Annotated in this window: 63 protein-coding genes and 1 pseudogene; 21 read left to right on the forward strand and 43 right to left on the reverse strand. The window is 70.8% G+C overall.

Annotated features, from left to right (window positions below):
• The 17 genes from VGX25_RS06725 to VGX25_RS06805 all read right to left on the reverse strand — a co-directional run.
• Nucleotides 1-210, reverse strand: a 210-nt coding sequence (locus VGX25_RS06725) for a hypothetical protein (protein ID WP_326915498.1), incomplete at its 3' end; no start/stop codon positions are given.
• 81 nt (nucleotides 211-291) lie between these two features.
• Complete coding sequence (locus VGX25_RS06730) at nucleotides 292-1,002, reverse strand: DUF7341 domain-containing protein (protein WP_326916736.1); 711 nt, start codon at nucleotides 1,000-1,002, stop codon at nucleotides 292-294.
• On the reverse strand, nucleotides 999-1,262 hold the full coding sequence (locus VGX25_RS06735) for a hypothetical protein (RefSeq protein WP_326916737.1): 264 nt from the start codon (nucleotides 1,260-1,262) through the stop codon (nucleotides 999-1,001). Before VGX25_RS06735 ends, VGX25_RS06730 begins: the two co-directional genes overlap by 4 nt.
• 205 nt (nucleotides 1,263-1,467) lie before the next feature.
• On the reverse strand, nucleotides 1,468-1,668 hold the full coding sequence (locus VGX25_RS06740; protein WP_326916738.1) for a hypothetical protein: 201 nt from the start codon (nucleotides 1,666-1,668) through the stop codon (nucleotides 1,468-1,470).
• Nucleotides 1,665-1,811, reverse strand: a complete 147-nt coding sequence (locus VGX25_RS06745; protein ID WP_326916739.1) for a hypothetical protein — start codon at nucleotides 1,809-1,811, stop codon at nucleotides 1,665-1,667. The genes VGX25_RS06740 and VGX25_RS06745 overlap by 4 nt, the downstream gene beginning before the upstream one ends.
• Entirely contained in the window at nucleotides 1,798-2,151 is a 354-nt protein-coding gene (locus VGX25_RS06750) for a zinc finger domain-containing protein (RefSeq protein WP_326916740.1), read from the reverse strand. Before VGX25_RS06750 ends, VGX25_RS06745 begins: the two co-directional genes overlap by 14 nt.
• On the reverse strand, nucleotides 2,148-3,137 hold the full coding sequence (locus VGX25_RS06755) for a hypothetical protein (RefSeq protein WP_326916741.1): 990 nt from the start codon (nucleotides 3,135-3,137) through the stop codon (nucleotides 2,148-2,150). Before VGX25_RS06755 ends, VGX25_RS06750 begins: the two co-directional genes overlap by 4 nt.
• 152 nt (nucleotides 3,138-3,289) lie before the next feature.
• The gene (locus tag VGX25_RS06760; RefSeq protein WP_326916742.1) at nucleotides 3,290-3,739 is read right to left on the reverse strand and encodes a hypothetical protein; all 450 of its coding nucleotides are present in this window, start codon (nucleotides 3,737-3,739) and stop codon (nucleotides 3,290-3,292) included.
• On the reverse strand, nucleotides 3,736-4,101 hold the full coding sequence (locus VGX25_RS06765) for a hypothetical protein (protein WP_326916743.1): 366 nt from the start codon (nucleotides 4,099-4,101) through the stop codon (nucleotides 3,736-3,738). Before VGX25_RS06765 ends, VGX25_RS06760 begins: the two co-directional genes overlap by 4 nt.
• Nucleotides 4,098-4,355, reverse strand: coding sequence for a hypothetical protein (locus VGX25_RS06770; protein ID WP_326916744.1), 258 nt, complete (start codon nucleotides 4,353-4,355; stop codon nucleotides 4,098-4,100). The genes VGX25_RS06765 and VGX25_RS06770 overlap by 4 nt, the downstream gene beginning before the upstream one ends.
• Complete coding sequence (locus VGX25_RS06775) at nucleotides 4,352-4,744, reverse strand: hypothetical protein (protein WP_326916745.1); 393 nt, start codon at nucleotides 4,742-4,744, stop codon at nucleotides 4,352-4,354. The genes VGX25_RS06770 and VGX25_RS06775 overlap by 4 nt, the downstream gene beginning before the upstream one ends.
• Nucleotides 4,744-5,583, reverse strand: coding sequence for a DNA adenine methylase (locus VGX25_RS06780; RefSeq protein WP_326916746.1), 840 nt, complete (start codon nucleotides 5,581-5,583; stop codon nucleotides 4,744-4,746). The genes VGX25_RS06775 and VGX25_RS06780 overlap by 1 nt, the downstream gene beginning before the upstream one ends.
• A gap of 51 nt (nucleotides 5,584-5,634) precedes the next feature.
• A complete protein-coding gene (locus tag VGX25_RS06785; RefSeq protein WP_326916747.1) occupies nucleotides 5,635-5,835 on the reverse strand; it encodes a hypothetical protein in 201 nt (66 codons plus the stop codon).
• Nucleotides 5,832-6,275 carry a hypothetical protein gene (locus VGX25_RS06790; RefSeq protein ID WP_326916748.1) on the reverse strand — a complete coding sequence of 148 codons (444 nt, stop codon included), beginning with the start codon at nucleotides 6,273-6,275 and terminating at the stop codon, nucleotides 5,832-5,834. Before VGX25_RS06790 ends, VGX25_RS06785 begins: the two co-directional genes overlap by 4 nt.
• A gap of 252 nt (nucleotides 6,276-6,527) precedes the next feature.
• Nucleotides 6,528-7,403 (reverse strand): hypothetical protein, encoded by an 876-nt coding sequence (locus VGX25_RS06795; protein WP_326916749.1) that lies wholly within the window; start codon nucleotides 7,401-7,403, stop codon nucleotides 6,528-6,530.
• On the reverse strand, nucleotides 7,400-7,831 hold the full coding sequence (locus VGX25_RS06800) for an ASCH domain-containing protein (RefSeq protein ID WP_326916750.1): 432 nt from the start codon (nucleotides 7,829-7,831) through the stop codon (nucleotides 7,400-7,402). Before VGX25_RS06800 ends, VGX25_RS06795 begins: the two co-directional genes overlap by 4 nt.
• Nucleotides 7,828-7,995 carry a hypothetical protein gene (locus tag VGX25_RS06805; RefSeq protein WP_326916751.1) on the reverse strand — a complete coding sequence of 56 codons (168 nt, stop codon included), beginning with the start codon at nucleotides 7,993-7,995 and terminating at the stop codon, nucleotides 7,828-7,830. Before VGX25_RS06805 ends, VGX25_RS06800 begins: the two co-directional genes overlap by 4 nt.
• Before the next feature lie 61 nt (nucleotides 7,996-8,056).
• Between VGX25_RS06805 and VGX25_RS06810 the strand changes: the two genes are divergently transcribed.
• A complete protein-coding gene (locus VGX25_RS06810; RefSeq protein ID WP_326916752.1) occupies nucleotides 8,057-8,371 on the forward strand; it encodes a hypothetical protein in 315 nt (104 codons plus the stop codon).
• On the opposite strand, the gene VGX25_RS06815 is transcribed toward VGX25_RS06810, so the two are convergent.
• From VGX25_RS06815 to VGX25_RS06855, 9 genes are all read right to left on the reverse strand, one after another.
• Nucleotides 8,355-8,699 (reverse strand): hypothetical protein, encoded by a 345-nt coding sequence (locus VGX25_RS06815; RefSeq protein ID WP_326916753.1) that lies wholly within the window; start codon nucleotides 8,697-8,699, stop codon nucleotides 8,355-8,357. The genes VGX25_RS06810 and VGX25_RS06815 overlap by 17 nt on opposite strands.
• A gap of 112 nt (nucleotides 8,700-8,811) precedes the next feature.
• Nucleotides 8,812-9,342: a putative metallopeptidase gene (locus tag VGX25_RS06820; RefSeq protein WP_326916754.1), complete on the reverse strand. Its 531-nt coding sequence runs from the start codon at nucleotides 9,340-9,342 to the stop codon at nucleotides 8,812-8,814.
• Nucleotides 9,339-9,524 carry a hypothetical protein gene (locus VGX25_RS06825; protein ID WP_326916755.1) on the reverse strand — a complete coding sequence of 62 codons (186 nt, stop codon included), beginning with the start codon at nucleotides 9,522-9,524 and terminating at the stop codon, nucleotides 9,339-9,341. The genes VGX25_RS06820 and VGX25_RS06825 overlap by 4 nt, the downstream gene beginning before the upstream one ends.
• Nucleotides 9,525-9,654: 130 nt before the next feature.
• Nucleotides 9,655-10,218: a hypothetical protein gene (locus VGX25_RS06830; protein ID WP_326916756.1), complete on the reverse strand. Its 564-nt coding sequence runs from the start codon at nucleotides 10,216-10,218 to the stop codon at nucleotides 9,655-9,657.
• Nucleotides 10,219-10,321: 103 nt separating this feature from the next.
• Nucleotides 10,322-10,687: a hypothetical protein gene (locus VGX25_RS06835; protein ID WP_326916757.1), complete on the reverse strand. Its 366-nt coding sequence runs from the start codon at nucleotides 10,685-10,687 to the stop codon at nucleotides 10,322-10,324.
• On the reverse strand, nucleotides 10,684-11,091 hold the full coding sequence (locus VGX25_RS06840) for a hypothetical protein (RefSeq protein ID WP_326916758.1): 408 nt from the start codon (nucleotides 11,089-11,091) through the stop codon (nucleotides 10,684-10,686). Before VGX25_RS06840 ends, VGX25_RS06835 begins: the two co-directional genes overlap by 4 nt.
• Complete coding sequence (locus VGX25_RS06845; RefSeq protein WP_326916759.1) at nucleotides 11,091-11,522, reverse strand: hypothetical protein; 432 nt, start codon at nucleotides 11,520-11,522, stop codon at nucleotides 11,091-11,093. Before VGX25_RS06845 ends, VGX25_RS06840 begins: the two co-directional genes overlap by 1 nt.
• A 61-nt stretch (nucleotides 11,523-11,583) precedes the next feature.
• Nucleotides 11,584-11,838 (reverse strand): hypothetical protein, encoded by a 255-nt coding sequence (locus VGX25_RS06850; RefSeq protein WP_326916760.1) that lies wholly within the window; start codon nucleotides 11,836-11,838, stop codon nucleotides 11,584-11,586.
• Complete coding sequence (locus VGX25_RS06855; RefSeq protein ID WP_326916761.1) at nucleotides 11,835-12,086, reverse strand: helix-turn-helix transcriptional regulator; 252 nt, start codon at nucleotides 12,084-12,086, stop codon at nucleotides 11,835-11,837. Before VGX25_RS06855 ends, VGX25_RS06850 begins: the two co-directional genes overlap by 4 nt.
• 127 nt (nucleotides 12,087-12,213) lie before the next feature.
• On the opposite strand from VGX25_RS06855, the gene VGX25_RS06860 reads away from it, so the two are divergent.
• Both VGX25_RS06860 and VGX25_RS06865 read left to right on the forward strand, forming a co-directional pair.
• Nucleotides 12,214-12,666 (forward strand): hypothetical protein, encoded by a 453-nt coding sequence (locus VGX25_RS06860; RefSeq protein ID WP_326916762.1) that lies wholly within the window; start codon nucleotides 12,214-12,216, stop codon nucleotides 12,664-12,666.
• 109 nt (nucleotides 12,667-12,775) lie between these two features.
• Nucleotides 12,776-13,129: a hypothetical protein gene (locus VGX25_RS06865; protein ID WP_326916763.1), complete on the forward strand. Its 354-nt coding sequence runs from the start codon at nucleotides 12,776-12,778 to the stop codon at nucleotides 13,127-13,129.
• A gap of 5 nt (nucleotides 13,130-13,134) precedes the next feature.
• On the opposite strand, the gene VGX25_RS06870 is transcribed toward VGX25_RS06865, so the two are convergent.
• From VGX25_RS06870 to ppgK, 3 genes are all read right to left on the reverse strand, one after another.
• Complete coding sequence (locus VGX25_RS06870; protein ID WP_326916764.1) at nucleotides 13,135-14,028, reverse strand: tyrosine-type recombinase/integrase; 894 nt, start codon at nucleotides 14,026-14,028, stop codon at nucleotides 13,135-13,137.
• A 93-nt stretch (nucleotides 14,029-14,121) separates the two neighbouring features.
• The gene (locus VGX25_RS06875) at nucleotides 14,122-15,525 is read right to left on the reverse strand and encodes an RNA polymerase sigma factor (protein ID WP_326916765.1); all 1,404 of its coding nucleotides are present in this window, start codon (nucleotides 15,523-15,525) and stop codon (nucleotides 14,122-14,124) included.
• 155 nt (nucleotides 15,526-15,680) lie between these two features.
• The gene (gene ppgK, locus VGX25_RS06880) at nucleotides 15,681-16,442 is read right to left on the reverse strand and encodes a polyphosphate--glucose phosphotransferase (RefSeq protein WP_326916766.1); all 762 of its coding nucleotides are present in this window, start codon (nucleotides 16,440-16,442) and stop codon (nucleotides 15,681-15,683) included.
• 83 nt (nucleotides 16,443-16,525) lie between these two features.
• Between ppgK and VGX25_RS06885 the strand changes: the two genes are divergently transcribed.
• A complete protein-coding gene (locus VGX25_RS06885) occupies nucleotides 16,526-17,335 on the forward strand; it encodes an inositol monophosphatase family protein (RefSeq protein ID WP_326916767.1) in 810 nt (269 codons plus the stop codon).
• Nucleotides 17,336-17,346: 11 nt separating this feature from the next.
• On the opposite strand, the gene cei is transcribed toward VGX25_RS06885, so the two are convergent.
• Nucleotides 17,347-18,042, reverse strand: a complete 696-nt coding sequence (gene cei, locus VGX25_RS06890) for an envelope integrity protein Cei (protein WP_326916768.1) — start codon at nucleotides 18,040-18,042, stop codon at nucleotides 17,347-17,349.
• Between the two features lie 475 nt (nucleotides 18,043-18,517).
• On the opposite strand from cei, the gene VGX25_RS06895 reads away from it, so the two are divergent.
• The gene (locus VGX25_RS06895; RefSeq protein ID WP_326916769.1) at nucleotides 18,518-18,826 is read left to right on the forward strand and encodes a DUF4193 domain-containing protein; all 309 of its coding nucleotides are present in this window, start codon (nucleotides 18,518-18,520) and stop codon (nucleotides 18,824-18,826) included.
• Between the two features lie 15 nt (nucleotides 18,827-18,841).
• Here the strand turns inward: VGX25_RS06895 and VGX25_RS06900 are convergent, their stop codons facing one another.
• Nucleotides 18,842-19,345, reverse strand: a complete 504-nt coding sequence (locus tag VGX25_RS06900) for a DUF3093 domain-containing protein (protein ID WP_326916770.1) — start codon at nucleotides 19,343-19,345, stop codon at nucleotides 18,842-18,844.
• Nucleotides 19,346-19,369: 24 nt separating this feature from the next.
• Between VGX25_RS06900 and dut the strand changes: the two genes are divergently transcribed.
• The 3 genes from dut to VGX25_RS06915 are packed head-to-tail and all read left to right on the forward strand — an operon-like array spanning nucleotide 19,370 to nucleotide 21,198.
• The gene (gene dut, locus VGX25_RS06905) at nucleotides 19,370-19,867 is read left to right on the forward strand and encodes a dUTP diphosphatase (protein ID WP_326916771.1); all 498 of its coding nucleotides are present in this window, start codon (nucleotides 19,370-19,372) and stop codon (nucleotides 19,865-19,867) included.
• Entirely contained in the window at nucleotides 19,868-20,515 is a 648-nt protein-coding gene (locus tag VGX25_RS06910) for a DUF3710 domain-containing protein (protein WP_326916772.1), read from the forward strand.
• A 47-nt stretch (nucleotides 20,516-20,562) separates the two neighbouring features.
• Nucleotides 20,563-21,198, forward strand: coding sequence for a LysE family translocator (locus VGX25_RS06915; RefSeq protein ID WP_326916773.1), 636 nt, complete (start codon nucleotides 20,563-20,565; stop codon nucleotides 21,196-21,198).
• A gap of 3 nt (nucleotides 21,199-21,201) precedes the next feature.
• Here VGX25_RS06915 and VGX25_RS06920 read toward each other — a convergent pair whose 3' ends face one another.
• Nucleotides 21,202-21,936, reverse strand: a complete 735-nt coding sequence (locus VGX25_RS06920; protein WP_326916774.1) for an alpha/beta hydrolase — start codon at nucleotides 21,934-21,936, stop codon at nucleotides 21,202-21,204.
• Nucleotides 21,937-22,035: 99 nt separating this feature from the next.
• Here VGX25_RS06920 and VGX25_RS06925 point away from each other — a divergent pair, with 99 nt between their 5' ends.
• Together VGX25_RS06925 and VGX25_RS06930 are read left to right on the forward strand one after the other, a co-directional pair.
• Nucleotides 22,036-22,413, forward strand: a complete 378-nt coding sequence (locus VGX25_RS06925; protein ID WP_326916775.1) for an OB-fold nucleic acid binding domain-containing protein — start codon at nucleotides 22,036-22,038, stop codon at nucleotides 22,411-22,413.
• On the forward strand, nucleotides 22,410-23,138 hold the full coding sequence (locus VGX25_RS06930; RefSeq protein WP_326916776.1) for a DUF3159 domain-containing protein: 729 nt from the start codon (nucleotides 22,410-22,412) through the stop codon (nucleotides 23,136-23,138). The genes VGX25_RS06925 and VGX25_RS06930 overlap by 4 nt, the downstream gene beginning before the upstream one ends.
• Here the strand turns inward: VGX25_RS06930 and VGX25_RS06935 are convergent.
• Nucleotides 23,135-23,323, reverse strand: a complete 189-nt coding sequence (locus VGX25_RS06935) for a DUF397 domain-containing protein (RefSeq protein WP_326916777.1) — start codon at nucleotides 23,321-23,323, stop codon at nucleotides 23,135-23,137. The two genes, VGX25_RS06930 and VGX25_RS06935, sit on opposite strands and share 4 nt — an antisense overlap.
• Nucleotides 23,320-24,171: a helix-turn-helix transcriptional regulator gene (locus VGX25_RS06940; RefSeq protein ID WP_326916778.1), complete on the reverse strand. Its 852-nt coding sequence runs from the start codon at nucleotides 24,169-24,171 to the stop codon at nucleotides 23,320-23,322. The genes VGX25_RS06935 and VGX25_RS06940 overlap by 4 nt, the downstream gene beginning before the upstream one ends.
• 147 nt (nucleotides 24,172-24,318) lie before the next feature.
• Between VGX25_RS06940 and VGX25_RS06945 the strand changes: the two genes are divergently transcribed.
• A complete protein-coding gene (locus VGX25_RS06945; protein WP_326916779.1) occupies nucleotides 24,319-24,471 on the forward strand; it encodes a hypothetical protein in 153 nt (50 codons plus the stop codon).
• Here the strand turns inward: VGX25_RS06945 and VGX25_RS06950 are convergent.
• On the reverse strand, nucleotides 24,465-25,121 hold the full coding sequence (locus tag VGX25_RS06950) for a TrkA family potassium uptake protein (protein WP_326916780.1): 657 nt from the start codon (nucleotides 25,119-25,121) through the stop codon (nucleotides 24,465-24,467). The genes VGX25_RS06945 and VGX25_RS06950 overlap by 7 nt on opposite strands.
• Entirely contained in the window at nucleotides 25,121-25,786 is a 666-nt protein-coding gene (locus VGX25_RS06955; RefSeq protein ID WP_326916781.1) for a TrkA family potassium uptake protein, read from the reverse strand. Before VGX25_RS06955 ends, VGX25_RS06950 begins: the two co-directional genes overlap by 1 nt.
• 107 nt (nucleotides 25,787-25,893) lie before the next feature.
• On the opposite strand from VGX25_RS06955, the gene VGX25_RS06960 reads away from it, so the two are divergent.
• The 4 genes from VGX25_RS06960 to VGX25_RS06975 all read left to right on the forward strand — a co-directional run bounded on the left by VGX25_RS06960 (nucleotide 25,894) and on the right by VGX25_RS06975 (nucleotide 30,724).
• Nucleotides 25,894-27,903, forward strand: coding sequence for an APC family permease (locus VGX25_RS06960; RefSeq protein ID WP_326916782.1), 2,010 nt, complete (start codon nucleotides 25,894-25,896; stop codon nucleotides 27,901-27,903).
• A complete protein-coding gene (locus tag VGX25_RS06965; protein WP_326916783.1) occupies nucleotides 27,900-28,814 on the forward strand; it encodes an NAD(P)-dependent oxidoreductase in 915 nt (304 codons plus the stop codon). Before VGX25_RS06960 ends, VGX25_RS06965 begins: the two co-directional genes overlap by 4 nt.
• A complete protein-coding gene (locus VGX25_RS06970) occupies nucleotides 28,811-29,998 on the forward strand; it encodes a class I SAM-dependent RNA methyltransferase (protein ID WP_326916784.1) in 1,188 nt (395 codons plus the stop codon). Before VGX25_RS06965 ends, VGX25_RS06970 begins: the two co-directional genes overlap by 4 nt.
• A 132-nt stretch (nucleotides 29,999-30,130) precedes the next feature.
• Nucleotides 30,131-30,724: a Uma2 family endonuclease gene (locus VGX25_RS06975; RefSeq protein WP_326916785.1), complete on the forward strand. Its 594-nt coding sequence runs from the start codon at nucleotides 30,131-30,133 to the stop codon at nucleotides 30,722-30,724.
• Here VGX25_RS06975 and VGX25_RS06980 read toward each other — a convergent pair.
• Nucleotides 30,721-31,257 carry a hypothetical protein gene (locus VGX25_RS06980; RefSeq protein ID WP_326916786.1) on the reverse strand — a complete coding sequence of 179 codons (537 nt, stop codon included), beginning with the start codon at nucleotides 31,255-31,257 and terminating at the stop codon, nucleotides 30,721-30,723. The two genes, VGX25_RS06975 and VGX25_RS06980, sit on opposite strands and share 4 nt — an antisense overlap.
• A 166-nt stretch (nucleotides 31,258-31,423) precedes the next feature.
• Here VGX25_RS06980 and dxs point away from each other — a divergent pair, with 166 nt between their 5' ends.
• Genes dxs through VGX25_RS07000 form a run of 4 tightly spaced genes read left to right on the forward strand, consistent with a single transcriptional unit; the run spans nucleotide 31,424 to nucleotide 36,814 of the window.
• Nucleotides 31,424-33,349 carry a 1-deoxy-D-xylulose-5-phosphate synthase gene (dxs, locus tag VGX25_RS06985; protein ID WP_326916787.1) on the forward strand — a complete coding sequence of 642 codons (1,926 nt, stop codon included), beginning with the start codon at nucleotides 31,424-31,426 and terminating at the stop codon, nucleotides 33,347-33,349.
• Between the two features lie 8 nt (nucleotides 33,350-33,357).
• Nucleotides 33,358-34,974 carry a DUF885 domain-containing protein gene (locus VGX25_RS06990; protein ID WP_326916788.1) on the forward strand — a complete coding sequence of 539 codons (1,617 nt, stop codon included), beginning with the start codon at nucleotides 33,358-33,360 and terminating at the stop codon, nucleotides 34,972-34,974.
• A 36-nt stretch (nucleotides 34,975-35,010) separates the two neighbouring features.
• A complete protein-coding gene (locus VGX25_RS06995; RefSeq protein WP_326916789.1) occupies nucleotides 35,011-35,691 on the forward strand; it encodes a response regulator transcription factor in 681 nt (226 codons plus the stop codon).
• Nucleotides 35,681-36,814: a HAMP domain-containing sensor histidine kinase gene (locus VGX25_RS07000; protein ID WP_326916790.1), complete on the forward strand. Its 1,134-nt coding sequence runs from the start codon at nucleotides 35,681-35,683 to the stop codon at nucleotides 36,812-36,814. Before VGX25_RS06995 ends, VGX25_RS07000 begins: the two co-directional genes overlap by 11 nt.
• On the opposite strand, the gene VGX25_RS07005 is transcribed toward VGX25_RS07000, so the two are convergent.
• The 3 genes from VGX25_RS07005 to VGX25_RS07015 form a co-directional block, all read right to left on the reverse strand.
• On the reverse strand, nucleotides 36,780-37,622 hold the full coding sequence (locus tag VGX25_RS07005; RefSeq protein WP_326916791.1) for a DUF72 domain-containing protein: 843 nt from the start codon (nucleotides 37,620-37,622) through the stop codon (nucleotides 36,780-36,782). The genes VGX25_RS07000 and VGX25_RS07005 overlap by 35 nt on opposite strands.
• A gap of 249 nt (nucleotides 37,623-37,871) precedes the next feature.
• The gene (gene pruA, locus VGX25_RS07010) at nucleotides 37,872-39,500 is read right to left on the reverse strand and encodes an L-glutamate gamma-semialdehyde dehydrogenase (protein WP_326916792.1); all 1,629 of its coding nucleotides are present in this window, start codon (nucleotides 39,498-39,500) and stop codon (nucleotides 37,872-37,874) included.
• Nucleotides 39,501-39,548: 48 nt separating this feature from the next.
• The gene (locus tag VGX25_RS07015; protein ID WP_326916793.1) at nucleotides 39,549-40,052 is read right to left on the reverse strand and encodes a DUF6912 family protein; all 504 of its coding nucleotides are present in this window, start codon (nucleotides 40,050-40,052) and stop codon (nucleotides 39,549-39,551) included.
• A 64-nt stretch (nucleotides 40,053-40,116) separates the two neighbouring features.
• On the opposite strand from VGX25_RS07015, the gene VGX25_RS07020 reads away from it, so the two are divergent.
• Entirely contained in the window at nucleotides 40,117-40,905 is a 789-nt protein-coding gene (locus VGX25_RS07020; RefSeq protein WP_326916794.1) for an RNA methyltransferase, read from the forward strand.
• Nucleotides 40,906-40,965: 60 nt separating this feature from the next.
• On the forward strand, nucleotides 40,966-41,436 hold the full coding sequence (locus tag VGX25_RS07025; protein ID WP_326916795.1) for an Rv3235 family protein: 471 nt from the start codon (nucleotides 40,966-40,968) through the stop codon (nucleotides 41,434-41,436).
• 98 nt (nucleotides 41,437-41,534) lie between these two features.
• On the opposite strand, the gene secA is transcribed toward VGX25_RS07025, so the two are convergent.
• The 3 genes and pseudogenes from secA to VGX25_RS07040 all read right to left on the reverse strand — a co-directional run.
• The gene (gene secA, locus VGX25_RS07030; protein WP_326916796.1) at nucleotides 41,535-44,375 is read right to left on the reverse strand and encodes a preprotein translocase subunit SecA; all 2,841 of its coding nucleotides are present in this window, start codon (nucleotides 44,373-44,375) and stop codon (nucleotides 41,535-41,537) included.
• Nucleotides 44,376-44,545: 170 nt separating this feature from the next.
• Nucleotides 44,546-45,211, reverse strand: a complete 666-nt coding sequence (gene hpf / locus VGX25_RS07035; RefSeq protein WP_326916797.1) for a ribosome hibernation-promoting factor, HPF/YfiA family — start codon at nucleotides 45,209-45,211, stop codon at nucleotides 44,546-44,548.
• 788 nt (nucleotides 45,212-45,999) lie between these two features.
• Nucleotides 46,000-46,362, reverse strand: a pseudogene (locus VGX25_RS07040) (ComF family protein); the annotation flags it as partial.

Raw genomic sequence — 46,362 nt, forward strand, 5'->3', positions numbered from 1 at the left:
CGTGAACAGGTGCACCCACAACCACAGCAGCAGCAGCGCGCCGAGCGACGCCGCGATCCACCAGGTGGGGCGCATCGACCCAACCCCGACCAGGACCTGCGTCCACTGGGTGAGGGTCTGCTTGCCCGTGGCCAGGGCGTAGACCTCGAGAATCAGGAAGTCCAGGAAGGCACCGACGAGGTAGATCGGCCAGGCGATGCGCATATCCACCGTGCACCTCCCCCGGAACGCACAACAGGTGACGTTCGCCCTTCTGGGCACACGTCACCTGCGTGCGGTCAGTATGCGACATCACCCGGTCTGCTGTCCAAACTGGTCTCCCGACACGCCGAGGCCGGCCCTGATGTCGGCCGCCATGGACTCCATGCCGCTGGCGCCGCGCCACTCATGCCCGCACGCCAGGTTCCGGCACCGAGCCCCGTTCGGCCCGGCCACCACCGCAGCAACCCGCTTCTGCTCGCCCGCGTCCTCCACGTACACCCAGCGCCGGCCGCACGCCGGACACGGCGCCAGCACCTCCATCGCCATCTCCGGGTTGATCAGCTCGTTGATCTTCTCAACCCAGCCACCGATCAGGTTCGTCAACCACGCGATGTCCCGCACCTCACGCCCAGCGCTCGACACGTACCGCGCCCCGCGGCGGATCCGCTCCGGCACGGGCATGTCGTCGAGCACGCGCGGTGCCTGAACCACCGTGCGGCCGCACATCACCGCCGCCTCGGTGCGCCACAAGTCACGAGCCGTGGCCCGGATCTCCTCCAACAGGTCGTGCGCGGCCGGAGCGATCGGCGCCGGCGAACCCCGGCCACGACCCGACGCCCGACCACCACTCGACGCCACCTCCTCGGCCAACTGCTCCAACAGACTCGGCCGCTCCCGCAGCGGCCCGCGCCGGTTTTGCCGCAGCATCACCGGGTCCACCAGCGCCGCCACGACCTTGGTCAACGCGGCCCGCTCATCAGCCAGATCCTTCGCCTTCTGCACGGCACGCTGATCGGTCATGACGATGCCTCGATCCACCGGGGCCGAATAGCCGGCGCCCCACGCCAGGAGCGCAGCCCGGGAACGTACCCGGCCACCTGAAGCGAAGTGATCTGGGAGCCCGACGCCGGGGCATCATCGAGCAGCGCCCGGAGGGCTTCCCTGAAGGACGGGTAGGTGCTGACCGAGGTCGAGCCGAACCCGTAGGCCGGGCGGGTCAGCAGCCACCCCTCGGCAAGCTCGCCGCTCAGGGCGCGGCGCCGGCGGATCGAGGGCTTCACGACACGGCCTCCAACTCGCAGGTGTACCGGCAGTGCCTGTTCTGCCGCCTGCACGGCAGCAGCTGCTCGGCCAACCAAGCAGCCGACGACCCTCGTCCGGTGGCAAGATCCGGGTGTTCGACGGCGAACCGGCACTCCCACGAGCAGTAGTGCGGATCCAGCCACGGCAGCACGACAGGGACCGGGCAGCCCGGCCGCCGGCACCTCACCGGCCCTCCGCGGCGGATAGGCCGAGCATCTCCAGCAGCTCGGCGAACTCGGCGGCGTCGACCGCGTGGTGGGCGCATGTCCGGACCGCGCGGCGGCGCTCCCACTGCGAGGCCTTCCGGGCGGCGCCGTTGAGCAGCCCGCGATCATGGTTCGGGCCTTCATCGCCCAGGCCGTAGCCCTCCCGGGTGAACCTCACGCGACCTCCTCGGGTCGAGGCCCGAACTGCTCGAGGCATTCATGGTCGGCGAGCACCGCGGCGTTCGCCTCGGTCTCGCCGGCGCCACGAGCGTCGTGGTAGATGCGGTACCAGTGCACGTCCCACTGCTCAGCGCTGGACATGGCCTCCTCCATCCCTGGCCTCCTTGATCTCTCCGGCCACCCGCCGGTGGCCGGTGCACCACGCCAGCACGTCCGGCCACGGGGTGGACTCCCGCTGCTCGACGGTCAACTGCAGGCGCTGGCAGAACGAGCACTCCACCTCCCCGCGGTCGCGCAGCCGCTCGGCCCGCCGCAGCCGCCGCGGGTGCTCGGCCCGCAACTGCGACCCATGGCGCGACCGGCACGGCATGTCGATACGGGCGCCGCAGTCGTCACACGACACCGACCGGGCCAACGCCCGCTGCGACTCGGTCTCCGCAAGCGCAATGAGGTCGCGGGTCCGGGCCGGGGTGCGGGTCATGGCGGGTCACCCGGTGGATCGGGTGGCGGCAGGCCGGCGTGGTAGGTGCCGAACCTGAAGTACGGCGACGGGTTGAGCGCATCCCGCGGGGTGGTGGCCGGGCCCACGGTCGGCCGATGTCCGGCCGGGCCGGCGTCCCCGGCATCTATCACCGATCCGGTACCCGCCCCGGCCCTACCCGTCCCGACCGTGGTGCCCGTGTTGATCCCGCCGTTGATCGGGGTGGTTTCGGGCATGGATGAGCCGCGGGCGGTGGCTTGTGAGCTGAGTGGGTCCGGTTCCTCGTCCGGCAGCGGATCTGGGTCGGGATCTGCGCTGGATTCAGGTCGGATCTGGGTCGGATCCGTTGATCCGGCGTAGATCGGCGGTTGATCCGGCGTAGATCTGGACGTTGATCCGGGCGGCGGCAGCAGCACCATGCCGGCCGCCTCCGGGGTGCAGTCCAGCTTGCGGGAGTTGCAGCCTCGGCACGCCACGACGAGGTTCCTGGCACCCTCGGCCTTGCGCGGGTCGACGTGGTCCAGCACGCCGCCCTGGGAAGTCTTGCGGTCCGCCCAGCGCACCGTGATGGCGCAGTAGCGGCACCGGTCGCCGTCGCGGCGCTTGACCGCCGCGCGCAGTTCCTTGTCCTTCAGCTCCCGCCGCTTGGCCCGGTGCACGTCGTTCTCGGCTCGCGACGGGTTGTCCCGGAGGAACTCATGCACCCAGAACCCGCCGCGGTCGGCGCTCCAGTCGTGCTGCCCTAGGCATGGGCACTGGTCACCGTGGCGGTGCAACATCGCCCCCAGGTCCGGAAAGACGGTCAGCAACGCCTTCAACTCGGCCGGCTTCGCGATCTCCCGGGCCTTCCTGTCTGGCACCCAGCCGTTCGTGCGCTGCGCCGAAGCGAACTGCTCCATGCGCACCAGCGCGCCGTACGCAGCGTTGCCCACGGCGAGCACCAGCGGGTCGTCGTAGCCGATGTCGTTCTTGCGCAGCCATACCATCAGCAGCCACCGCCCGCGCGATGATCCACATCCGGTATATCTGCTGGCATATTTTCGCCACGGTCCACCATGGACAGTGCACAGACGCCAGCGGCACGAGAGCAAGATCGCTCCCGTGCCGGCGTCATCCACTGCCGTGGCCATGGCATCTGTCACCCGGCCCGCGACCGAGCATCCTGCCGGCGACGCTGCTCCCTGGCCGCGTAGTTCAGCCGGTCCCGGATGCGCCTACCCACCCGCACCCAGTTCGGCGCCAGGTGCTGCATGTGCCGCTTGGTGTACTTGTTCCACAGGCTGCGGGCCAAGCGGGCGATCTCCGACACGTCCACCGGGTGCCGGGCCACCAGCTCGAGCACCCGGCCCGGCTCGACCGCGTCATCCGGCGCGATCGCCGCCAGCACAACCGCCACAGTGGCCACATGGTCCGGGTCCGCCCGGATCCACGACGCCACGTGCTCGAACTGCGCGTCCGGGCCCTCGCGGCGAACCACGTCGATCAGCGCGCACACCTGACGCAACACCACCATGTCAACCACATGGGGTGCTGCGGTCCGCTTGCCGGCCAAGAACTCGGCGTAGGTGACAGGCAGGGAGGGCGTCATGCTGACACCGCCTTCTCGGCCTGCCGGGCAATAGACGCGAGACACAGCCAGCACAGCTGCATCTCCCGCTCGACCACCAGGCGCGGCGAACGACAGATACCACCGCAGCGCCACCGCGCCACCCAGCCCTCACATCGACCACGGCGCCACACCGACCACACGCCGTCGACCAGATGCAGACGCTTCCGGTGCCGGCCCCGCGGATCCCCCGAGTGCCCGTACGGCCGCCGGGCGACCGCCGCCACGACCGTGTAGCCGTACAGGACCCCCAACTTGCCCCGGCCGCGCCAGGGGCCTCTACGGCCGCGATGCCGGCCGGCTGAGCCGTAGAGGGCGTGGTAGAACTCCCAGGGCCGGCTCATGCCGCCCTACCCTCATCGGAGAGCACCTCGTCGTCCTCGCGCTGACGGCGAGACGCCACCAGGAACGGCTTCAGAGTCGGCCGAGGATGCGACTCGACGAAGAGCCTCATCTCCCGCTCGTAGCCGCCCGTCGCCCGTTCAGCGGCCCGCCGCCAGTCCTCCGCCAGCGACCGGAACGTCCGGACCAGGTCGGCATGCTCCACCGAGCATGGGTGCCGGCGGCACGGCGAGCAACGGGGGTCGATCTTGGTCACGATGGCGACTCCTCAGGGTCATCGGAGCCGTCGAACATCACCCCGGCCCGGCCGTGGACGTCGTCGTGGATCCAGCGCAACTCGCCGGCCTGGTATCCCAGGCGCCACCATCCAGTGCGTGGCTTGACGGCGTACTGAACGCCGTGGAAGAAGTCCACGGCCCGCAGAGCCAAAGGCCGTGCGCGCTCGATGTCATGGGTTCCGAGGACCACCACTCCGGGCTGGTCCCACTCCGACCACCCGTCGCCGTCCACCGGGTACACGTCCACCTTGCGGGGGCGGTACACCTTGCCGTTGGGGCGGGTGATCGGCTCGAGCACACCCCCAGCCTCGGTGTTGCCGTCCTGGGTGGGCAGTCCCCCGGATGGTGGGGTCACGATGGGGTCCATCAGGCCGGCACCTCCCCGAGTTCGAACAGGGTCGGCTCTGGCTGCCGGTTGGACCACAGAACCTCGGTGCGTTCCTCGCGGGTGCCGCCCTGCCCAGTGGTGGTGGGGATGCGCACGACGGGCCATCCGGAGTAGAGCTGGTCGTAGAGCGGGGAGTCGTACCCGGACAGGACCACCGCGGCTCGACAGTCGGCGAGCGCTGCGGCCAGCTCGCGGTGTTCCGCCTCGGTCTTCATCTCGTGGCGGTAGCCGCCCGACACCCGCGTGCTACCCAGATACGGCGGGTCGACGTACAGCAGCACGTTGGGACTACGGCCGTAGCGCTCGATGATGTCCAGGGCCGGCTGACACTCCAGCGATACCCCGGCCAGCCGGGCCGCGGCCGGCGCGATCCGCGCGACGTAGGCCTCGAGGTAGCCGGGCATCCCGGTAACCGACCCGGCCGGGTCGACGAAGTGGCGCCACCCTGTCGGGAGCAGTTGCCCACCGCGGCCCTGTGACAGCAGCACCCACACCCGACGCGCCCGCTCCAACTCGTCGGCACCGTCGAGGGTGTAGGCCTCGAGGTGCTCAGCCCGCGCGTGCGGCGTCAACGCGCACACTCGGATCAGGTCGTCCGGTCGGTCGCGCAGAACCCGCCAGAACAACATCAGGTCGCCGTCGAGGTCGTTGACCGTCTCCATGCGGCTGCGCGGCTTGGCCAGCAGCACCGCCAGCGACCCGCCATACGGCTCGACGTAGTGCTCGTGCGGCGGGAACGTCGCGACGATCCGGGCGGCCAGCCGGGTCTTCCCGCCGAAGTAGGCAAACGGGGGCAGTCCCACAGACGGGGGGATCACGACGGCACCCCCCGATTCTCAGCCTCAGCCGAGCCGGCCATGCGAACGCGCCTAGGAGCCATCGCTGGCCTCCCGCTCCGCCCGGTCGACCCGCTCCTGGTCCTTCAGGCTCGGCGGGGCCAACTCCTGCTCAAGGATGCGATCCACCAACCGGTTCGCCGCGCGGATCTGCCTAGCCGTGTCCACGAGGCGCACGGCCGCGGCAACGGCCAAGAAGCAGAGGAACAGAAGCCACCACGGCATAGTGATCACCGGGACACCTCCGCACGGTGTGGCTCCGGCCCGGGTATGGCGTGGCAATCACACGGGCACGCCTCGTCCTGGACCTCGCCGGTGTACTCGACCTCGGCGCGCCGGTCGCAGCGTTCGTGCTGGCCGGTCTTGCACATCTCGGTCAGGTTGTGCACGCCGAGGTAGTCCGGGCACGTGTAGTACGGCAGGTGGCCACACATGCACTGCTCGTTGATCGCCGCCGGATTCAGGCTCTCGCCGTGGTACTCGAACTCCTCCCCAGGCTCATCGCCGATCGGGAGCAGGTGATCGCGACCGTCGCACTGGGTCAGGTGCGACAGCGTCAACGGGGGACGCGTCAGGGCGGCCACCACCGGACGAGGAAGATCGAACACCGCGCACGGGCACACGTTGCCGTCGCCAGCCCAGTGCGGGCACAGCTCCATCGGACAGTCAGTCATCGGTATCACCACCCAGCGCGGCCCGGCCAACCGGCGGACGCGGGTCATCACACTTCGGGCACCAGTCGAACGTTCGCTGCCCCTGTTTGCCCATCACGCCGATGGCGCCGGGCCGTTCGCCGTAGCTCCAGCCGGCCTGCCGTGCGCGCTCCCGCACACTGGCCGTGCTCTCGAAGGGCGCACCGTCAATGGACTGAGCGCAATGCGGCTTCCCGTCGCATCGCAACACGACCGTCGAAACTCGAGTCGCGCTCATGGCGTATCGCCACCCAGCGCGGCCCGGCCGGCGTCAACCGAAGCTTCAGACGGGACGCCGCCAGCCCCCAGGGATGCCCACACGAGGTCCGTCTCGTAGCGCACCGCCGCCCAGAGTTCCAAGCGGGCCTCGTCATCGGCGGTCAGCCAGCTGTCCCGGACCTGATCGACGGCTCGGAGGAGGCGCTGAACCTCGACCGGGAGTTCGGGCGGGGCGGGGGCTTCCTGTACGGCTGGACGCCCGGCCCACGCCCCGTAGTTGATCGAGCAGCCGTCGCATAACCGAGGGGGGCCAGCGCGCAAGCGGTCCCGCTCCTGCTCGGCGCGTAGCCGCCAGTCGATCTCCTCCCGATACCTACCGGCAATGATCCGCAAGCTCTCCTTGTGTCGCTCGACCTTCGCGAGCGCCTCGTCCCGTTCCCGGGTCAGTTCATCCACCCGAGCCTCAGCGGCAGCGCCCTGGCCGACCTCGTCAGCCTCGGGATCCCAACTGCCCGTAGTCGCCAGAACCAACCGCGATAGCGCGGCGCGGCTCTTGGCCCATTCGTAGTCCGCCCGCTGCCATACCGACTTCCAGCGCTCGACCTCGGCGCGTAGCCGGTCGGCGAGTGCCGCCATCTCGGCCACCTGCGCTTCGGCGAACTCGACCTGATCTCGGATCTGCTCGCGTAGGTCACCTGTGGACGGCTCGATCCGGATGCCTCGTGGCCCGTGCTGCAGCAGCGCCTCGGCGAGATACCGCATGGACGACAGATCGTTGTAGACGATGTCCTCGTCCATCTCGCAGATGCCGATATTCCGGTCGTGTAGCCACTGAGCCAGCTCATCCACGCGCTCGCGCGGCAGCTCGTCGGCATCGAGGAAGTCGGTCATCGGGCACCACCGATCGGGAAGTCGTCGGGCAACTCGATCTCCCACAGACCTTGCTTTCCCGAGACGGGGAAGGGATCAGGAAGGGCGGCCATGTTGGACAACCGCCAATGGAACTGGCCGCCAACCGCCCACGGGCCGCACTCACACCGGACGTACCGGCTACCCGTGGAGCCGGTACAGATGTTCACACTGGACGCCACCGCAACGAGCGCGCCGTACGGCAAGGTCTTCACGTCCGGCAACGGGATACGCAGCGACTCGCAGATCCGCTTGAACGCCGGCGCGCCCGCCTCATCCCAACCCTTGCCCGCGTGGATCGCCAACGGCCCGCGGTACGGCGATCGCCACGTCCGGTTCTCCACCAGCTTGTGACCACACGCGATCGCCCACGCCCACGGCTGCTTGATCGTCAGGACCCTAACCTTCACGAGGGCACCTCCGGGATCTCGCCGACGTACACCGGCTCAGTGCCGTCCACCGATGTCACAACCTCGTGCTCCTGCAACGTGATCAGCAAACCGTTGTCCAGCAACAGCACCCACCGGCCGCGCCGCAACACCGGTGTCCGACGCGGATCGACGTGCGAACGCACCGACCACCCCTTCGGCCGGGCCCCCGCCGGGTGCTCCGTAATCCACCCGTGGCAACCCGTCGTGCCCGAGCCGCACGCCATCAACCCGTTCGGCGCCGTCCACAACCCACCCACTGACGTGTCCATGCGGTGGTGGAAGTTCAGCCTGCCGCCCAGGCACCAGCCCTCGAGCAGCACCTCACACCGGGCGCCCGAGCGCTTCCTGGTCAGCGTCCGCGCCTGGCGTTCCTCCGGCGTCACCCGCGGCCGAGACGACGTGAGCGATCCGGCCCGGGCGACCGAGCGGCGGCGCAACGCCATCCGACGCGAGGACATCCCCGTACGGCGCAAGGGAGTCCGGCGGTGCAAGGAGGATCGCTTCATCGCCACCCCCTGACCGCCACCTTGCCGGTCACCTCCGGGTGGGCGTGCCACCGAAGCTCATCACGGGCGTTGGCGTGACTTGCGGCCAGTACGCACTGGAACACCAAGGCACGCATGGCATCCGTCACCCAACGGTTGTCCGCCCACGGCTGCACCGTCGCCGAGCACCGATCGGCGTCCGGGTCGTCCCACTGCCCGTTCTCCAGCCAGTAATGCTCGGGCCACGTAATCCCGCAGCCGCGACACTCCACCGCGCCGTCATCGCCGCCGCTGGTCTCCTCCCCGCACACCGAGCACAACGGCAACCGCGGCTCCAACGGTGGAATCTCCGGAAGGCTCATGCGACCACCGCCGTCCCGAGCCCCTGCAACTGCGCCTCGGACGTCAAGGCGGTGCCTATGTCCTCCAGTTGGGCGCTCACTCGGCACCTCCCGGCAGCAGCGTTGGGGTCGTTCATGACTCGTCCACCGGCGCGATCCGGTTGAAGACCTCGCCCGGCTCGAGGTCATCGATCGACAGCTGCTGACTCGCGGCCTTGGCAAACGACTTCACATCGGGCTTCCACAGGCCGTGCCGCTCGACGATCGCCTTGAACTCCTCCAGGTCGTGGCCGAGGATCACCAACCTCCGAGGCTCATCCGGGTCGTCGGGCAGGGCCACCCAGAAGTGACACAGCTCGTGGTCCACCAAGGCGATCCGCTGCTCTTGGGTGAGGTTGACCCAGGGCTCGTGCGGCACCTCGATCACGAAGAAGTCGGCCGGATCGTCGCCGAGATCGTCCTTGCGCACCAAGCCGACCAGATGCGCCGCCAGCCCGGACACCTTGCGCGCCTTGCCAAGCACGATCCAGCCCCGCGACTTCGCAGCCGTATCCCGGAACACGCATCGGATCGTCACGTCCGTGCGGGCAAGGTGCTCGTGGTGCTCCGGCACCAACTTCTCCACGATCTTCTCCACCTCGTGGGCACGCCAGTACGTCGTCACCACAAACCTCCCCGATCGCCCTGCACGTTCAGCGGGCCGTCCAACACCAGCCGACCGTCCGATGTGGACACCATCTCGTGGACAGCCATCCCCGCCCGCACCTGATCCCCCAGCTCGACCCCCTCGACCTCGAGCAGCACCGACGGATCAGCGCAGTACGGGCACCCCGCCGCCGGCAGCATGTGAACGCACCACCAGTCCGAGACCCCAGCCGCCCCGATGGGCCCGGCCGCCGCGGCAACACCCCGCGAAGGAGCCGCGGCGGCCGGCCGGAGGCCGAGGCGAGGGGAAGCAGCCTCGGACGCCGGGGTCTCAGCAGAACTCGTAGAAGGCAACGTCATCTCCTTCCGCGTGGACGCAGTCGCGCTCGCCGGGAAGGTCGGAGTGGCGGGAAGGTCGGGAGCCGTCACCCCTGGGCTCACGCTTGACCATCACGCGGTTTCGGAACTCGGCCAGGGTGTGCTCATGGCCGTATTCGTCCCGGATCTGGTCCCGCGTCGAGGTGTAGATCGACGGCACCGGGTCATGCGGGGCGTCGTACGGCATCGCCGGCGGATCACCCCACAGGGTCACCTGGTTGCCGTTACGCTCCCACGTCTCGTCCGGACCCTCAGGGAGGTCGACGACCGTGCGACCGGCCGAGAGGTACACCCACGTGCCTGGGCTGACCTCCTCACCGTTCCGCATCACCAGCGGGACATACACGCCGGAGCCGCGCGTCTCCTCGTCGTCTACCAGGTGCCGCGCATGGTGACCGTCCGGGTAGCATTCGCAGTCGATCACCCTGACGACCGTGCGGCCGGCCAGCCACGAGCGGACGATCGCCTCCGCCGCACCCCGGACCGCGGTCTCGATCAGCTCGACCTCAGATGGCACCCGACCTTCAGCCGACTTCCGACGCCACACCGCATCACGCGCGGCGTCGTATGCCGGTTGCGTGACAACGACATCGGGGATGGCCGGCTCCTGGCCGGTGCTGTCAGCCACGGGACACCTCCTCCCCGGCCTCCCACAGGGACAGCACCCGGCCGCCCTCCGGAGTCAACTGCCCGCGCTCATCGACCAGACCGCGCTCTTCCAGCTCCCACAGAGCGAGCGCTCCCTGACCGTCCGCCGTGAGCACCACCTCACAGCCGATCTCCTTGCGCACCACAGCCGGGATGCAGTCGATCAACCGGACCGTGGCCAGAGTGGACAGAGCCATCTGCCCATCGGGCGGGATCTCACCGCCGGCGTGCCAGCCGAACCCGCGAGGGTGGCCACCCAACAGGCCCGGGAAGAAGTCCACCTCACGGCGGGCCACATCCCGCAGCGCGGCGTGCAGAGCTGGGGTACGGGTGATCACGGGTACGGATCCCCCTCCCGATACCGGCGCCATTTCCGCTCGGTCACGCAGAGGATGTCCACCTTGCGCTTGTCGCCGCCCCGTGCGATCCGCATCTCCCAGCAGTCCTTACTCGACCGCTGCGGAACCCGCTTGACGATCACCTTGTCGCCCGGCGTCGGCGCCGACTCCCCCTCGCACGCGACCGACACCGGCAGCAGCACCACCAGCAACGCCAGCAGCCCGACTCGGCGGCCACCTGCCCGGCCCGCCCCGCCGGCCGTCCCGTGCGCCCGCTCGAACTCCGCGTCATGCCGCGGGATGTCCGCCAACGCCACCCGCAACCGCGCCTGCACGATCACCCGGCGCGCCTTCCGCCGACCCTCCACCGCATCGGTGATCAGCCGTCGGTGCCTGCCCGCCATCACGCGTCCCGAACCGAGTCGTGGCCAAGGTGGCACGCCAGCCCGGCGGCCCGCTCCACCTCACGCCGGGGCACGCCGGCGAACGCCCGCCGGGCGGCGGTGATCGCCTCGGCCAACTCCAGCGCGGTTGCCGAAGCCGGCCGGTCCCGCCGGTCGTCGTACATCGTCGAGTCACCGGCCAGCGTGCGCGCGGCCTCGGCCAACTGCTCCAACAGCTGGTCCAACCCGTACGCCGCGCTGTTGAGGCTCGACAGCACCCGGTATAGCGACGGACCGTTCAACAACCGCGGGTTCCACGTCGCGTTGTTCATGTACCGGACCAGTTGACCGACTGCCGTGGCCGCGTCGGTCACCGTGTCACTCGAGTGCGGACCGTCGTACGGCCAGAACCGCTCGACGATCTCGTAAGCGCTGTTATCCTGATCAGACATCGGGAGCTCCTATCTCCTGGTGATGGCGGGCCAGCCGGGGCCAATCCGGTGGCCCGCCGATCTACTGCTGGGGGTTCTTGCGCCGCGCCCGGGCCTTCGCCGAGCGCAACGACAGCCGGGTGAAGTACGCCTTGCGCGCGTGCTCAGCCCGGATACCGCGCTCCCGCGGGTCGAGCTGACCGTCCGGGTCGACCTCGCGCTCGAACCGATCCAGGAACGCAGCCCGAGCCGGCGCAGTGCGGGCCGAGCGGTCGTCGGTGTTCGCCCACGAGGTGTGTGCGCCCAGGCGGCCGGCCAGGACGTGGCGGTTGCTCATGAGGCCACCGCCTCGGACTTGTCGAGCAGGTCGGACACCTCGACGCCGAGCGCGCGAGCCAAGGCCTTGAGCAGCTCCGGACTCGGCCCGTTGACGCCACGCTCGACCTTGCCGATCGCCGAGGCGTGCACCTCGTGGCCCTGCTCCTTGCAGCGACGGGCCAGCGCGACGATCGACAGTCCCGCCTGCTCGCGCCGCCGTTGCAGCAGATGCGGGCGAAAGGGGGAGGTGAGTGGCTTTCTTGCCATGTAGCGAAGGCTAGCGCTCTTTAGCGCTAGAAGCAACTAACTAGCGCTAACAAGCGTCACAGGGTGGTAACGTCGCGGACGGTGCGCTAGTGTGCGCTTTATGTCGCTAGTCGGGGAGTGAACGGAGATGGCATCTGATGATCGCCAGCGGCTGACAGAGTTGATGGACTACTCGTTAGCCCAACAGCAACTGACCTGGGAGGAAGTCGCAGAGCGCGCAGGCAAGGGCGGATCGGTCGCCCAACTCCGGGCAGTCCGGAGGGGCCGCGCGACACTGAGCGTCAAGACCAAACTCGCCATCGAGCGGGGATTGGCATGGCCGCCGGGCACAGTGGACGGCATCCTTGCCAATGACCCCCGGGTGATCGCCGCCATCCAGAGCGGCGCGTTGAGTCCAGCCGAGGACGGGTCGCGGCCCAAGCCCCTCTCGGAGGAGTGGTGGGAATACCTGGCCCGTGAGCTGCCGGAAGAGTACTTCTGGGAGGTCGTCGAGGCAGCCAAGGTGAAGTTCCGGGCGCATGTCGCCAAGCGTCTCCGTGAGATCACGGAACGTGATAGGCATACTCAGAGTAGAGGATAACGACGTTACAATCTCGTCTCCGTAACCCGTCCATTTTGGAAGTAACCGACCTCACACAGCGTCGCGATACGCCGGTCAACAGACGGCCAGTGCCGATCAGGAGACCTGCATGACCAGCCACAACCCCGTGATTTCGCACGCCAATGTTCGCGTCCCGGTCGCGATCCTCGCGCCATTGATCGTAATTCTGAGCGCCCTTTACCCCGCCGTGTGGAACCCGAGCCAGCTGGTTCGGCAGGTTGGGGCGACCGTGCTCATCCTCAGCCTGGTCTGGCTGGTCCTCGCCGCAGCGGCCACCCTCGACAGACACGTGAGCAAAGTCGTCGACCGGCACAAGCAGTCCATCAGGGAAGACGCGATCGCCGAGCTCGACACGATCGCCGACGTCGAGTGGGATGCCCTCGTTCGGCAGATCTACAACGACCCGTCGGACTGGCCGGATGACTTCTTCAGGCTCACTTGACCTGGCTACAGGTCGCCCAGGCCAAGCGAGCGCGCCTCCTCGGCAGCGCGCTCCGAGGCGGTGGCCGCGGTGTACCGGTCGATCATGTCCCGCGTCGCCCACCCGGCCAGCGCCATGAGGCCGCCCTCGGATCCGCCCTTGGCCAACCATCGCGTCGCTCCGGTGTTGCGCAGCCGGTGCGGGTTGAACTCGGCGATGCCGGCCAGCTCCGCGCGGTACTGCAGCGTGTAATACAACGCCCAGTAGGTGAACCCCTTGCCGCGGTCGCCGAGCCAGAACCGGTCGGTGCCGGCCAGCCGATGGGTGCGGCGCGCCCGCAGGTAGCGATCCATCGCCCGGCCGGTCTGCGCCCCGAAGAACACGCTGCGCCCCTTGCCGCCCTTGCCGCGCACGATGTACGCGTGCCCGCGCGACACCGAGGTCTGACCGATGGTCATGTCCACGGCTTCACTGGCGCGCACGAAGCACTCGACCATGAACCGCACCAGCGCCTCGTCCCGGCGATCCCGAAACTCCTTGCCCTTGCACGCGTCGAGCAGCGCGGTGAGCTCCTCGTCGGTGAGCGGCTTGATCACCTTGATGTCGAGCTTGGGCGGCTTGAGCCCGACCAGCTCGTCGCGGTCGATCTCGCCCTCCTCGGCCAGCCACGCCGAGAACCGCCGCACCGACAGCTGGCGGGATCGCACGGTGGCCGCCTCCCGGCCAACGTCGGCCAGGTGCGCGACGAACGCGGTCACCGTGTCCTTGGCCAGGTTCGGATCGAGGTCCTGCGCGGTGCACCAGGACAGGAACTGCCGCGCCCCGGTGGTGTAGGCCTTGAGCGTCTGCGGGCTCTTACGCTCGGCGCGCAAGCTGAGCTGCCAGGACTCCAGCAGCGCACGATACTCGTCGGGAGACATGGCCGATATCTTGACTGGCACCGCTGTGGCTGTCTACCCTGACCCTCGCTGAACCGCAAAACCGCAGTTCAGAGGCGCAGCCCGGACATTCACTCACTCCAGGTAGTCCCGGAGCACCTGCGACCGCGACGGATGCCGGAGCTTGGACATCGTCTTCGACTCGATCTGCCGGATCCGCTCCCGGGTCACGCCGTACACCTGACCGATCTCGTCCAGCGTCCGAGGCTGCCCATCCGTGAGCCCGAACCGCAGCCGCACCACACCCGCCTCGCGCTCGGAAAGCGTGGCGAGCACCGACTGGAGCTGGTCCTGCAGCAGCGTGAACGACACCGCGTCCACGGCCACGACGGCCTCGGAGTCCTCGATGAAGTCGCCGAGCTGGCTGTCGCCCTCGTCGCCGATGGTCTGGTCGAGGGAGATGGGTTCGCGGGCGTACTGCTGGATCTCGAGGACCTTCTCCGGGGAGATGTCCATCTCCTTGGCCAGCTCCTCCGGGGTGGGCTCGCGGCCGAGGTCCTGGAGCAGCTCGCGCTGGATCCGGCCGAGCTTGTTGATCACCTCGACCATGTGCACCGGGATGCGGATGGTGCGGGCCTGGTCGGCCATGGCCCTGGTGATCGCCTGGCGGATCCACCACGTGGCGTAGGTGGAGAACTTGTAGCCCTTGGTGTAGTCGAACTTCTCCACGGCCCGGATCAGGCCGAGGTTGCCCTCCTGGATCAGGTCGAGGAAGGCCATGCCGCGGCCGGTGTAGCGCTTGGCCAGCGACACCACGAGGCGCAGGTTCGCCTCGAGCAGGTGGTTCTTGGCCCGCTCCCCGTCGCGCACGATCCACCGCAGGTCGCGGCGGAGCTGAGGGGTGAGCTTCTCGGTGCTCTCCTCGGCGGCGCGCACCCGCTCCGCGGCGTACAGGCCGGCCTCGATCCGCTTGGCGAGCTCGACCTCCTCCTCGGCGTTGAGCAGCGCCACCTTGCCGATCTGCTTGAGGTAGGCGCGGACGGAGTCGGCGGACGCGGTCAGCTCGGCGTCCTTGCGCGCCTGGCGCAGGGCCTCGGACTCCTCCTCGTCCCAGACGAAGTCGCTGTCCTTGGCCTCGCGCTCGCTGACCTCCTGCTCGTCGATCTCGTCGACGACGGCCGCGGCGGCGATCTCGCTCTCGACGTCCTCGAGGTCCTCCAGATCGGGGGACTCGAGGTCCGGCTCCTCGACGTCGACCGCGACGTCCGGCTCGCCTGCGGCGTCCGGGCCCTCGGCCTCGGTGGCCCCCGCCTTCTTGGCGCCGGGCTTGGCGGCCGTCTTGGCGGTCTTGGTGGACTTGCGCGGCGCGCGTGCGGGCTTGGCCGCCGCCGCCTTCCGCTGCCTGGTTGCCGTCTTCGTGGCGGCAGGCTGATCGTTCTCGGCCTCTGCCGAAACCTCGTCGGCCGATGCGCTCGTGGTCCCGTTGGCGGTGCGCGCCGAAGCGGTGGAGGCTCGGGTTGCTGTTCGTGCGGCTGCCACTTACGCCCTTTCGCAGCTATCCGTCACGGCGGCGTCAGGCCCTGCTGGAATGCCTGACGTACCGGAAGTTCAGGGAAGACTTTCGTTGTCCCGCGCCGCGGGCACCGTTCCATTGTAACGACGTCGAGCCGGCAGGGTGCTCCGGTAGCGCCGGATCATGGCTCGACGTTCAGCGCGGCGGCCACCGCGGCGCCTACGATTCCCGCGTCGTTGCGTAGCTCGGCGGCCACCACCTTGGTGCGGACATCCAGCAACGGCAGCCATTTGTCGGCCTTCTTGCTCACCCCGCCGCCGGCGATGATCAGGTCCGGCCAGATCAGGTCCTCGAGGCTGCGGATGTAGCGCGACACGCGGTGCGCCCACTCCTCCCATGACAGGCCGTTCTCCTCCTTGACCGAGGCGGCCGCCCTGGTCTCCGCGTCGTGCCCGTCCACCTCGAGGTGACCGAACTCGGTGTTGGGCACCAGCTTGCCGTCCAGGAACAGCGCGCTGCCGATGCCGGTGCCGAAGGTCAGCAGGACCACGACGCCGTCCCGGTCGCCCGGCCAGCCGTAGCGGATCTCGGCCATGCCGGCGGCGTCGGCGTCGTTGAGCACGACGACGTCGCCTGGCTTGCGGCCGAGCCGCTTGGTGAACACCTTGACCGCGTCCGTACCGATCCAGGACTTGTCGATGTTGGCCGCGGTCAGAGCCGTTCCGCGCTTGACCACCGCCGGTAGGGTCACGCCGACCGGGCCGGTCCAGCCGAACCCCTCGACGATCTCCGCGACCACGTCGGCGACCAGCTCGGGCTTGGACGGGCTCGGGGTGTCGATGCGCACGCGCTCCCCATCCAGCCGGCCCACCTCGAGATCCACCACGCAGCCCTTGATCCCCGATCCCCCGATGTCTACTCCGAACCCGCGGGTGCCGCCCATCCCGTGGTCCCTTCGCTCGATGTACCTACTCGATTCAGTTGGCCCGTGCCCCGGGAGGTTATCCCGTGTGTTCCGATAGTCCCGTGCGTGCTGCCCAGCGGGAACTTCTGGATGTCGCAATTCAAGTGGCCGTGCAGGCCGCCGAGCTCGCCGAGGCCGCCCGTTCGTCGGCCATCCACGACGTCGGCACCAAGTCGAGCGAGACCGACGTGGTGACTGCCGGGGACCGGGCCAGCGAGCGGCTGGTCCGGGAACGGCTCGCCGAGCTGCGGCCCGGCGAGCCGGTGCTGGGCGAGGAGGAGGGCGGGACCGGGGCGACCGGCCGGGCGGGGGTGTGCTGGGTGGTGGACCCGATCGACGGCACGGTCAACTACCTCTACGGGTACCCGTGGTACGCGGTCTCGCTTGCCGCGCAGGTGGACGGGGTGTCGGTGGCCGGGGTGATCGTGGAGCCGGTCAGCGGCCGGCGGTGGACCGCGGTGCGCGGCGAGGGCGCCGAGCTGGACGGGAAACCGCTGCGCGCGTCCGGCACCGACCGGCTGGACCTTGCGCTGGTGGGCACCGGGTTCGCCTACCGGGCCGAGCGCCGGCGCCGGCAGGCCGTCGGGGTCGCCGAGCTGCTCGGCCGGGTGCGCGACATCCGCCGGGGCGGGGCGGCGTCGCTGGATCTGTGCGCGGTCGCGGCCGGGTGGCTGGACGGGTACTTCGAGCACGGGCTGTCCCGCTGGGACTGGGCGGCCGGCACGTTGATCGCCGAGGAGGCCGGCGCCCTGGTGCGGATTCCCGGCACCACCGGCGACGGGTTCGGCGAGGACCTGCTCATGGCCGCCGCGCCCGGGGTGGCCGATGCGCTGAGCTCGGCTCTACTGGATTGCGGCCTGGCCTCGATCTGACTCGAGCCCGGCTAGCAGCTGACCTGACGGGCCGCGGCCAGCAGGCCGGCGTCGAGGTCGGGCGTCAGGTTCGGGTCGCCCTGCAGGCCGCCCTGGGCCTCGGGATGCTCGGCCGCCCAGGTGGTGAGCTGCTCGAGCAGGCGGCGCGCCTCCGAACGCGGCTTGAGGTCGTCGAACAGCCGGCCGATGGCCAGGTCCACGGTGGCGTCCTGGCGGTCGTCGCGGACCAGCTCGGCGCACGGCTCGATCAGGCTGAGCGTGCGGGCGCCCGAGATGCCCTGCTGCCCGAACCTGATCTGCGCGCGGCAGCCCAGGTCGAACGCCGGGTACAGGGGGTCGTTGGCCGGGTCGGCGACCTGGCCGAAGCCGAGCTGGCGCAGCGACTCGGTGACCTCCGCGGCCTGCCCCCGCTGGGTGCTCGCGTTGACCACCCGGATCAGCACCTGCGCGGCCGGGATCGGGCTGGTGCGGTCGAGCGCGTCGTGGGCGAGGGACTGCCCGAGCGTGGTGGGCGGCGGTTGGCCCTCGACGGCCACCGGCGGCGTGGCCGGGGTGGCCGGCGGGTTGCAGGAGGTGGCGCTGGCCGGGTCGGCGTCGGAGCCGAGCACGCGCAGCCACACCACGGTGGCGACCACGCCGAGGGCGAGGATCATCAGCAGGGCGGGCAGGGGGCGACGCTTGCGATACCGCACTCTTCCGCCCGCCACGAGTGCCTCCCTCCCTCGCGCCGCTACCCCAGGCCCCACCCGTTACTTCGTTGCTGGTCAGCCTAGGCGTTTCACCTTCGTTCGGCGCCGTTGGTCCACCGGCGGTGTCGCGGTCGCCGGCCGCAACGGAGCGAAAGCGAACGGTGACACCCGGTGGAATCGCACCACGTTACCGGCGGGTCGGCAAGAGTGGATCTCGGCGCCTCCCGAGGTGTCGCCGAGCCGTGACTCGATCACAACACGCCCGGATGGGTGAGGCGCTGCCCGTCCGCGCCCCGGATGGGCTACCCTCTGCGCGCTCGCGTCGCCGAAAGTCCCAGCCGAATCGATTCCGCACACCCGCAAAACGCCGTGCGACGTGCAAGACCTCCGTCATCCGAACTGGCGGGCACAAACCGGGGCTCTGGAACGTTGACCAGCGGCACGGGACATATCTGAAGCACAGAGTGAGCTTGATGCAGGGGTGAAACCAAAGATGGCAACCGACTACGACGCTCCGCGCAGGAGCGAGGCCGACGACCTGGCGGAAGACTCCCTCGAGGAGTTGAAGGCCCGCCGCAACGAGACGCAGTCCGGCGTCGTGGACGTCGACGAGTCGGATACTGCCGAGAACTTCGAGTTGCCGGGCGCCGATCTGTCCGGGCTGTCGGGCGAGGACCTCACCGTGCGGGTGGTGCCGAAGCAGGCCGACGAGTTCACCTGCTCGGTGTGCTTCCTCGTCCATCACCGCAGCCGGCTGGCGGAGGAGCGCAACGGTCAACTCGTCTGCCGCGACTGCGCCTGAGGAGGCAGGCAGGGGCTACGTCGCCGTGCGGAGGATCTCGGCCAGCTGTTCGGGTCGCCGGGTGCTGAACAACCAGTAGGGGGTGGGGTCGGCAGGGTCGGTGAGCTGCACGCGCAGCACCGGCCCGACCCAACCTCGGTGCACGACGAAGGCCGCCGGGTCGAGCTGGGGGCCGAGGACCGCGCGCTTGTGCCTGGCGTCGACGACGTCCACCGCGCCGACGAATCGCAGCGGCACGTGCGCCTCGCCCACGCGCAGCTCACCGTCCCGCACCTCGATCCGGGTACGACCCATCCGGAAGATCAGCAGCGCGGTCAGCGGGAGCAGCACCACGTAGGGCAGCCAGGAGCGCAGGCCGCCATAGCCCATGTGCACCTCGGCCGCCAGGATGAGCGCGGCCAACAGCGGCAGCGGCCACCAGTACCAGGTGACGTGGAGCCGCTCGGAGTACGCGCCGCCGCGCCCGGTCGCGTCCGCCGGTGCTCCCGTGTCTGACGGCTCGCTCGCAAGCTCGCTCACGCGCCCAGGGTAGTCTCGCCGCTCGTGCCCAGCGTGGAGATCCTGCTGACCCGACTCGATCCCGACGTCCCGCTTCCGTCCTACGCCAGACCGGGCGATGCCGGCGCGGACCTGGTGACGACGACCGACGTGGTGATCGCACCGGGGGAGCGGGCGGTGATCGGCACCGGCATCGCGCTTGCCATCCCCGAGGGCTACGCCGGGTTCGTGCATCCCCGGTCCGGGCTGGCCGCGCGGGTCGGGCTGAGCGTGGTGAACACGCCGGGCACGATCGACTCGGGCTACCGGGGGGAGATCAGGATCTGCCTGATCAACCACGACGTGCGCGAGCCGGTCGAGCTGCGCCGCGGCGACCGCGTCGCGCAGCTGGTGGTTCAGCGGGTCGAGCATGCGGTATTCCGGGAGGTGGCCGAGTTGACCGACTCGGAGCGCAGCACCGGAGGCTACGGCTCGACGGGCGGGCACTCGGTGCTTGCCGGTTCGGCCCGGTCCGGGACCGGGCATGGGACGGAGGACAACTAAGTGGGGCTGTTCGGGCGGCGGGGACGTCGGGGCGCCGAGGAGCCGGAGCTCGCCGAGGACGATTTCCAGGACGGGCACGTCGAGGGCTCGCTGCTCGACGAGCTCGGGCCGTACGACGAGGCCGACGCGCCGGACGACGGCGTGGCCCGGCTCGACCTGGGGTCGCTGCGGCTGCCGGTGCCCGACGGCGCGCAGCTGCAGGTCGAGATGGACCCGGCCGGCCCGGTGAAGGCGGTCCACGTGCTCACCCAGCACGGCCAGTTCACCGTCAACGCTTACGCCGCACCGAAATCCGGCGGCCTGTGGGAGGAGGTCTGCGGCGAGCTGGCCGAGCAGCTGCGCGGCGACGGCGCCACCGTGCGCAGCGAGGTCGGCGACTGGGGCCAGGAGCTGGCCGTCACGCTCGGTCAGGTGGCGCTGCGGTTCGTCGGCGTCGACGGGCCGCGGTGGATGCTGCGGGGCGTGGTCGCCGGGCCGCCGGACCGCGCCCGGCCCAGCGCCACCGCCCTGCGCGACCTGCTGCGCGGCACGGTCGTGGTGCGCGGTGCCCTGCCGATGCCGGTGCGCACCCCGCTGCCGATCGACCTGCCCGAGGCCATCGCCGAGCACATCGCCCAGGCACAGGCTGATCCGCCTCTCCGGGATTGACTGCTGCCGTTGCGTCCCAGCGAATGGCGCGGTCCTAGTCTGCAGGCATGCCCACGTCTGCCGAGTGGCTGGTCTTCCTCGGGGCCGCCACGCTGTTCGCGATCATCCCCGGTCCCGGCATCCTGTACGTGCTGGCCCGCAGCCTGCGCGGCGGCCGGTCCGACGGGATCCGCTCCACGCTGGGCAACGGCATCGGCGCGCTGGCGCACGTGGCCGCCGCCGCGGTCGGGCTGTCCGCCGTGCTGGCCGCCTCGGCCACCGCGTTCACCGTCGTCAAGCTGCTCGGCGCCGGCTACCTGATCTACCTCGGGCTGCGCGCCCTGCTCGACCGTGATCACCTGCCGGTGGCCGAGCCGGTCGGCCGGCGGCCGCGGCCCGGCGGCTCGCCGGTGGTGCAGGGCATGGTCAGCGAGCTGCTCAACCCCAAGACGGCGCTGTTCTTCCTGGCCTTCCTGCCGCACTTCGTGCATCCCGACGCGGCCCCGGCGCCGCTGGTGTTCGCGCTGCTGGGCGCGATCGCGGTGGCGATGACGGTGGTGGTCGACCTGACCGTGGCGGTGTTCGCCGGCGCCCTCGGGCAGCGGCTGATGGGCAGCCCCCGCTGGCGCACCCGGCAACGCGTGGCCAGCGGGCTGACCATGATCGGGTTGGGTGGGGCGCTTGCGCTGGCGGAGCGGGGATAGCGCTCAGATCACCGGGCGGCCGCCGGCGCGCAGCCAGGCCAGGACGGCGGCCCGGCCGAGCGCCTCGGGGTCGGCGCCGACGATGTCCAGCCGGGTCGTGCACAGGTGGGCGTGCGCGAACGCGCCGGCCCAGAGCTTCGCCACGGCCAGCGGGTGCACCAGATCGTCGACGCAGCCGGCCACCCCGACCGGAACCCTGATCTCGCTCAGCTCAGCCACTGTGGGCGCACGCCGGCCGGCGGCGACCAGCAGCGAGTCGGCAAGGCCGGAGCCGTAGCCGCGCCAGGCCCGGCCGAGCTCGGCGGCCAGCCACGGATCGACCGAGCCGGTGAGCGCGGCCAGCGCCGTCTCGACACCGCCGGCGCGGACCGCGTCGGCGCCCAGCCGGGCGGCCAGCGCGGCCGGCGAGTCGCCGGGGTCGCCGTTCCACGCCGGCAGGGCCAGCAGCAGCCCGGCGCACCGGTCGGGGTTGCGCAGCGCCCACTCGGCGGCCAGGTGGGCGCCGAACGAGATCCCCCCGGCGAGCACCGGAGCGTCCGCGGCGGCCTCGTCCAGCACGTCGAGGTAGGACTCGCCGAGCCGGGGGCCCGGTCGCGGGCCAGGGGTCAGCGCGCGGACGCCGACCGCGGCGAGCGGCACCTCGAACACGGAACGGACAAACACCTCGTCGGAACCCGTTCCGGGCAACAAGACGGCCAGCTCGGCGGGCTTGGTGCTGGCGGCGACACTGTGGGTCACACTCGCATTCCGATCCTTCACTCGTCGGTGCCTCACGCGGTTACGCTGATTGTGCACGGGCCGGAGTCGGGGCCGGCCCCGGTACGAGAGTGGGGAACCATGGGCACCAAGGGGGACGGATATTGGCGCCGTCTGGTCAAGAAGCTCACGACGGACGTGGCGGAGCTCGATGCCGACGACCTGTCCGAGAAGGCCGAGGCCCAGGGGGCGCAACGGGCCTGTGACTGCAAGTCCGGCGAGGAGGTGACGGTGCTCGGCCGGTTACGCACGGTCGAGCTGTGTCCACGCAACGCCGTCGCCACGTTCGAGGCGGAGTTGTTCGACGGCACCGGGGGCGTGACACTAGTCTGGCTCGGCCGCCGGCGGATCCCGGGCATCGAACCGGGCCGCACGGTCAAGGCACACGGCCGGATCGCGGTGCGGGACGGCCACAAGGTGTTGTACAACCCCTACTACGAACTGCAGATGAGCACATGACCCAACCGCCTCAGGCCGGCAAGGCGGAGGAACCCGAAACCGAAACACCCAGGTCGCAGACCCTGCTGCAGGAGATGGGCGGGATCAGCGGGCTGATCTACTCGTCGGTGCCGGTCCTCGTTTTCGTTCTCGTCAACTCGATCTTCTCCCTGCAGCCGGCCATCTGGAGCGCGGTCGGCAGTGCCCTGCTGATCACCGTGATCCGGATCGTCCGCAAGCAGCCCCTGCAACCGGCGATCTCCGGCTTCTTCGGCGTGGCCATCGCCGCGTTCATCGCCTACCGCACCGGCTCGGCCAAGGGCTTCTTCCTGTTCGGCATCTGGGCCAGCCTGGTCTACGGCAGCGTGTTCACCCTGTCCGTCCTGGTCCGCTGGCCGCTCGTCGGCGTCATCTGGGGCCTGCTCAACGGGCACGGCCAACGCTGGCGCGCCGACCGCAAGGCCATGATCGCCTACGACCTCGCCACCCTGGCCTGGGCCGCCGTCTTCGCCGCCCGCTTCATCGTCCAGCGCTGGCTCTACGACGAAGATCAGACCGGCTGGCTCGCCTTCGCCCGCATCGCCATGGGCTACCCCCTCACCGCCGTGGCCCTCCTCGTCACCATCTGGGCCGTCCGCCGCGCCGGCCACCGCGTCCGCGACCTCGAGCAGGCCGCCGAGGACGAGGAGCGGCAGATCGAGGCCCGCCTCCGCGCCAAGTACGGCGAGCCCGCCACGGAGAGCTAACGGCCCCTGGTGGCCTGGAGGAACGAACGGAACGACCCTGTAGCGAACAGCAACACCGGGCCGTCCGGGTGCTTGGAGTCTCGGACAGCCATCTCGTGATCAAGCGCCATGACCTCGACGCATGCTGCCGCGTTGTCACTCTGGCTGCTCTTGCGCCAGAGTGCGAGTGCGGGCCGCTGAGTCAAGTGAGCTCCTCGATGATCTGCCGAATGAAGTCTACAGAGGACTCGGTGTCGAGCGCATTCGCATTTGCTTCCGCGAACGCGACGACGAACTCATGCACCTGAACTGGGTGTTCTATGATCGAATAGGCGGTCAGCGCCTCCAGCCACAACACGTCCGGAAGACGTGGCGACGCGAACGACAGGGTCTGGAAGGGGCTGCCCAGCGCGGCGTGTGCTCCCGCGCCGAATGGGATCACCCTGATCTCGATGTTGTCGCGATCTGTCGCGAGCCGGACCAGCTGCTCGAGCTGGCCGAGCAACACCTGGCGTCCCCCGATCTCCTGGCGGAGCACCGCCTCGGACAGCAGCGCGAAAACGTGCAGCGGCTCGTCACCGACCAGCCGGCGTTGGCGCGTTTGCCGCACCTTCAGACGCGGCTCGAGCTCGGTCAATCGCACGTAGGGTGCGCCTCTGATGAGTGCCAACGTGTAATCGGTCGTCTGCAGCGGTCCTGGCACGATCGAGTTCTGGTACGTCCGCAGGTGCTTGGCGCCGGTTTCGAGACCCAGGTAGCGGATGAAGTCCTCGTCCAACAGCCAGGTGTACTCGTGGTACCAATCCCGCTGGTCGGCGCCGACGCGCAAAGCCTCCAGCTCCTCGGTCTCGCCAGGCTCGAACTCATAGAGCTTGGCAAGCTTCGACAGGTTGGAGGCTGTGATCTTTTTCTTACCCGACTCGACTGCGGACAGGTTCGACTGTTGCATTTTCACGGCTTTGGCCGCCGCCGCGACGGATAGATCGAGTTGGTCACGCCGCTCGCGCAACCGGAGGCCGAGCTCCCAGGCCGCCACCACGGCGGACGTAGCCATGGCTGCATTCTGCCCTTCTACTGGCATCCGGACAGCTCATATTCGACAGAAGTATGGTTCTGATCTCAGATATATATCCCGTACTATGCCAGTAGCACGAGGAAGGTCGCAATGGATATCAACGAAGGATCTGCGCGAGTATCCGCCATGATCGATATCCAGGGGAGCACCGACATGGATTGCCTGGTGTCCCGGGATGGGGACGTCGAGCTGCGGATCGGCCGGGACGCCTACCTGTTCCTCACGAAGTCGGGCGCGGACAAGTTGGTGCGCACGCTCAGCACCGCGCGGGGTCAGTAGCCGAGGGCGGTGCGGATCTCGTCTTCGACGTCGGCGGAGGCGACGAAGAGGAGCTCGTCGCCGGCTTCGAGGGGGTCGTCGGGTTGGGGGACGATGACGCGGCCGCCGCGGAGGATGGTGACCAGAGCGGCGTCGCGGGGGAGGTGGACCTCGCGGACGGCCCGGCCGGCGAGGGGGGTGTCCTCGGGGAGGGTCATCTCGACGAGGTTGGCCTGGCCCTGGCGGAGGGTGAGGAGCTGGACCAGGTCGCCGACGCTGACCGCCTCCTCGACCATGGCGGCGAGCATGCGCGGGGTGGAGACGGCGACGTCGACGCCCCAGCCCTCGTTGAACAGCCACTCGTTGGCCGGGTCGTTGACCCGGGCCACCACGCGGCGGACCGCGAAGACGGTCTTGGCCAGCAGGGAGACGACGAGGTTGACCTTGTCGTCGCCGCTGGCGGCGATGACCACGTCGCAGGTCTGCAGGCCGGCCTCCTCGAGCGAGGACAGCTCGCAGGCGTCGGCGAGCACCCATTCGGCCTGCTCGACGCTGTGCGGCTCGAACTGGCGCGCCTCGCGCTCGATGAGCATGACCTGGTGGTCGGCGGCGATCAGCTCCGCGGCGATGGACCGGCCGACGGCGCCCGCTCCGGCGATCGCGACGCGCATCAGGGCGCCTCCTCGGGGGGTTGGGCCGAGGCCGCCGTGACGTCGCTGACCGTCCCGGACAGGGCGGCGACGTAGACCTGGTCGTCGGCCTGGATGACGGTCTTGGAGTCGGGCAGCACGCCGGTGCCGAACCGCATGATGAACGCGACCCGGGCGCCGGTGGCCTCCTGCAGGTCGCGCACGGTGTGCCCGACCCAGGACTCGTGCACCGGCAGCTGGAGCACGGCCACCTTGCCGGTGGGGTCGCGCCACGCCGAGGCCACGCCGTCGGGCAGCAGCGTGCGCATGAGCCGGTCGGTGGTCCACGGCACGGTGGCGATCGTGGGGATGCCCAGCCGCTCGTACACCTCGGCCCGCTTGGCGTCGTAGATCCGGGCCACCACGTGCTCGACGCCGAACGTCTCGCGGGCCACCCGGGCCGAGATGATGTTGGAGTTGTCGCCGCTGGACACCGCGCAGAACGCGCCGGCCCGCTCGATGCCGGCCTCGATGAGCACCTGCCGGTCGAACCCGATGCCGACCACCTGCTGGCCGTGGAAGTCGCTGCCGAGCCGGCGAAAGGCCTGCGGATCCTTGTCGATGACCGACACGGTGTGGTCGAGGCGTTCGAGCGCGGCGGCCACCGAGCTGCCGACGCGACCGCAGCCCATGATCACCACGTGCACGAACGGCCTCCTCGCCAGTGGGACTGGAATCCACGCTAACCCTCGCCGGGAAGAACCTACCGGTGGCTACTCCGATGAGGTGAACCGACCGCCTACGCTGTGCTCCCGTGCCCAAGCTCGCAACCGTGGCGAAGCGACTCCTGGTGGGACGGCCGTTCCGCAGTGACCGCCTGTCGCACACGCTGCTGCCCAAACGGATCGCCCTGCCCGTGTTCGCCTCCGACCCGATGTCGAGCGTGGCGTATGCACCGGAGGAGATCCTGCTGGTCCTGTCGGTCGCGGGCGCCTCCGCCTACGTGTTCAGCCCGTGGATCGCGCTGTTCATCGCCCTGGTCATGGTCGCGGTGGTGGCCTCGTACCGGCAGAACGTCCGGGCGTACCAGTCGGGCGGCGGGGACTACGAGGTCGCCACCGTCAACCACGGTCCGCGATGGGGGCTGGTGGTGGCCAGCGCGCTGCTGGTCGACTACGTGCTGACGGTCGCGGTGTCGATCGCCTCGGCGGCGGCCAACATCGGCTCGGCGATCGCGTTCGTGGGCAACAACAAAGTGGAGTTCGCGGTCGGCGCGATCCTGGTGCTGACCGCCATGAACCTGCGCGGCGTCCGGGAGTCGGGGACCGCGTTCGCGATTCCCACCTACGCCTTCGTGGTCGGCATCCTGGTGATGATCCTCGTCGGGTTCTACCGGGAGTTCCTGCTCGGTGACGACGTGCGCGCGGAGAGCGCGGACTTCCAGCTCGTCGAGGAGAGCGGGCACCTGGTCGGGTTCGGCTTCGCCTTCCTGGTGCTGCGGGCGTTCTCCTCCGGCAGCGCCGCGCTCACCGGGGTCGAGGCGATCGCCAACGGCGTGCCGGCCTTCCGCAAACCCAAGGGGCGCAACGCGGCGACCACGCTGCTGATGATGGGCGTGCTGGCGATCACCATGTTCCTTGGGCTGATCGTGCTGGCCCGGCTCACCGGCGTGAAGGTCGCCGAGGACCCGGCGACCCAGCTGATCGGCGCGCCCGCCGGCTACGACCAGCCGACGCTGATCGCGCAGCTGGCCAACGCCGTGTTCGCCGGGTTCACGCCGGCCATCTGGTACGTGCTGTTCTTCACCGGGCTGATCCTGGTGCTGGCGGCCAACACCGCGTTCAACGGGTTCCCGGTGCTCGGCTCGATTCTGGCCCAGGAGCGGTACATGCCGCGGCAGCTGCACACCCGTGGTGACCGGCTGGCGTTCTCCAACGGGATCGTGGGCCTTGCCGGGTTCGCCATCGTGCTCGTGGTGGCGTTCGACGCCGAGGTCACCCGGCTGATCCAGCTGTACATCGTCGGCGTGTTCATGTCGTTCGTGATCAGCCAGAGCGGCATGATCCGGCACTGGAACCGGTTGCTGCGCACCGAGACCGATCCGGGCGCGCGCCGGCGCATGCGGCGGTCCCAGGCGATCAACGCGTTCGGCTTCTCCATGACCGCGGTGGTGCTCGCGGTCATCCTGATCACGAAGTTCACCGAGGGCGCCTGGATCTCGCTGGCCGCCATGGCGGTCATCTACGCCGTCATGACCGCGATCCGGCGGCACTACGACCGGGTCGGCGACGAGCTGCGCCGGGCCGAGCAGGACGGGCCGTTGACGCTGCCGTCCCGCAACCACGCCATCGTGCTGGTCTCCAAGCTGCACCAGCCGACGAGGCGCGCCCTGGCCTATGCCAAGGCGACCCGGCCGGACGTGCTGGAGGCGGTGACGGTCAACGTCGACGACAAGGACACCAAGCGGCTGGTCGTCGACTGGGACAAGGAGGGCTTCTCCGTGCCGCTCAAGGTGGTCGAGTCGCCGTACCGCGAGATCACCAAGCCGGTGCTCGACTACGTCAAGCGGGTGCGCACCGACAACCCGCGCGACGTGGTCACGGTGTTCATCCCGGAGTACGTGGTCGGCCGGTGGTGGGAGCAGCTGCTGCACAACCAGAGTGCCTTGCGGCTCAAGGGAAGGCTGCTGTTCCAGCCGGGCGTGATGGTGACCAGCGTGCCGTGGCAGCTGGCGTCGTCGGAGCGGGTGCACGAGCGCGAGCAGCTCGCGCCGGGCGCGATCCGCCGCGGTCTGTTCACAAAGGACAACGGGGAGAAGCGGTGATCGGGCTGCTGCACCCCGGACAGATGGGGGCGGCGATCGGGGCGCAGCTCACCGGCGCCGGCCACGAGGTGCTGTGGTGGCGGGCGGGTCGCAGCGACCGGTCGGCCCGCCGGGCCGAAGCGGCCGGACTGCGCGGGGTCGACGAGCTCGGCGCGCTGCTGTCGGAAAGCTCCGTCGTGCTGTCGATCTGCCCGCCCGCGGCCGCCGAGGAGGTGGCCGGTCGGGTCGCCGGCGCCGGGTTCACCGGGGTGTACGTTGAGGCCAACGCGATCAGTCCACATCGGATGATCACGATCCGGGACCGGTTGGCGGAGCGGGGGATCACGGTGGTGGACGGCGCGATCATCGGGCCGCCGCCGGGGCCGGACCGGGCGTGCCGGGTGTACCTGTGCGGCTCGGCCGCCGACGAGGTGGCCGAGCTGTTCGCCGGCGGCCGGGCGCGGGCCGTGTGCCTGGGGCCGCGGATCGGGGACGCCAGCGCGCTGAAGATGGCGTTCGGTTCGTTCAACAAGGCAAGCGCGGCGCTGGCGGCGGTGAGCCACGCGCTGGCCGCGGAGTACGGGGTGGGCGCGGCGCTGCTGGCCGAGGCGGATGCGTTGGGCCGCAGCGCGTTGGCGGATCCTGGCCGGCTGCCCGGCGTCGCCGCGCGGGCCTGGCGGTGGGCGCCGGAGATGCACGAGGCGGCCGAGACGTTCGCCGCGGCGGGACTGCCGGGCGAGCTGGCGACCGGGGCCGCCGCGGTGTTCGACCCGGTGAGCGGAGCTTGCGGAGCGAATCATTCAACACTGCCCCGTCGCCGAGGTACGAGGCGACGGGGCTGCCATCACCGAGCTTGCGAGGTGATGGCGTGGGTGGCGGACAAGGACTCCGCTCTCGACGTCGCCGACGTGCTGCGGCACCTGCGCCGATGACCGACTGGACGGGCCGGCGGTTCGAGGTCGAGGTCGGGCCGGTCGCGCACGGCGGGCACTGCGTGGCGCGGGCCGAGGGCCGGGTGGTGTTCGTCCGGCACGCTTTGCCCGGCGAGCGGGTCGTCGTCGCGGTGACCGAGGACCGGGGCGGCTCGTTCTGCCGGGGCGACGCGGTCGAGGTGCTCGCCGCGCACGCCGCCAGGGTCGATCCGCCCTGCCCGCTTGCCGTGCCGGGCGGCTGCGGTGGCTGCGACTGGCAGCACGCCTCCGGCGCGGAGCAGCGCGCGCTCAAGGGTTTCGTGGTCGCCGAGCAGCTTCGCCGGCTGGCCGGTGTGGACATTCCGGTCGAGGTGGAGGAGCTGCCCGGCGGCCTGCTCGGCTGGCGGACCCGGGCGCGGCTGGCCGTCGACCCCGAGGGCCGGGCGGGATTCCACGCGCACCGCAGCCACCGGGTGGTGCCGGTGCCGGACTGCCCGATCGCGGCGCCCGGCACGGTCGACGCGGTGGCCGGTCGCCGGTGGACGCCGGGCGCCGAGCTCGAGGTGACGCTGGATGCCTTGGCACATACGCACATCAGCGAGGTACGCGGCCGCAAGGCGCACCGGGTCGCGGGCACCGGCGTCGCCGTGGAGCGCGCGGCCCGGCGCGAGTGGCGGCTGTCCGCGCACGGGTTCTGGCAGGTGCACCCGGACGCCGCCGACGTGCTCGCCGAGGTCGTCGGCCAGTGGGCCGCCGCCGCTCCGGGCGGGTGCGCCTGGGACCTCTACGCCGGCGTCGGCCTGTTCGCGGCCGTCCTCTCCGACCAGGTCGGTCCACAAGGGACAGTCCTGGCCGTGGAGTCGGTCCGGTCCGCGGCGCAGGACGCCGCCGACAACCTCGCCGACCTGCCCCAGGTCCGCGTGTTCCGGGGCCGGGTCGAGCACGTCCTGGCCGCCGCCGACCTCCCGGCGCCCGACGTCGTCGTGCTCGACCCGCCGCGCAAGGGCGCCGGCCGGGAGGTCGTCGAGGCCATCGCCAAGAGTTCACCCGCCCGGGTCGTCTACGTCGCCTGCGACCCCGCTGCGTTGGCCCGCGATGTCACCACGTTCGCCGAATCGGGCTATCAACTCACCCATCTGCGCGCATTCGATGCTTTCCCGATGACTCACCACATCGAATGCGTCGCTCTGCTCGCCTCGCACTGACCGCATCCGTTCCAGGACTGTCAGTGCCCTCTGCCACTGTCGCCCGCATGGAACAGCTGTGCGAATACGCGGGGGGTCTGATCCTGTGTGGGACACTGACCGCAACAACCGGCGTGAGCTAGGGAGACAGTCGTGGGTTTCGCGCTCACCGAGAAATCCGACGGATGGGCACATTCCGGGCCATGGACCATCGAGGACGTCGAGGCGCTGCCCGACTACGGAAACCACAACCGGTACGAACTGCTGTCGCCCGGAGTGCTCACCGTGAGCCCGGCACCCGGCTTCCTGCACCAGCGCGCATCGTTGAATCTGGCCGTGGCGCTGCGCGCCGTGGTCCCGGCCGACATGGAGGTCGTGGAAGCGGTCAACGTGGAGATTCCCGGCGGCCGCCTGTGCCAACCGGACATCGTGATCGTTGACGCCGCGTTCGCGGACACCGCGCCAACGCGCTGTCCGCCGCACACCATACGGTTGGTGGTGGAGATCGTCTCGCCGAGTTCCCATCCGCAGGACCGGATCATCAAGCCGCAGCTGTACGCCGAGGCGAAGATCCCGGTGTACTGGCGGCTGGAGATCGAGGGTAACCCGCGCCTGATCGTGTCGGTGCTGCGGCGTGGGCGCTATGTCCAGGAGGTCGCCGCCGTCGGGGGAACCCGGATGGCGATTCGGCAACCGTTCACGGTCGAGCTGGATCCGGCCGAGCTGATTCGTCGCGCCCCGCGTTAGCGGGCTGGCGGCTGGGGTGCCGGGGGCTGGGGCATGGCGTGCTGCGGAGGCATTCCGGGCGACGGCGGCGATGGGGGGCTCGGTGGCATGGCCGGAGGTAGGCCGGCGCGCTGGCGGAGCCAGTCGGGGATGTGCTGGTCGGCGCGGGGGAAGAAGCGGAGCTCGTCCTGGAAGCCGATGGTGGGGGGCAGGCGGCGCCAGCGGGGCTCGACGTCGGGCTCGAACTCGACGCTGAAGCTGCTCGGGGGCTCCAGCAGGTAGAGGGCAGACAGCCAGGTGCCGCGGCCGGGCCGGTACATGCCCTGGCGCAGGCGGCCGAGGCCCTCGACGACCTCGCGGGGCGGCTGGATCGGGCGCAGCGGGCCGTCCGCGGCGGCCACGAACACGTCCACCTCGATGTGCCGGCCGGCCGACCGGTACTCGGCGCGGACCTGGGTCCAGCCCGGCGGCGCGACGGCCAGCAGCGCGCGGCCGACCTGCCGGGTCAGCCGGTCCTGCTCCGCCTGCGCCATCGCGGGCAGCGGCTCGCTCACGTCGACACTCCCGTTTCCCTGACTCGTGGCCGTGACCTTACCGGGTGCGCGGCGCCGGCGTGGGTCGCTCGTAGACTGGTCGAGCCGGCTAGGGCGGGGAACCCGGCAGGGCCGAAGGAAACCAGCCAATTTGACGGCGTTGTGCCAGGAGCGGGGTGGGACTGTCGTGACCGTCCTCGAGTCCGTACGCGGACCGGCCGACCTGAAGAGATTGACCACTGAGGACCTGGACCGGCTCGCCGCCGAGATCCGGCAGTTCCTGGTCGAGAAGGTGACAAGGACCGGCGGCCACCTCGGTCCCAACCTGGGGGTGGTCGAGCTCACGCTGGCGATCCACCGGGTGTTCAGCTCGCCACGGGACGCGCTGGTGTTCGACGTGGGGCACCAGAGCTACGTCCACAAGATCGTCACCGGGCGGCGCGACGAGTTCGACCTGCTGCGCCAGCAGGACGGCATCTCCGGCTACCCGAGCCGCGCCGAGAGCGAGCACGACCTGGTGGAGAACAGCCACGCGTCGACCGCGCTGTCCTACGCCGACGGCCTGGCCAAGGCGTTCCAGCTCACCGGCGAGCGCCGGCACGTGGTGGCCGTCGTCGGCGACGGCGCGCTGACCGGCGGCATGTGCTGGGAGGCGCTGAACAACATCGCCGCCGGAAAGGACCGCCCGATGGTGATCGTGGTCAACGACAACGGCCGGTCGTACTCGCCGACCATCGGCGGCCTCGCCGACCACCTGGCCACGCTGCGCACCCGGCCGGGCTACGAGCGGGCGCTGGCCGGCGGCAAGCGGATGCTGCAGAGCACGCCCGTGGTCGGCAAGCCGACCTACACCGCGCTGCACGCGGTCAAGAAGGCGATCAAGGACGCGCTCAGCCCGCAGATGATGTTCGAGGACCTCGGCCTGAAGTACCTGGGCCCGGTGGACGGGCACGACGTCGCCGCGCTGGAGTCCGCGCTGCGCCGAGCCAAGGAGTTCGGCGGGCCGGTCGTGGTGCACGCGGTGACCCGCAAGGGATGCGGCTTTCCCTTGGCGGAGAACGACGTGGTCGACCAGATGCACCAGACCGACCCGATCGACCCGCTCACCGGCAAGCCGACGAGGGCCAAGGGGCCGTCCTGGACCAGCGTTTTCGCCAGCGAGCTGACCGCGATCGGGGCGCAGCGCCGCGACGTCGTCGCGATCACCGCGGCGATGCTGCGCTCCACCGGGCTGGCCCCGTTCGCCGAGGCCCACCCCGACCGCTGCTTCGACGTGGGCATCGCCGAGCAGCACGCGGTGACCTCGGCGGCGGGCATGGCCATGGCCGGGCTGCACCCGGTAGTGGCGATCTACTCGACGTTCCTCAACCGGGCGTTCGACCAGGTGCTGATGGACGTGGCGCTGCACCGCCTGCCGGTCACCTTCGTGCTGGACCGGGCCGGCATCACCGGGCCGGACGGGGCCAGCCACCACGGCATGTGGGACCTGTCCATCCTCGGCGTCGTCCCGGGTGTCCGGGTCGCCGCCCCGCGCGACGCCGGCACGCTGGCCGAGGAGCTGCGCGAGGCGGTCGCGGTCGACGACCGTCCCACCGTGCTGCGCTTCCCCAAGGCGGCGGTGGGCGCGGACGTGCCCGCGGTCGACCGGCTCGGCCCGGTGGACGTGCTGCGCCGGCCGGGGCCCGGCGAGAGCCGCGACGTGCTGCTGGTCGCCGTCGGCGCGTTCGCCGAGCTGGGGCTGGCGGCCGCCACCCGGCTGGCCGACCAGGGGATCGGGGTCACCGTGGTGGACCCGCGGTGGGTCCTCCCGGTGCCCGCCGAGCTGGTCGGCCTTGCCGCCGAGCACCGGCTGGTGGTCACCGTCGAGGACAGCGGCCGGCACGGCGGGTTCGGCTGGGCCCTTGCCGCGGCGCTTCGTGACTCCGAAGTGGACGTTCCGCTGCGGGATCTGGGCATTCCCAACGAGTTCCACGCGCAGGGCACCCGCTCGGAGGTGTTCGTCCGGCTCGGGCTGACCGCACAGGACGTGTCAAGGCGGATCACCGAGTGGGCCGCCGACCGGATCGCCCAGCCCACCGCCGAGCCGCAGCCGGCGGAGGAGACGAACCCCTGAGCGCCATCGTGGAGCTGGCCGACCGGCTGGTCGACCTGCTCGCCGAGGAGGATCCGCTCAACGAGCTGCTGGACGGCTACCCGGGCTTCGAGCACCGGCTGCCCGACCTGGACGAGGCGGAAGGGCTGCGGCTGCGGGACCGCGCCCGGGACATCGCGCAGGCCGCGGCGAAGCTGGATCCGCAGGACCGGGTCACTCGCGGGGTCGTGGTGCAGCAGGCCGAGTCGCTGGCGACCAGGGTGGACGCCCGGCTGGTCGAGCACACCGTGGCCGACCACGTGGTCTCGCCCGCGGCGGTGCTGCTGTCCCGGCTGCCGCACGCGGTGCCCGCCGACCCGGCGCACTACCTTGCCCGGCTCGGCGCCGTGCCCGAGTTCCTCGCGGTGGCCGCCGAGCGGCACCGGGGCGGCCTGGCCGCCGGGCGGCTGCCGGTCGCCCACCTGGTCGCCGCCGCGATCCGCCGCCTCGACGGCTACCTGGCCGACCCGGTCGGGGATCCGCTGCGCCGGGCCCCGCTGTCCGGGCGGCGGGCGGCCGCCAAGCGGGATCGCGTGCTCGACGAGCGGGTCCGGCCGGCCGTCGTGCGGTACCGGGAGATGCTGCGGACCGAGCTCGCGCCGCACGGCCGGCCGCCGGACCGTCCCGGGCTGTGCTGGCTGCCCGACGGCGACGCCACCTACGCCGCGCTGGTCGGGATGCACACCACCACCTCCGACAGCCAAGAGGACCTGCACCGCACCGGGCTCGACCTGCTCGAGCGGCTGTCCGGGGAGTACCTGATCATCGGCGCGAAGGCCCTCGGCGCGCGGAGCTTCGCCGAGGTGCAGGACCGGATGCGCACGGATCCCGCGCTGCGCTTCGGCGGTGCCGAGCAGGTGCTTGCGGTCAACCGGGCCGCGATGGACCGCGCGGAGGCGGCCGCGCCGGCGTGGTTCGGCCGGCTGCCCCGGCACCGGTGCCGGCTCGCGCCGACCCCCGAGCTGGTCGCCCCGACCCAGTCGGCCGCGTCCTACCAGCCGGGGCCGCTGGACGGCTCGCGGCCGGGGACGTACCACGTGAACACCTACCGGGCCACCGAGCGGGACCGGTGCATCGCCGAGGCCAACGCCTTCCACGAGGCCGTGCCCGGCCACCACGTGCAGATCAGCCTGGCCCAGGAGCTGACCGGCGTGCCGTTGCTGCGCAAGGTGGCCTGGGTCAACGCCTACATGGAGGGCTGGGCGCTGTACTGCGAGCGGCTGGCCGACGAGATGGGGCTGTACTCCGACGACGTCGCCCGGCTCGGCATGCTGGCCAACGACTCGATGCGGGCGGCCCGGCTCGTCGTCGACACCGGGCTGCACCACTTCGGCTGGAGCCGGCGCCAGGCGGTCGACTTCCTGCGTGGCAACACGGTGATGAGCGAGGTGGAGATCCAGTCGGAGACCGACCGGTACATCGAGCAGCCCGGCCAGGCGCTGTCGTACATGGTCGGGCGGCTGGAGTTCCAGCGGCTGCGCGGCCTGGCCGAGCGCACCCTGGGAACCTCGTTCGACGTACGGTCGTTCCACGACCTGGTATTGGGCGTCGGGCCCGTGCCGATGGCGGTGCTGGACGATGTGGTCGTCCGGTATGTGGAACGGTGAACTGGCGCTACGCCACCGAGCCGAAACGGAAACACTGTGCGGATTCTGATCGTCGAGGATGAGCAGCCCCTGGCCGAGGCGATCGCGCGCGGGCTGCGCCGCGAGGGCATGGCCGTGGACGTGGCGTACAACGGCGACGACGGCCACGAGAAGGCGTCGATCACCCGGTACGACGTGGTGGTGCTCGACCGGGACCTGCCCGGCATGCCCGGCGACGAGCTGTGCCGCGAGATCGTCCGCTCCGGCCAGCTGACCAGGGTGCTCATGCTGACCGCCAGCGGCGCGGTCGAGGAGCGGGTCGAGGGGCTGACCCTCGGCGCCGACGACTACCTGGCCAAGCCGTTCGCGTTCCCCGAGCTGGTGGCCAGGGTGCGCGCGCTGGCCCGGCGGGCCACCCCGGTGACGCCGCCGATCCTGGTGGCCGGCGACGTCGAGCTGGACCCCGCGCGGCGGACCGTGACCAGGGCCGGCAAGCCGATCGAGCTGACCCGCAAGGAGTTCGGCGTGCTCGAGGTGCTGCTCGGTGCCGGCGGCTCGGTGGTCAGCAGCGAGGAGCTGCTGGAGCGGGTGTGGGACGAGAACGCCGACCCGTTCACCACGACCGTGCGGGTCACCGTGATGACCCTGCGCAAGAAGCTCGGCGAGCCGGGCATCATCGACACCGTCGTCGGCTCTGGCTACCGGATTCCGGTGGCGAGCCGGACCCATGGCAGCTAGCCGGGTCCGACGTGGACCGGGGCTCCGCGGCCGGATCACGCTGCTCGCCACCGGCCTGGTCGCCCTGGCCAGCGCGCTGCTGCTGTGGCTTGGCTGGCTGCTGGCCGGCGAGGTGGCCGCCTCGGTGCCGTCGCTCCCGCCGGGCACCACGATCGTGGTCGACGGGGTGCCGGTCGAGGTGGCCGATCTGTCCTCGGCGCTGCGCGACGACGCCAGGGACCGGGTGCTGGTGGCCGGCTCGATCGCGTTCGTCTGCGTCGTGCTGGCCACCGCCCTGCTCGCCTGGACGGTCACCGGCCGGGTGGTGCAGCCGCTGCGCGACGTGACCGCCACGGCGCGGCGGCTTTCGGTCGAGTCGCTCGGCGAGCGCATCGGACACCGCGGGCCCCGCGACGAGGTGGCCGAGCTGGCCGACACGTTCGACGCGATGCTCGACCGGCTGCAGGCCGCGTTCTCCTCGCAGCGCCACTTCGTGGCCAACGCCAGCCACGAGCTGCGCACCCCGCTGTCGGTGATCCGCACCGAGCTCGACGTCACGCTCGCCGACCCGAACGCCGACGCGGCCGAGCTGCGCCGGATGGCCGAGGTGGTCCGGGCCGCCACCCTGCGCGCCGGTCAGCTCGTCGACGCGCTGCTCCTGCTGGCCCGCACCGACGGCCTTGGCATCGGCGTCGCCGAGCCCGTCGACCTGGCCGACGTGGTCGCCGCCGCCTGGCACCCGATCCGGGCCGACGCCGAGCGCCGCCGGATCAGCGCGTCGTTCCTCGGCGAGTCGGCCCCGGCGGTCGGCGACCCCGCCCTGCTCGAGCGCGTCGCCGGCAACCTGCTTGAGAACGCCGTGCGGCACAACGTCGACGGCGGCTGGATCGAGGTGCGGCTCGACCGCGCCCCGGACAACTCCGTGCTCCGCGTCCACTCCTCCGGCGCGCCCGTCGACCCCGACCACGTCGCCGAGCTGTTCGAGCCGTTCCGCCGCGGTGTCGAGCGCACCGCCCAGTCCGGCACCGGCCTTGGCCTGTCCATCGTGAAGGCGGTGGTGCTGGCCCATCGCGGGGAGGTGACCGCCGAGGCCGTGCCCGGCGGGGGTCTCACCGTGACGGTTCGGCTGCCGACGGCGTCGTGAGGCCGAGGCGTTCGGCCAGCCCGATCGCGTCGTGCGGGGCGTGGGCCTTGACGTCGTTGTCGAAGTACACGTAGGCGTCCCCGGCGGCCGCCGTGGCAAGGGCGCGGATCCTCTTGGCCCAGACGTCGAGCGCGTCGTCGGAGTAGCCGCTGGTGTAGAGCTCCACGTCGCCGTGCAGCCGGACGTAGGCGAAGTCGGTCGTCACGTCCTCCAGGTACGGGAAGGTGCCGGCGGTGTCGGCCACCACGAGCGCGATGTCGTGTGCGCGCAGCAGGTCGAGGAACGCCGGCTCGGTGAAGGTCGGGTGCCGGACCTCGAGGGCGTGCCGGATCGGGCGGTCGGCGTCGGTGGTCAGCCAGGTGCGCCCGCGCAGCCGGTCGTCGTGCCCGGCGGCCAGCTCGGCGGCCCTGGCGGTGGTGCGCGGCAGCAGGTCGAAGAACGCGGCCAGCAGGTCGGGGTCGAACCGCAGGGTCGGCGGGAGCTGCCAGAGCACCGGTCCCAGCTTGCGGCCCAGCGCGAGCAGGCCCGAGGCGAAGAAGTTGGCCAGCGGGGTCTCGACGTCGCGCAGCCGCTTCATGTGCGTGATGAACCGGCCGCCCTTCACCGCGAACACGAAGTCGTCGGGGGTCTGGGCGGACCAGGCCTGGTAGCTGGTCGGCCGCTGCAGCGAGTAGAACGAGCCGTTGATCTCCACCGAGTTGAGCCGGCGGGAGATGTACTCCAGCTCGCGGCGGTGGGGCAGGCCCTTGGGGTAGAACGCTCCGCGCCACGGCGGGTACAGCCACCCGGACGTGCCGACGCGGATCATGTGTGAGGATGCCACCGGCCGGTGCCGCTAAACGGTGTTTTCTAGCTCGGGCAAGGCCGCCGGGCGCCTTCGGCGCCGGCCGGGGGTTGGGTTGGCGGGGTGGTTGCGGGCCGGTGTGGGGGTTGGGTGGCGTAGGTGGTCGGCTGACGACGCCTGCGGGCAGGGGCTCGTTCCTCGCCCCCGCCCTTGTCGTCGTATGGCGGCCGCCCTCGCCAAAGGCCGACCTCGGCGCACTGCCGAACACACGCGCTATCCCATGTGTGGGTAGGTGTGGTCGGTGGCGGGGACGAAGGTCTCCTTGATCGACCGCGGGCTCACCCAGCGTTGCAGGTTGTGGGACCAGCCGGCCTTGTCGTTGGTGCCCGACCCGCGGCTGCCGCCGAACGGCTGCTGTCCGACCACCGCACCGGTCGGCTTGTCGTTGACGTAGAAGTTGCCGGCCGAGAACCGCAGCGCGCGGTGGGCCTGCTCGATCGCGAGCCGGTCGGTGGCGAACACCGCGCCGGTCAGCGCGTACGGGGTGGAGCCGTCGACCAGCTCGAGCACCTTGGCGTACTCGGCGTCGTCGTAGACGTACACGGCCAGGATCGGGCCGAACCACTCGGTGGTGAACAGCTCGTGCATCGGGTCGGTGCCGAGCAGCACCGTCGGCCGGACGAAGTAGCCGACCTCGTCGTCCGCGGTGCCGCCGGCCAGCACCTCCACCGACGATGTCGCGCCGGCCATCTCCAGCACGCCCTTGTGCTTGTCGAACGCCCGCCGGTCGATGACCGCTCCGCCGAAGTGACCGAAGTCGGTGACGTCGCCGAAGGACAGCGACTTCGTCGTGTCGACCAGCCGCTCGCGCACGCCGCCGTCCCAGAGCGAGCGGGCGATGTAGGCCCTCGACGCGGCCGAGCACTTCTGGCCCTGGTACTCGAACGCGCCGCGGACCAGGGCCGTGACCAGCGCGGCGGGCTCGGCCGACGGGTGGGCGACCACGAAGTCCTTGCCGCCGGTCTCGCCGACGATCCGCGGGTAGGAGCGGTAGGTGTCCAGGCGCTCGGCCATGGTGCGCCAGAGGAGCTTGAACGTCTTGGTGGAGCCGGTGAAGTGCAGCCCGGCGAAGTCCGGGTCGGCCAGCGCCACCTCGCTGACCGCGGCGCCGTCGCCGGTCACCATGTTGATCACACCGGGCGGCAGCCCGGCCGCCTCGAGCAGCCGCATCGTGTAGTGCGCGGCCAGTTGCTGGGTGGGCGACGGCTTCCACACCACGGTGTTGCCCATCAGCGCGGGCGCGGTGGGCAGGTTGCCGGCGATCGCGGTGAAGTTGAACGGCGCGATCGCCGTGACGAAGCCGTCCAGCGGCCGGTGGTCGAACCGGTTCCAGATCCCCCGCGAGGAGAACGGCTGCTCGGCCAGGATCCGGCCGGCGAAGTAGACGTTGAACCGCCAGAAGTCGATCAGCTCGCAGGCGCTGTCGATCTCCGCCTGCTGCACGGTCTTCGACTGGCCGAGCATGGTCGCGGCGTTGAGCGTGTCCCGCCACGGCCCGGAAAGCAGGTCGGCCGCGCGCAGCAGGATGGCCGCCCGCTCGTCGAACGGCAGCTCGCGCCAGCCGGGAGCGGCCTGCTTTGCCGCGCTCACCGCGTCGGCCACGTCCTTGTCGGTGGCCTGCGCGGTCGTGCCGAGCACGTGATGGCGGTCGTGCGGCTGCACCACGTCGACCCGCTCGCCGCCGGCCATCCGTCGCTCACCGCCGATGGTCATGGTGAGCTCGTGCCGCTCACCCTCCAGCTCGGCGATCCGGCGCTGCAACGACTCCCGCTCGGCGCTGCCGGGGGCGTATGAGCGGACCGGCTCGTTGACCGGCTCTTGGACCGACGACACGGCGTCCATCGTGGGGCTCCTCGGGTGGCTTGGGGTCGCTTGTGGCTGACACCATCTTTACAGCAGCTCGAGGAGGAAGGGCAGCTCCTGCGGGGCGTACCAGGACAGCTCGTGGTCCTCGGCCCCGCCGAGGGTGAACTCCGCGTCCGGGTCGCCGAGGTCGGCCGCGTCGACCACGTCCGCGGCCGCCCGCACGGCCTCCTCGGCCTCCGGGGTGTCCACATGCACCGCGGCGACCACCTTCAGCGGCACCGGCCCGGCCAGCCGCACCGCCGCGTAGTCCAGGTCCGGCCGCGGCACCGCACCGTCCACATCGGCCGAGACCACCGCACGCCTCGGCGGCGCGGACGGGTCGCGGTCCAGCTCGGTGGCGACCAGCCGCAGCGACGCCCGCGCGGCTTCGAGCATGGCGGCGTACTCCAGCTCCTCGGCGGTCCCCGACTGGTAGTACTCGCGCAGGGCCGGAGTCAGCGCGAAGGCGGTGTCGTCGACCGGCGCCAGCTCACCGTGCTCGGCCAGCGTGCGCAGCATGGGCACGGTCGCCGGAATGTAGACCCTCATGACCGCCTCGCGGTTGGCAGCAACTCGCCAGATCCTGACACATCCGCACCCGGACCCGCGTGCGATGCTGCGGGGTGTGGACGGGCAGGTGTCGCCGAAGGATCGGTTCGTGACGGTGTTCGGGCGCAAGCCGGTCCTCGAGGCGCTCGGTGACCCGCGGTTGGTCGTGGACAAGGTGGTGGTGGCCCAGGGGGCCGGCGGGGAGTCGGTGCGGGAGATCCTGGCGGCGGCGGCGCGGCGCGGGGTGGCGGTGTCGCGGGCCAGCGCGCATCGGGTGAAGGTGTTGGCGGGCAACGGAAAGCAGGATCAAGGGGTGCTCGCCGACGTGGTCGCGCCGAGGATGCGGCGGCTGGCGGACGCGCTGGGGTCGGGGGCGCCGCCGGGGCGGGTGGTGGTGCTCGACGGGATCACCACGCCGGCCAACGTGGGGATGATCCTGCGGACGGCGACGGCGGCGGGGGTGGACGGGATCGTCGTGCCCCGGCGCGGGGTCGCGAGCATCGATCCACTGGTGATCAAGGCGTCGGCCGGGGTGGCGTTCCACGCGCCGGTGTTGCGGTGCGCGACGGCCGCCGAGGGGGTGGCGGAGCTGCGATCGGCCGGCTATCCGGTGTACGGGCTCGCCGCGGGCGCCCGGGTGTCGATCTTCGACGCGGAGCTGCCGCGCCGGGCGGTGTTCGTGCTGGGCGGGGAGTCGGCGGGGGTGAGCGAGGAGGTCGGGCGGCACGTGACGGGGTGGCTGTCCATTCCCCTTGCCGGCGGGGTCGAGTCGCTCAACGTGTCGAGCGCGGCGGCGGTGCTGTGCTTCGAGCTGGTTCGCCGGGATCACCTGAACGAGTGGTCTGTGACCTGATTCTTTCGGGTGGCCGCTCTATAGGGCATGTCGGCTCCCGCCCAGTCAGAGGTCCCCCGTGTGCGGCTGCACGCGTTGCCGGAGTACGAGCCGCCGCTGCGGCTGGTCCCGCCCGATCCGGAGGAGCCGGACGAACCGGCCGAGCCGGCGCCGCCGCCGCGGCCGGCGCCCGTCGTCGACGGCCCGGTGTGGGACGAGCCCGGACCGGTCCGGGACCTGATCTGGCGCCTGGCCTGCATGGTGCTCGAGGTGCTCGACGGGCGCCGGCCGATCGCCCACGTCCACGGCCTCGTGGCGCCGACCGTCCACGCGGCGCTGCTGACCAGAACCCGACAGGCCGGCACCGCGGGGCGGCAGCACCGGCTGCGCACCCTGCACACCTGCCGGCCAGCCGACGGGATCGTCGAGCTGTGCGGCACGGTCACCGTGTCCGCGCCGGGTCGGCGCCCGAGGATCATCGCGCTGGCCGCCCGCGTGGAGTCGCGGCGGAACCGATGGGTGTGCACGGCCCTGCGGCCGGTGTACCGATGAGACCCCGCGAGTCGGATGCTCGGGACCGCGAGTCGGACATTCGGGCAACACCGCACGGTCGAACTCGCGTGCCGGAGCGTACGACTCGCGCGGTGGTGCTACCGGCGGGAGCCCTTCTTGCCGCCCTTGCGGCCCTGCTTGGAGCTGGCCCGCTCGGCGGCGCGGCGCTCGCGCCGGCTGCCCTGCTGGCGGCCGGCGCCGTTGCCCGAGCCGTCGCCGTGCGAGGCGACGCCGCCGCCCTCGGCCGGGCCGCTGTAGGTGAGCCGCTGCGGGGCCGGGCCGCCGAGGCCCTTGCCGCGCAGTGCCGGTGGGATCTTGTTCTGCTCGGCCGCCGCCCTCGCGGCGGCCGCGGCCTGAGCCTCCTGAGCGGCCTTGGCCTCCTGTGCGGCGCGGGCCGCCCTGGCAAGGCGCTCGGTGTCGGGGCCGGGCGGCGGCTGCTCGGGTTGCTGCTGCTCGATCTGGAGGTTGAACAGGAAGCCGACCGACTCCTCCTTCAGCGCGTCGAGCATGGCGGCGAACATGTCGTAGCCCTCGCGCTGGTACTCGATCAGCGGATCGCGCTGGGCGGTGGCCCGCAGGTGGATGCCCTCCTTGAGGTAGTCCATCTCGTAGAGGTGCTCGCGCCACTTGCGGTCCAGCACGGTGAGCAGCACGCGGCGCTCGAGGTCGCGCATCGTGCCCTTGCCGACCGCGGCGTCGATCTCGGCCTCGCGGCGCCGGTACGCGGCGTGGGCGTCCGCCAGCACCGCCTCGAGCAGCGACTCCGGCGTGATGTCCTCGTCGCCTTCGAGCAGGTCCTGCCAGCGGATGCCGATCGGGTAGAGCGTCTTGAGCGCGGTCCACAGCTTGTCGAGGTCCCAGTCCTCGGAGTAGCCACCCGAGGTCGCGCCCTGGACGTAGGCGGTGACCACGTCGGTGATCATGTGCTCGACCTGCTCGTGCAGGTCCTCGCCGCGCAGCACCCGCAGCCGCTCGCCGTAGATGACGGTGCGCTGCTTGTTCATCACCTCGTCGTACTTGAGCACGTTCTTGCGGATCTCGAAGTTCTGCTGCTCGACCTGGGCCTGCGCGCTCTTGATCGCCCGGGTGACCATCTTGGCCTCGATCGGCACGTCGTCGGGCACCCGCAGGGTCACCATCACCCGCTCGACCAGCGCCGCGTTGAACCGCCGCATCAGCTCGTCGCCGAGCGAGAGGTAGAACCGCGACTCACCCGGGTCGCCCTGCCGGCCGGACCGGCCGCGCAGCTGGTTGTCGATGCGCCGCGACTCGTGCCGCTCGGTGCCGAGCACGTACAGCCCGCCGAGCGCGACGACCTCCTCGGCCTCGGCCTTGACCTCCTGGCGCGCCTTCTCCAGCGCACCAGGCAGCGCCGCCCGCCACTCCTCCGGCGTCTCGATCGGGTCGAGGCCGCGCTCGCGCAGCGACTGCTCGGCGATGTGGTCCGGGTTGCCGCCGAGCATGATGTCGGTACCGCGGCCGGCCATGTTCGTGGCCACGGTGACGGCGCCCTTGTGCCCGGCCTCGGCGATGATCGCCGACTCCTTCTCGTGGTGCTTGGCGTTGAGCACGTTGTGCGGGACGCCCCGGCGCACGAGCAGCTTGGACAGGTACTCCGAGCGCTCGACGCTGGTGGTGCCGATCAGGACCGGCTGCCCCTTCTGGTGCCGCTCGGCGATGTCCTCGGCGACCGCCTCGAACTTGGCCTGCTCGGTCTTGTAGATCAGGTCCGGCTGGTCGATCCGGATCATCGGCATGTTGGTCGGGATCGGCACCACGCCGAGCTTGTAGGTGTTGTAGAACTCGGCGGCCTCGGTCTCGGCCGTGCCGGTCATGCCGGAAAGCTTGTCGTAGAGCCGGAAGTAGTTCTGCAGCGTGATCGTGGCCAGGGTCTGGTTCTCGGCCTTGATCTCCACGCCTTCCTTGGCCTCGATGGCCTGGTGCATGCCCTCGTTGTAGCGGCGGCCGGGGAGCACGCGGCCGGTGAACTCGTCGACGATGAGCACCTCGCCGTTGCGGACGATGTACTCCTTGTCCCGCTTGTAGAGCTCCTTGGCCTTCAGCGAGTTGTTCAGGAAGCCGATCAGCGGGGTGTTGGCCGCCTCGTACAGGTTGTCGATGCCCAGCTGGTCCTCGATGAACGCGACGCCCTCCTCGGTGACGCCGACCGTGCGCTTGCGCTCGTCGAGCTCGTAGTGGACGTCCTTCTTCATCAGCGGGGCGAGCCGGGCGAACTCGAGGTACCAGCGCGAGGACTGGTCGGCCGGGCCGGAGATGATCAGCGGCGTGCGGGCCTCGTCGATGAGGATCGAGTCGACCTCGTCCACGATGGCGAAGTGGTGGCCGCGCTGGACCATGTCCTCCAGGCTCCAGGCCATGTTGTCGCGCAGGTAGTCGAAGCCGAACTCGTTGTTCGTGCCGTAGGTGATGTCCGCGTTATAGGCCACCCGGCGCTGGTCCGGGGTCATCTCGGCGAGGATCACGCCGACCGTGACGCCGAGGAAGCGGTGCACCCGACCCATCCACTCGGAGTCGCGCTTGGCCAGGTAGTCGTTGACGGTGACGACGTGCACGCCGTCGCCGGCGATGGCGTTGAGGTAGGCGGGCAGGACCGAGGTGAGCGTCTTGCCCTCACCGGTCTTCATCTCGGCGACCTGGCCGAGGTGCAGCGCGGCGCCACCCATCACCTGCACGTCGAAGTGGCGCTGGCCGAGCACCCGCTTTGCCGCCTCCCTGGCCACGGCGAACGCCTCGGGCAGCAGGTCGTCGAGCGTCTCGCCGTTGGCGTAGCGCTTGCGGAACTCCTCGGTCCTGGCCCGCAGCTGTGCGTCCGAGAGCGGGGTGACCTCGTCCTCCAGCGAGCTGACATGGGCTGTGATGGTGCGCAAACGTTTGAGCATCTTGCCCTCGCCCGCGCGCAGGATCCTGGACAGCACCATCAGGTCGACCTCACTTGGTGGAAATGTCTGGCGCCCGCCTCGGGCGCTCTCCCTTCCGCCCATCGTAGGCCGTCCGGCGAGCGGGAGTATCCGCCCTCGTCGGCGCGCAGAAGGGCGCCCCGGGGCGGCGTGGCTCCCGGGGCGCCCGGTGGCTTGTGGGCGTTGTGTCGCTAGGCCAGTCTGATCACGCCGTAATCGAATCCCCTGCGACGGTAGACGACGCTCGGCCGGCCCGATGCGGTGTCCTGGAACAGGTAGAAGTCGTGTCCGACCAGCTCCATCTCGTAGAGGGCCTGGTCGACGGTCATGGGCACGGCGGGATGGGACTTCTCCCGCACGATGCGTCCCGGCAGGTGGTCGTCGACGTCCCAGCGCTGTTCGGGGACCTCGGGCACACCTTCGTACTCCGCCTCCTGCTTCGGCAGTAACGCGGTCTGGGTGGCGGCGCGACCATTCGGCTCGCTCCTCGTGGGAGCGCCGTTGCCGATGGCGGAAGTGGCCTCCGCTACGGAGGCGGGGCTCCGACGCCCGTAGTGCACTCGCCTGCGGTCGTGCAGGCGGCGCAGTCGGTTCTCCAGCTTGCTCACCGCGGAGTCGAGGGCGGCGTAGAAGTCGCCGGCACACGCCTCGGCCCGTACGGCAGGTCCCCTGCCCTTCCCGGTGATCTCCACTCGCTGGCAGTTCTTCGACTGCCGACGGTTGGGTTCGTGGAACAGCTCAACGTCGAAGCGGATGACCTTCCTGTCGTACCGCTCCAGGCGGGCCAGCTTGTCTTCGACATGGACCCGGTAATGATCGGGTATCTCGACGTTGCGGCCCTTCACCACGATGTCCATACACGACCTCCCTCGCCTTAAGCGAGCTCGTTGGCGAACATTGCGGCGCCGGGGGACAACACCGGCCTCCCTGCGGGCCGGACTCCCCACCTCAGGACTCCTCCGGCGCCAGGGTCATGGGCTTCTCGCCTCCTCCCTGCGAACCGGGGACGTGATAGCGGGCACGTTAGCTCGGGTTGTCCTTGAGCAACAGTCCCAAGGAGGGCGAAGTTGCGGCACCGCACGGCGTGACGGTCAGCAATCAAAAGGACCGGTCCTTTACCCGCCTCGCCTCCCGACGTCCAGCCATTGAGCCGCACATTCACCCCTACGGCCCAACGTAATACACACATCGCGGGGGTGCCAGGGTCCGTGCGGCACAGTGCCGGTGCCCGATCGGGCGGCCGTCCGGACTTCGGTCGCCACGGGGGCGAAACCCAGTCTTCACCCGTGTGGGGGTCGGTATTTTTTAGCTCGGGCTGTGTTTTCTAGCTCGGGCAAGGCCGCCGGGCGCTGTGCTTGTTAGCTCGGGCAAGGCCGCCGGTCGCCTTCGGCGAGCGGCCTTGGGTCGGGTTAGGTGGGTGGTTGCGGGCCGGTGTGGGGGGTCGGGTGTCGTGGGTGGTGGGCTGACGACGCCTGCGGGCAGGGCTCGTTCCTCGCCCTGCCCTGGGCGTCGTGGGGCGGCCGCCCTCGCCAAAGATTGGTCGACCCCAGCGACGCTTTGTCGGCCCCAGCGACGCGACCCCAGCGACGCTTTGTCGACCAGGGCGCTTTGTCGAGCCCAGCGTGCTTTTCGGGGGGCCTGCTGGCTAGTCGGTTGCGGTGAGGGCCAGGGTGGCGGCCACGGTGACTCCGGCGGCGCGCAGCACCATGGTGCAGGCGGCTGCGGTCGCGCCGGTGGTGATCACGTCGTCGAGGAGCACCACGGGCTGGCCCGGCGGCGGCGTGCCGGCCATGACGTGGCGCAACCGCCCCCGCAGGTTGGCCGCTCTGGCCCTGGCGTCCAGCCCGACCGAGTCCCGGGCGCGCCCGTCCAGCCGCAGCGCCGGCGCCACGGCGGCCGCCCACCCGGCGCGGGCGAGCGCCGCCGCGGCATGCCTGGCCACCGCCAGCATGTGCTGGCCGCCGCGCCGGCTGGCCGCCCCCGGCCGCGACGGCACCGGAACGAGATA

The organism is Actinophytocola sp. (genome assembly GCF_035942955.1).
GTDB lineage: Bacteria > Actinomycetota > Actinomycetes > Mycobacteriales > Pseudonocardiaceae > DASYTH01.

Excerpts from the sequence above, each read along its gene's own strand:
- VGX25_RS06730 (WP_326916736.1), bottom strand. The coding sequence starts at position 1,002 with ATGACCGATCAGCGTGCCGTGCAGAAGGCGAAGGATCTGGCTGATGAG.
- VGX25_RS06745 (WP_326916739.1), bottom strand. The coding sequence starts at position 1,811 with ATGTCCAGCGCTGAGCAGTGGGACGTGCACTGGTACCGCATCTACCAC.
- VGX25_RS06750 (WP_326916740.1), bottom strand. The coding sequence starts at position 2,151 with ATGACCCGCACCCCGGCCCGGACCCGCGACCTCATTGCGCTTGCGGAG.
- VGX25_RS06755 (WP_326916741.1), bottom strand. The coding sequence starts at position 3,137 with ATGGTATGGCTGCGCAAGAACGACATCGGCTACGACGACCCGCTGGTG.
- VGX25_RS06760 (WP_326916742.1), bottom strand. The coding sequence starts at position 3,739 with ATGACGCCCTCCCTGCCTGTCACCTACGCCGAGTTCTTGGCCGGCAAG.
- VGX25_RS06765 (WP_326916743.1), bottom strand. The coding sequence starts at position 4,101 with ATGAGCCGGCCCTGGGAGTTCTACCACGCCCTCTACGGCTCAGCCGGC.
- VGX25_RS06775 (WP_326916745.1), bottom strand. The coding sequence starts at position 4,744 with ATGGACCCCATCGTGACCCCACCATCCGGGGGACTGCCCACCCAGGAC.
- VGX25_RS06790 (WP_326916748.1), bottom strand. The coding sequence starts at position 6,275 with ATGACTGACTGTCCGATGGAGCTGTGCCCGCACTGGGCTGGCGACGGC.
- VGX25_RS06795 (WP_326916749.1), bottom strand. The coding sequence starts at position 7,403 with ATGACCGACTTCCTCGATGCCGACGAGCTGCCGCGCGAGCGCGTGGAT.
- VGX25_RS06815 (WP_326916753.1), bottom strand. The coding sequence starts at position 8,699 with ATGAGCCTTCCGGAGATTCCACCGTTGGAGCCGCGGTTGCCGTTGTGC.
- VGX25_RS06825 (WP_326916755.1), bottom strand. The coding sequence starts at position 9,524 with ATGCTGCCGGCGGCGGGGTGCCCGTACTGCGCTGATCCGTCGGTGCTG.
- VGX25_RS06840 (WP_326916758.1), bottom strand. The coding sequence starts at position 11,091 with ATGGCGGGCAGGCACCGACGGCTGATCACCGATGCGGTGGAGGGTCGG.
- VGX25_RS06845 (WP_326916759.1), bottom strand. The coding sequence starts at position 11,522 with ATGTCTGATCAGGATAACAGCGCTTACGAGATCGTCGAGCGGTTCTGG.
- VGX25_RS06850 (WP_326916760.1), bottom strand. The coding sequence starts at position 11,838 with ATGAGCAACCGCCACGTCCTGGCCGGCCGCCTGGGCGCACACACCTCG.
- VGX25_RS06855 (WP_326916761.1), bottom strand. The coding sequence starts at position 12,086 with ATGGCAAGAAAGCCACTCACCTCCCCCTTTCGCCCGCATCTGCTGCAA.
- VGX25_RS06860 (WP_326916762.1), top strand. The coding sequence starts at position 12,214 with ATGGCATCTGATGATCGCCAGCGGCTGACAGAGTTGATGGACTACTCG.
- VGX25_RS06865 (WP_326916763.1), top strand. The coding sequence starts at position 12,776 with ATGACCAGCCACAACCCCGTGATTTCGCACGCCAATGTTCGCGTCCCG.
- VGX25_RS06870 (WP_326916764.1), bottom strand. The coding sequence starts at position 14,028 with ATGTCTCCCGACGAGTATCGTGCGCTGCTGGAGTCCTGGCAGCTCAGC.
- ppgK (WP_326916766.1), bottom strand. The coding sequence starts at position 16,442 with ATGGGCGGCACCCGCGGGTTCGGAGTAGACATCGGGGGATCGGGGATC.
- VGX25_RS06895 (WP_326916769.1), top strand. The coding sequence starts at position 18,518 with ATGGCAACCGACTACGACGCTCCGCGCAGGAGCGAGGCCGACGACCTG.
- VGX25_RS06915 (WP_326916773.1), top strand. The coding sequence starts at position 20,563 with ATGCCCACGTCTGCCGAGTGGCTGGTCTTCCTCGGGGCCGCCACGCTG.
- VGX25_RS06925 (WP_326916775.1), top strand. The coding sequence starts at position 22,036 with ATGGGCACCAAGGGGGACGGATATTGGCGCCGTCTGGTCAAGAAGCTC.
- VGX25_RS06930 (WP_326916776.1), top strand. The coding sequence starts at position 22,410 with ATGACCCAACCGCCTCAGGCCGGCAAGGCGGAGGAACCCGAAACCGAA.
- VGX25_RS06940 (WP_326916778.1), bottom strand. The coding sequence starts at position 24,171 with ATGGCTACGTCCGCCGTGGTGGCGGCCTGGGAGCTCGGCCTCCGGTTG.
- VGX25_RS06945 (WP_326916779.1), top strand. The coding sequence starts at position 24,319 with ATGATCGATATCCAGGGGAGCACCGACATGGATTGCCTGGTGTCCCGG.
- VGX25_RS06950 (WP_326916780.1), bottom strand. The coding sequence starts at position 25,121 with ATGCGCGTCGCGATCGCCGGAGCGGGCGCCGTCGGCCGGTCCATCGCC.
- VGX25_RS06970 (WP_326916784.1), top strand. The coding sequence starts at position 28,811 with ATGACCGACTGGACGGGCCGGCGGTTCGAGGTCGAGGTCGGGCCGGTC.
- VGX25_RS07000 (WP_326916790.1), top strand. The coding sequence starts at position 35,681 with ATGGCAGCTAGCCGGGTCCGACGTGGACCGGGGCTCCGCGGCCGGATC.
- VGX25_RS07005 (WP_326916791.1), bottom strand. The coding sequence starts at position 37,622 with ATGATCCGCGTCGGCACGTCCGGGTGGCTGTACCCGCCGTGGCGCGGA.
- pruA (WP_326916792.1), bottom strand. The coding sequence starts at position 39,500 with ATGGACGCCGTGTCGTCGGTCCAAGAGCCGGTCAACGAGCCGGTCCGC.
- VGX25_RS07015 (WP_326916793.1), bottom strand. The coding sequence starts at position 40,052 with ATGAGGGTCTACATTCCGGCGACCGTGCCCATGCTGCGCACGCTGGCC.
- VGX25_RS07020 (WP_326916794.1), top strand. The coding sequence starts at position 40,117 with ATGCTGCGGGGTGTGGACGGGCAGGTGTCGCCGAAGGATCGGTTCGTG.
- secA (WP_326916796.1), bottom strand. The coding sequence starts at position 44,375 with ATGGTGCTGTCCAGGATCCTGCGCGCGGGCGAGGGCAAGATGCTCAAA.
- hpf (WP_326916797.1), bottom strand. The coding sequence starts at position 45,211 with ATGGACATCGTGGTGAAGGGCCGCAACGTCGAGATACCCGATCATTAC.